At 61.5% G+C, this 54,994-nt stretch carries 58 protein-coding genes and 1 tRNA gene (2 of these 59 running past the window's edge); 17 read left to right on the plus strand and 42 right to left on the minus strand.

Annotation, left to right across the window (positions count from 1 at the left end; genetic code table 11):
* The 10 genes from ACZ5YV_RS06225 to rimP form a co-directional block, all read right to left on the minus strand.
* A protein-coding gene (locus ACZ5YV_RS06225) for a sensor histidine kinase (protein WP_464789035.1) crosses the window boundary here: on the minus strand, positions 1 to 786 show its 5' portion. Its footprint begins 231 nt before the window's first position; 786 of the gene's 1,017 nt are visible here — the first part of the coding sequence; the start codon lies at positions 784 to 786; its stop codon lies off the left edge, out of view.
* Positions 787 to 932: 146 nt separating this feature from the next.
* Entirely contained in the window at positions 933 to 3,263 is a 2,331-nt protein-coding gene (gene pnp, locus ACZ5YV_RS06230) for a polyribonucleotide nucleotidyltransferase (RefSeq protein WP_464789036.1), read from the minus strand.
* A gap of 269 nt (positions 3,264 to 3,532) precedes the next feature.
* Positions 3,533 to 3,802, minus strand: coding sequence for a 30S ribosomal protein S15 (rpsO, locus tag ACZ5YV_RS06235; RefSeq protein ID WP_022681215.1), 270 nt, complete (start codon positions 3,800 to 3,802; stop codon positions 3,533 to 3,535).
* Positions 3,803 to 3,821: 19 nt separating this feature from the next.
* Positions 3,822 to 4,811 (minus strand): tRNA pseudouridine(55) synthase TruB, encoded by a 990-nt coding sequence (gene truB / locus ACZ5YV_RS06240; RefSeq protein WP_464789037.1) that lies wholly within the window; start codon positions 4,809 to 4,811, stop codon positions 3,822 to 3,824.
* A 17-nt stretch (positions 4,812 to 4,828) separates the two neighbouring features.
* Positions 4,829 to 5,230 carry a 30S ribosome-binding factor RbfA gene (rbfA, locus tag ACZ5YV_RS06245; protein WP_464789038.1) on the minus strand — a complete coding sequence of 134 codons (402 nt, stop codon included), beginning with the start codon at positions 5,228 to 5,230 and terminating at the stop codon, positions 4,829 to 4,831.
* Between the two features lie 99 nt (positions 5,231 to 5,329).
* On the minus strand, positions 5,330 to 7,915 hold the full coding sequence (gene infB, locus ACZ5YV_RS06250) for a translation initiation factor IF-2 (protein WP_464789039.1): 2,586 nt from the start codon (positions 7,913 to 7,915) through the stop codon (positions 5,330 to 5,332).
* Positions 7,916 to 7,983: 68 nt separating this feature from the next.
* On the minus strand, positions 7,984 to 8,640 hold the full coding sequence (locus ACZ5YV_RS06255) for a DUF448 domain-containing protein (RefSeq protein ID WP_464789040.1): 657 nt from the start codon (positions 8,638 to 8,640) through the stop codon (positions 7,984 to 7,986).
* A gap of 141 nt (positions 8,641 to 8,781) precedes the next feature.
* Positions 8,782 to 9,018, minus strand: coding sequence for a tautomerase family protein (locus ACZ5YV_RS06260; protein WP_464789041.1), 237 nt, complete (start codon positions 9,016 to 9,018; stop codon positions 8,782 to 8,784).
* 7 nt (positions 9,019 to 9,025) lie between these two features.
* Positions 9,026 to 10,597: a transcription termination factor NusA gene (nusA, locus tag ACZ5YV_RS06265; RefSeq protein WP_464789042.1), complete on the minus strand. Its 1,572-nt coding sequence runs from the start codon at positions 10,595 to 10,597 to the stop codon at positions 9,026 to 9,028.
* A gap of 12 nt (positions 10,598 to 10,609) precedes the next feature.
* Positions 10,610 to 11,134 carry a ribosome maturation protein RimP gene (gene rimP / locus ACZ5YV_RS06270; protein WP_464789043.1) on the minus strand — a complete coding sequence of 175 codons (525 nt, stop codon included), beginning with the start codon at positions 11,132 to 11,134 and terminating at the stop codon, positions 10,610 to 10,612.
* A 169-nt stretch (positions 11,135 to 11,303) separates the two neighbouring features.
* Here rimP and ACZ5YV_RS06275 point away from each other — a divergent pair, with 169 nt between their 5' ends.
* Positions 11,304 to 12,440 (plus strand): PQQ-dependent sugar dehydrogenase, encoded by a 1,137-nt coding sequence (locus tag ACZ5YV_RS06275; RefSeq protein ID WP_464789044.1) that lies wholly within the window; start codon positions 11,304 to 11,306, stop codon positions 12,438 to 12,440.
* A gap of 115 nt (positions 12,441 to 12,555) precedes the next feature.
* Positions 12,556 to 13,833 (plus strand): serine hydrolase domain-containing protein, encoded by a 1,278-nt coding sequence (locus tag ACZ5YV_RS06280; protein WP_464789045.1) that lies wholly within the window; start codon positions 12,556 to 12,558, stop codon positions 13,831 to 13,833.
* A gap of 323 nt (positions 13,834 to 14,156) precedes the next feature.
* Here ACZ5YV_RS06280 and ACZ5YV_RS06285 read toward each other — a convergent pair whose 3' ends face one another.
* The 3 genes from ACZ5YV_RS06285 to tpiA form a co-directional block, all read right to left on the minus strand.
* On the minus strand, positions 14,157 to 15,788 hold the full coding sequence (locus ACZ5YV_RS06285) for a CTP synthase (protein ID WP_464789046.1): 1,632 nt from the start codon (positions 15,786 to 15,788) through the stop codon (positions 14,157 to 14,159).
* 91 nt (positions 15,789 to 15,879) lie between these two features.
* Entirely contained in the window at positions 15,880 to 16,257 is a 378-nt protein-coding gene (secG, locus tag ACZ5YV_RS06290) for a preprotein translocase subunit SecG (RefSeq protein WP_464789047.1), read from the minus strand.
* A gap of 171 nt (positions 16,258 to 16,428) precedes the next feature.
* The gene (gene tpiA / locus ACZ5YV_RS06295; RefSeq protein ID WP_464789048.1) at positions 16,429 to 17,172 is read right to left on the minus strand and encodes a triose-phosphate isomerase; all 744 of its coding nucleotides are present in this window, start codon (positions 17,170 to 17,172) and stop codon (positions 16,429 to 16,431) included.
* A gap of 171 nt (positions 17,173 to 17,343) precedes the next feature.
* On the opposite strand from tpiA, the gene ACZ5YV_RS06300 reads away from it, so the two are divergent.
* Together ACZ5YV_RS06300 and trpE are read left to right on the plus strand one after the other, a co-directional pair.
* Entirely contained in the window at positions 17,344 to 19,296 is a 1,953-nt protein-coding gene (locus ACZ5YV_RS06300; protein WP_464789049.1) for a SurA N-terminal domain-containing protein, read from the plus strand.
* Positions 19,280 to 20,821 carry an anthranilate synthase component I gene (gene trpE, locus ACZ5YV_RS06305; protein WP_464789050.1) on the plus strand — a complete coding sequence of 514 codons (1,542 nt, stop codon included), beginning with the start codon at positions 19,280 to 19,282 and terminating at the stop codon, positions 20,819 to 20,821. Before ACZ5YV_RS06300 ends, trpE begins: the two co-directional genes overlap by 17 nt.
* On the opposite strand, the gene ACZ5YV_RS06310 is transcribed toward trpE, so the two are convergent.
* From ACZ5YV_RS06310 to ACZ5YV_RS06320, 3 genes are all read right to left on the minus strand, one after another.
* Positions 20,822 to 21,094, minus strand: a complete 273-nt coding sequence (locus tag ACZ5YV_RS06310; RefSeq protein WP_464789051.1) for a DUF4242 domain-containing protein — start codon at positions 21,092 to 21,094, stop codon at positions 20,822 to 20,824. It abuts the gene before it with no gap.
* Between the two features lie 166 nt (positions 21,095 to 21,260).
* Positions 21,261 to 22,031 (minus strand): NUDIX hydrolase, encoded by a 771-nt coding sequence (locus ACZ5YV_RS06315; RefSeq protein ID WP_464789052.1) that lies wholly within the window; start codon positions 22,029 to 22,031, stop codon positions 21,261 to 21,263.
* A 68-nt stretch (positions 22,032 to 22,099) separates the two neighbouring features.
* Positions 22,100 to 22,175, minus strand: a tRNA-Ala gene (locus ACZ5YV_RS06320).
* Positions 22,176 to 22,374: 199 nt separating this feature from the next.
* Here ACZ5YV_RS06320 and ACZ5YV_RS06325 point away from each other — a divergent pair.
* Positions 22,375 to 23,295 carry a DUF2171 domain-containing protein gene (locus ACZ5YV_RS06325; RefSeq protein ID WP_464789053.1) on the plus strand — a complete coding sequence of 307 codons (921 nt, stop codon included), beginning with the start codon at positions 22,375 to 22,377 and terminating at the stop codon, positions 23,293 to 23,295.
* 193 nt (positions 23,296 to 23,488) lie between these two features.
* On the plus strand, positions 23,489 to 23,827 hold the full coding sequence (locus ACZ5YV_RS06330) for a DMT family protein (protein WP_464789054.1): 339 nt from the start codon (positions 23,489 to 23,491) through the stop codon (positions 23,825 to 23,827).
* 14 nt (positions 23,828 to 23,841) lie between these two features.
* Here the strand turns inward: ACZ5YV_RS06330 and queA are convergent, their stop codons facing one another.
* From queA to ACZ5YV_RS06355, 5 genes are all read right to left on the minus strand, one after another.
* A complete protein-coding gene (queA, locus tag ACZ5YV_RS06335) occupies positions 23,842 to 24,870 on the minus strand; it encodes a tRNA preQ1(34) S-adenosylmethionine ribosyltransferase-isomerase QueA (protein WP_464789055.1) in 1,029 nt (342 codons plus the stop codon).
* Between the two features lie 69 nt (positions 24,871 to 24,939).
* Positions 24,940 to 25,692: a peptidylprolyl isomerase gene (locus ACZ5YV_RS06340; RefSeq protein ID WP_464789056.1), complete on the minus strand. Its 753-nt coding sequence runs from the start codon at positions 25,690 to 25,692 to the stop codon at positions 24,940 to 24,942.
* A 94-nt stretch (positions 25,693 to 25,786) separates the two neighbouring features.
* A complete protein-coding gene (gene coaD, locus ACZ5YV_RS06345; RefSeq protein WP_464772134.1) occupies positions 25,787 to 26,299 on the minus strand; it encodes a pantetheine-phosphate adenylyltransferase in 513 nt (170 codons plus the stop codon).
* Between the two features lie 3 nt (positions 26,300 to 26,302).
* Positions 26,303 to 27,211, minus strand: coding sequence for a polyprenyl synthetase family protein (locus ACZ5YV_RS06350; RefSeq protein ID WP_464789164.1), 909 nt, complete (start codon positions 27,209 to 27,211; stop codon positions 26,303 to 26,305).
* 11 nt (positions 27,212 to 27,222) lie between these two features.
* Positions 27,223 to 27,483: an exodeoxyribonuclease VII small subunit gene (locus ACZ5YV_RS06355; RefSeq protein WP_196224044.1), complete on the minus strand. Its 261-nt coding sequence runs from the start codon at positions 27,481 to 27,483 to the stop codon at positions 27,223 to 27,225.
* 170 nt (positions 27,484 to 27,653) lie between these two features.
* On the opposite strand from ACZ5YV_RS06355, the gene ACZ5YV_RS06360 reads away from it, so the two are divergent.
* Positions 27,654 to 28,037, plus strand: coding sequence for a hypothetical protein (locus ACZ5YV_RS06360; protein WP_464789057.1), 384 nt, complete (start codon positions 27,654 to 27,656; stop codon positions 28,035 to 28,037).
* A 49-nt stretch (positions 28,038 to 28,086) separates the two neighbouring features.
* Here the strand turns inward: ACZ5YV_RS06360 and ACZ5YV_RS06365 are convergent, their stop codons facing one another.
* A complete protein-coding gene (locus tag ACZ5YV_RS06365) occupies positions 28,087 to 28,521 on the minus strand; it encodes a DUF805 domain-containing protein (protein ID WP_464789058.1) in 435 nt (144 codons plus the stop codon).
* Positions 28,522 to 28,637: 116 nt separating this feature from the next.
* On the opposite strand from ACZ5YV_RS06365, the gene purL reads away from it, so the two are divergent.
* Entirely contained in the window at positions 28,638 to 30,815 is a 2,178-nt protein-coding gene (gene purL, locus ACZ5YV_RS06370) for a phosphoribosylformylglycinamidine synthase subunit PurL (protein ID WP_464789059.1), read from the plus strand.
* Between the two features lie 38 nt (positions 30,816 to 30,853).
* Here the strand turns inward: purL and ACZ5YV_RS06375 are convergent, their stop codons facing one another.
* On the minus strand, positions 30,854 to 31,621 hold the full coding sequence (locus ACZ5YV_RS06375; protein ID WP_464789165.1) for a methyltransferase domain-containing protein: 768 nt from the start codon (positions 31,619 to 31,621) through the stop codon (positions 30,854 to 30,856).
* A gap of 59 nt (positions 31,622 to 31,680) precedes the next feature.
* Here ACZ5YV_RS06375 and ACZ5YV_RS06380 point away from each other — a divergent pair, with 59 nt between their 5' ends.
* The 3 genes from ACZ5YV_RS06380 to bfr all read left to right on the plus strand — a co-directional run bounded on the left by ACZ5YV_RS06380 (position 31,681) and on the right by bfr (position 33,782).
* Positions 31,681 to 32,925 carry a DUF418 domain-containing protein gene (locus tag ACZ5YV_RS06380; RefSeq protein ID WP_464789060.1) on the plus strand — a complete coding sequence of 415 codons (1,245 nt, stop codon included), beginning with the start codon at positions 31,681 to 31,683 and terminating at the stop codon, positions 32,923 to 32,925.
* A 54-nt stretch (positions 32,926 to 32,979) separates the two neighbouring features.
* Positions 32,980 to 33,150 carry a (2Fe-2S)-binding protein gene (locus ACZ5YV_RS06385; protein WP_449471793.1) on the plus strand — a complete coding sequence of 57 codons (171 nt, stop codon included), beginning with the start codon at positions 32,980 to 32,982 and terminating at the stop codon, positions 33,148 to 33,150.
* Positions 33,151 to 33,302: 152 nt separating this feature from the next.
* Entirely contained in the window at positions 33,303 to 33,782 is a 480-nt protein-coding gene (gene bfr / locus ACZ5YV_RS06390) for a bacterioferritin (RefSeq protein ID WP_196224051.1), read from the plus strand.
* A gap of 36 nt (positions 33,783 to 33,818) precedes the next feature.
* Here bfr and ACZ5YV_RS06395 read toward each other — a convergent pair whose 3' ends face one another.
* Positions 33,819 to 34,226, minus strand: a complete 408-nt coding sequence (locus ACZ5YV_RS06395; protein ID WP_464789061.1) for a (deoxy)nucleoside triphosphate pyrophosphohydrolase — start codon at positions 34,224 to 34,226, stop codon at positions 33,819 to 33,821.
* A gap of 80 nt (positions 34,227 to 34,306) precedes the next feature.
* On the opposite strand from ACZ5YV_RS06395, the gene ACZ5YV_RS06400 reads away from it, so the two are divergent.
* Positions 34,307 to 34,492 carry a Flp family type IVb pilin gene (locus ACZ5YV_RS06400; RefSeq protein ID WP_464789062.1) on the plus strand — a complete coding sequence of 62 codons (186 nt, stop codon included), beginning with the start codon at positions 34,307 to 34,309 and terminating at the stop codon, positions 34,490 to 34,492.
* 135 nt (positions 34,493 to 34,627) lie between these two features.
* Positions 34,628 to 34,789, plus strand: coding sequence for a Flp family type IVb pilin (locus ACZ5YV_RS06405; RefSeq protein WP_464789063.1), 162 nt, complete (start codon positions 34,628 to 34,630; stop codon positions 34,787 to 34,789).
* A 299-nt stretch (positions 34,790 to 35,088) separates the two neighbouring features.
* Here ACZ5YV_RS06405 and ACZ5YV_RS06410 read toward each other — a convergent pair whose 3' ends face one another.
* The 4 genes from ACZ5YV_RS06410 to ACZ5YV_RS06425 are packed head-to-tail and all read right to left on the minus strand — an operon-like array spanning position 35,089 to position 38,971.
* Positions 35,089 to 36,033 carry an acetyl-CoA carboxylase carboxyltransferase subunit alpha gene (locus ACZ5YV_RS06410; protein WP_464789064.1) on the minus strand — a complete coding sequence of 315 codons (945 nt, stop codon included), beginning with the start codon at positions 36,031 to 36,033 and terminating at the stop codon, positions 35,089 to 35,091.
* Positions 36,034 to 36,044: 11 nt separating this feature from the next.
* A complete protein-coding gene (locus tag ACZ5YV_RS06415; RefSeq protein ID WP_464789065.1) occupies positions 36,045 to 36,962 on the minus strand; it encodes a tyrosine recombinase in 918 nt (305 codons plus the stop codon).
* Positions 36,963 to 36,966: 4 nt separating this feature from the next.
* Positions 36,967 to 38,778, minus strand: a complete 1,812-nt coding sequence (locus ACZ5YV_RS06420) for a hypothetical protein (protein WP_464789066.1) — start codon at positions 38,776 to 38,778, stop codon at positions 36,967 to 36,969.
* A gap of 4 nt (positions 38,779 to 38,782) precedes the next feature.
* Positions 38,783 to 38,971, minus strand: coding sequence for a hypothetical protein (locus ACZ5YV_RS06425; protein WP_464789067.1), 189 nt, complete (start codon positions 38,969 to 38,971; stop codon positions 38,783 to 38,785).
* 82 nt (positions 38,972 to 39,053) lie between these two features.
* On the opposite strand from ACZ5YV_RS06425, the gene ACZ5YV_RS06430 reads away from it, so the two are divergent.
* On the plus strand, positions 39,054 to 39,602 hold the full coding sequence (locus ACZ5YV_RS06430) for a shikimate kinase (RefSeq protein WP_464789068.1): 549 nt from the start codon (positions 39,054 to 39,056) through the stop codon (positions 39,600 to 39,602).
* Complete coding sequence (aroB, locus tag ACZ5YV_RS06435; RefSeq protein ID WP_464789069.1) at positions 39,593 to 40,702, plus strand: 3-dehydroquinate synthase; 1,110 nt, start codon at positions 39,593 to 39,595, stop codon at positions 40,700 to 40,702. Before ACZ5YV_RS06430 ends, aroB begins: the two co-directional genes overlap by 10 nt.
* Positions 40,703 to 40,950: 248 nt before the next feature.
* Here aroB and rpmE read toward each other — a convergent pair whose 3' ends face one another.
* From rpmE to rpsB, 12 genes are all read right to left on the minus strand, one after another.
* Positions 40,951 to 41,175, minus strand: a complete 225-nt coding sequence (gene rpmE, locus ACZ5YV_RS06440; protein WP_066861944.1) for a 50S ribosomal protein L31 — start codon at positions 41,173 to 41,175, stop codon at positions 40,951 to 40,953.
* 107 nt (positions 41,176 to 41,282) lie between these two features.
* The gene (gene fabZ, locus ACZ5YV_RS06445) at positions 41,283 to 41,765 is read right to left on the minus strand and encodes a 3-hydroxyacyl-ACP dehydratase FabZ (RefSeq protein WP_464789070.1); all 483 of its coding nucleotides are present in this window, start codon (positions 41,763 to 41,765) and stop codon (positions 41,283 to 41,285) included.
* Positions 41,766 to 41,773: 8 nt separating this feature from the next.
* Positions 41,774 to 42,436: an OmpH/Skp family outer membrane protein gene (locus ACZ5YV_RS06450; protein ID WP_464789071.1), complete on the minus strand. Its 663-nt coding sequence runs from the start codon at positions 42,434 to 42,436 to the stop codon at positions 41,774 to 41,776.
* Positions 42,436 to 45,081 carry an outer membrane protein assembly factor BamA gene (gene bamA / locus ACZ5YV_RS06455; protein ID WP_464789072.1) on the minus strand — a complete coding sequence of 882 codons (2,646 nt, stop codon included), beginning with the start codon at positions 45,079 to 45,081 and terminating at the stop codon, positions 42,436 to 42,438. The genes ACZ5YV_RS06450 and bamA overlap by 1 nt, the downstream gene beginning before the upstream one ends.
* A gap of 93 nt (positions 45,082 to 45,174) precedes the next feature.
* Positions 45,175 to 46,308 carry an RIP metalloprotease RseP gene (gene rseP / locus ACZ5YV_RS06460; RefSeq protein WP_464789073.1) on the minus strand — a complete coding sequence of 378 codons (1,134 nt, stop codon included), beginning with the start codon at positions 46,306 to 46,308 and terminating at the stop codon, positions 45,175 to 45,177.
* Entirely contained in the window at positions 46,305 to 47,465 is a 1,161-nt protein-coding gene (locus tag ACZ5YV_RS06465) for a 1-deoxy-D-xylulose-5-phosphate reductoisomerase (protein ID WP_464789074.1), read from the minus strand. The genes rseP and ACZ5YV_RS06465 overlap by 4 nt, the downstream gene beginning before the upstream one ends.
* Entirely contained in the window at positions 47,462 to 48,232 is a 771-nt protein-coding gene (locus ACZ5YV_RS06470) for a phosphatidate cytidylyltransferase (protein WP_464789075.1), read from the minus strand. Before ACZ5YV_RS06470 ends, ACZ5YV_RS06465 begins: the two co-directional genes overlap by 4 nt.
* 3 nt (positions 48,233 to 48,235) lie before the next feature.
* Entirely contained in the window at positions 48,236 to 48,979 is a 744-nt protein-coding gene (locus ACZ5YV_RS06475) for an isoprenyl transferase (protein ID WP_464789076.1), read from the minus strand.
* A gap of 44 nt (positions 48,980 to 49,023) precedes the next feature.
* Positions 49,024 to 49,581 carry a ribosome recycling factor gene (gene frr / locus ACZ5YV_RS06480; RefSeq protein ID WP_464789077.1) on the minus strand — a complete coding sequence of 186 codons (558 nt, stop codon included), beginning with the start codon at positions 49,579 to 49,581 and terminating at the stop codon, positions 49,024 to 49,026.
* Between the two features lie 6 nt (positions 49,582 to 49,587).
* A complete protein-coding gene (gene pyrH / locus ACZ5YV_RS06485; protein ID WP_196224070.1) occupies positions 49,588 to 50,313 on the minus strand; it encodes a UMP kinase in 726 nt (241 codons plus the stop codon).
* Between the two features lie 161 nt (positions 50,314 to 50,474).
* A complete protein-coding gene (gene tsf / locus ACZ5YV_RS06490; protein ID WP_464772114.1) occupies positions 50,475 to 51,407 on the minus strand; it encodes a translation elongation factor Ts in 933 nt (310 codons plus the stop codon).
* 115 nt (positions 51,408 to 51,522) lie between these two features.
* Positions 51,523 to 52,281: a 30S ribosomal protein S2 gene (gene rpsB / locus ACZ5YV_RS06495; RefSeq protein ID WP_464789078.1), complete on the minus strand. Its 759-nt coding sequence runs from the start codon at positions 52,279 to 52,281 to the stop codon at positions 51,523 to 51,525.
* A gap of 245 nt (positions 52,282 to 52,526) precedes the next feature.
* On the opposite strand from rpsB, the gene ACZ5YV_RS06500 reads away from it, so the two are divergent.
* Entirely contained in the window at positions 52,527 to 52,754 is a 228-nt protein-coding gene (locus ACZ5YV_RS06500) for a hypothetical protein (protein ID WP_464789166.1), read from the plus strand.
* Positions 52,755 to 52,763: 9 nt separating this feature from the next.
* Here ACZ5YV_RS06500 and ACZ5YV_RS06505 read toward each other — a convergent pair whose 3' ends face one another.
* Entirely contained in the window at positions 52,764 to 53,543 is a 780-nt protein-coding gene (locus ACZ5YV_RS06505) for a CDP-alcohol phosphatidyltransferase family protein (protein ID WP_464789079.1), read from the minus strand.
* Positions 53,540 to 54,274, minus strand: coding sequence for a phosphatidylserine decarboxylase (locus ACZ5YV_RS06510; protein ID WP_464789080.1), 735 nt, complete (start codon positions 54,272 to 54,274; stop codon positions 53,540 to 53,542). The genes ACZ5YV_RS06505 and ACZ5YV_RS06510 overlap by 4 nt, the downstream gene beginning before the upstream one ends.
* A 165-nt stretch (positions 54,275 to 54,439) precedes the next feature.
* On the opposite strand from ACZ5YV_RS06510, the gene ACZ5YV_RS06515 reads away from it, so the two are divergent.
* Positions 54,440 to 54,994 carry the beginning of an NADP-dependent isocitrate dehydrogenase gene (locus tag ACZ5YV_RS06515; protein ID WP_449471758.1) on the plus strand. The gene runs 666 nt beyond the window's last position, so 555 of the gene's 1,221 nt are visible here — the first part of the coding sequence; it begins with the start codon at positions 54,440 to 54,442; its stop codon lies off the right edge, out of view.

The following is a 54,994-nucleotide window of genomic DNA, read 5'->3' on the forward strand; positions in this document are numbered from 1 at the left end:
ACGGGGCAAGCCATGTTCAATGGCATTGCTCACCGCCTCCGCCACGATCAGCGCGAGCGGCACGGCGACGTGGGATTCCAGCGTCAAACCCGGTGGAGCGCTGACGATAACGCGAATGTCGTCCCGCCCACTCGCCTCCAGCACATCTGCCGTCAGCCGCGTCAGAAAGGCATGCAGGTCCTGCCCGTCCTCTGCCGGATCATACAATGCACGGCTGATCCGACCGATCAGCGCAAGGCGGCTGGCGGCATCGTCCAACGCCCTGCTCGCCAGTTCATCGTCTACATGGCGCCGCTGCAATGACAGCATTGCTGCTACGACCTGCAAATTGTTGGAAACGCGATGCTGCAATTCGTGGAACAGAAGTTCCCGATTTTCCGCCAGCGTACGGCTGCGTTCCCGTTCCACGGCAAGGTTGAAATTGGCCCGCTGCATCAAGTGAATGAGCGCGATGTCGATGGCGATCACGGCCGCATAGAAAATAAGAGCGAGGATGACGCCACCATCAAGGACGCCACCAGCACCCGCCGGGATGAAGAAGTACCAGGACAATATTCCGCAAACTATCCCCGCAAATATGCCGGGACGCAGCCCGAACAAAAAAGTCGAAAGGATGACAGCGGGAAAGAAGGATACGAAAGGATAGCCGATCGGCAGGAAGTCCTGCGCGGTCAGCCTGAGGGCAAGGGCGATGCCACAAAACAGGGCCGAGACGGCGTAGGCGTATACTGGCCGCCGAAGCACGAGAGGAAGGCGCTCGACGAACCTTTCATTGGAACGCTGCATCTTATCCCCCTGAAATCGCGCTGCACAGTAACAGAAGTTTGGCAATCTCCAATTGATCGAAGTCAAGGAGTTTGGGCTCTAAACGAAAAAGGGCGCCCGGCGGGGGCGCCCTTCTCATTTTGCTTAACCTGATGGTTTGGAACCGATCAGTCCTGGGTCAGGAAGTCCGGCAGACCAGCGTTGGAGCCGTCATCGTCACCACCACGGCCTTCGGGACGCGGGCCACGATCACGGCGCGGGCCGCGATCGCCGCCACGGTCACCACCGCGACCGCCACGATCACCGCCATCACGACGGGGACCACGGCCACGGTCGCCACGGTCGCCGCGATCACCACGGGGTTCGCGCGGTTCGCGGGCAGGACGGGTGTCTTCCAGCTCTTCGCCGGTTTCCTGGTCAACGACGCGCATCGACAGGCGAACCTTGCCGCGCGGATCGATCTCCAGGACCTTGACCTTCACTTCCTGGCCTTCCGACACGACGTCGGTCGGCTTTTCGACGCGCTCATTCTTCATTTCGGACACGTGGACGAGGCCGTCCTTGCCACCCATGAAGTTCACGAACGCACCGAAGTCGACGATGTTGACGACCTTGCCGTTGTAGATCTTGCCGACTTCCGCTTCCTCGACGATGCCCAGGATCCACTTCTTGGCGGCCTCGATCTGGTCGATGTCGGACGAGCTGATCTTGATGATGCCTTCGTCGTCGATATCGACCTTCGCGCCGGTTTCCGCGACGATTTCGCGAATGACCTTGCCGCCGGTGCCGATGACGTCACGGATCTTCGACTTGTCGATCTGGATCGTTTCGATGCGCGGGGCGTGCGCCGACAGTTCGGTGCGGGTCGAGGACAGGGCCTTGCTCATTTCACCCAGGATGTGGGCGCGGCCTTCCTTCGCCTGACGCAGGGCGACTTCGAAGATTTCCTGCGTGATGCCGGCAACCTTGATGTCCATCTGCATGGTGGTGATGCCGTTTTCCGTACCCGCCACCTTGAAGTCCATGTCGCCCAGGTGATCTTCGTCGCCCAGGATATCGCTCAATACAGCGAATTCCTTGCCTTCCAGGATCAGGCCCATGGCGATGCCCGACACCGGACGCTTCAGCGGAACGCCCGCGTCCATCATCGAGAGCGAACCGCCGCAAACCGTCGCCATCGACGACGAGCCGTTGGACTCGGTGATGTCGGACAGGACGCGGATGGTGTAGGGGAAATCTTCCTTGCTGGGCAGCACGGGGTGCAGCGCACGCCATGCCAGCTTGCCATGACCCACTTCACGACGGCCCGGCGCGCCGAAGCGGCCGACTTCACCGACCGAATAGGGCGGGAAGTTATAGTGCAGCATGAAGTTTTCATAATAGACGCCGTTCAGGCCGTCGATCATCTGCTCGGCGTCCTTGGTGCCCAGCGTGGTGGTGCAGATCGACTGCGTTTCACCGCGCGTGAACAGCGCCGAACCATGGGTGCGCGGCAGGAAGCCGACCATCGCTTCGATTGGGCGGATCTGCGTGGTGGTGCGGCCGTCGATGCGCTTGCCATCCTTGATGATCGCGCCGCGGACGATTTCCGATTCCAGCTTCTTGGTGAGCTTGATGCCAGCCATGACAGTCTGGGCGTCGAGGCCCTCTTCCGCGAAAAATGCCTTCGCCTTGGCGCGGGCTTCGTTGATCGCGTTCGAACGAGCCGACTTGTCTGTCAGCTTGTAGGCAGCGGTGATGTCCTTGCCGATCAGCTTCTTCAGCTTCTTCTTCAGGTCATCCAGGTCCTCGCCCTTGGCGACTTCCCACGGATCCTTCGCGGCCTTCTCGGCCAGCTGGATGATCGCCTCGACAACCTTCTTGCTCGCTTCATGGGCGAACAGGACAGCGCCGAGCATGATGTCTTCCGAAAGCTCCTTGGCTTCGGATTCGACCATCATCACCGCGTTATGGGTAGCGGCGACGGTCAGGTCCAGTTCGCCTTCCTTCACCTGATCCATCGACGGGTTCAGCTGATATTCGCCATCCTTGTAGCCGACGCGGGCAGCGCCGATCGGACCCATGAAGGGCACGCCCGACAGGGTGAGCGCTGCCGAAGCGGCAATCATCGCGACGATATCGGGCTCGCTCTCGCCATCGAACGACAGCACCTGGGCGATGACGTTGATTTCGTTGTAGAAGCCTTCGGGGAAAAGCGGGCGGATCGGGCGGTCGATCAGGCGGCTGGTCAGCGTTTCCTTTTCGGTCGCGCCGCGCTCACGCTTGAAGAAGCCGCCGGGGATACGGCCGGCTGCGGAATATTTTTCCTGATAATGGACGGTCAGCGGGAAGAAATCCTGTCCTTCCTTCACCGACTTGGCGGCGGTCACGGCGCACAGCACCACGGTTTCGCCATAGGTCGCCAGCACGGCGGCGTCAGCCTGACGCGCAATACGGCCGGTTTCGAGCGTGAGGGTCTTGCCGCCCAGCTCGATTGATACCTTCTTTACATCGAACATAATGTTTTCCTTCGCCCGCGCGGCCCTATTGCCGGGCGGGGCCTTTGGTGGGCCGGTGGCCCATGAGTGGAGAGCCTATCTCTCCTCCGTTCGGGCTGAGCTTGTCGAAGCCCTTCCCTTCTCTTCAAGCAAGAGATGCCCTTCGATGAACTCAGGGCTAACGGTGTGGGGAAAGTTCCCCGTTTCATGGCGCCGTGCCGAATTGCCAGACGCCATGTTGTCAGAATCAGAAACGGCCCCGCGCGGGGGCCGCTCCTTCTTTAGCAGGCTTACTTACGCAGGCCCAGCTTGGCGATGAGGTCGGTATACCGCGCCCCATCCTTCTTCTTCAGATAGTCCAGCAGCGAACGGCGCTTGTTGACCAGCATGAGCAGGCCGCGACGGCTGTGGTTATCCTTGTGGTGACCCTTGAAATGCTCGGTCAGGTTCGAAATGCGCTCCGAGAGGATCGCAACCTGGACTTCCGGCGAACCGGTATCGCCTTCGGCGCGGGCATGTTCCTTGATCAGCGCTTCCTTGCGCTCAGCAGTAATCGACATCGGCTTCCTTTCGTAACATCTAGAGATTGAAGCCGCGCACCACCCTGATTTCAGGGCCACTGGCCTCGACCAGCGCGACGGGCGTGTCGCCCTCCATCGCCAGCATGAGACCGGTATGCGGTTTCCCCACAAGCACCTTCCCCTGTCGGAGAGCCAGCGCGTCATCGGGAGAGACTGCAAGAGCCGGGATGTCGTCCAGCCCTGCGGTCAGCGGCAGCATGAGCTGCGCGATGCCGCCGCCCCTAGCAGCTTCGTCCAATTTGTCCAGCGAAATAGCGGATTCGAGGGTGAATGGCCCTGCCTTCACGCGGCGGAGCATGGTGACATGACCGACCGTGCCGAGCGCGATCGCGACGTCGCGGGCGAGGGAGCGGATATAGGTGCCCTTGGAGACATGGGCGGTGAGGGTGACTTCGGCGATCCTCTCTCCCGCGAGGGGGAGAGGATATGGAGGCTCGGCAGCTTGCTGCCTAGCCGGAGTTGGAGAGGGGTTTGCGCCGCCCTGCCCCTCTCCAAGCTGCTCTAGCCCGCCCGGGAGAGAGGAGATGGTGAGCGCGTGGATCACCACCGACCGCAGCTTCATCTCGACATCCTGCCCAGCCCGCGCGAGATCATAGGCGCGCTGGCCGTCTATCAGGATGGCGGAATAGGCTGGCGGCGCTTGCTCGATCGGGCCGGTGAAGGAGGGTAGTATTGCTTCCACTTCGCCGAGCGTCGGCAGGTGATCACTCTGTGCAATCACTTTTCCTTCAAGGTCCAGCGTGTCGGTCTGGGCGCCAAATGCTATCGTGAAGTCGTAGATCTTGTCGCTGTCGAGCATTCGCCCGGCAAGCTTCGTCGCTTCCCCAACAGCGATCGGCAGCACGCCAGTCGCAAGCGGATCGAGCGTGCCGCCATGGCCCACCTTCCACTTGCCCGCGCCACTGTGCCGCAACGCACGCTTCACCGCACTCACCGCCTGCGTCGAGCCAAGCCCGTGCGGTTTATCGAGGATGATCCAGCCGTGCATGGGATCAACGCAGCGCGTCAGCCCTCATCATCCGGCTGTTCAAGATCCTGCGCGACTTTGGGATCACGCAGCAGCTTGTCGATATGGCTACCCTCGTCAAAGCTCTCGTCCGCCAGGAATTTGAGCTTGGCCGCATATTTGAGGCTTATCCGATGGGCGACCTCGCGCTGTAGATAGGCGGTGTTGGTGCGCAGCGCCTTCAGCACCGCCTCCTCATCCTGACCCAATAGCGACTTCACGAACACGGTGGCATGCCGCAAGTCAGGCGACATGCGAACCTCGGTGACGCTGACCACATGTTTGGCCAGCACCTCGTCATGCACGTCGCCGCGCTGGAGAATGTCGGACAGGACATGGCGCACCTGTTCGCCCACGCGGAGGAGGCGGACGGAGGGGCCTTCAGGTTGATTGGACATCATCAATCCTCGTCATCCCAGCGAAAGCTGGGATCTCAGACGGCTATGGACGACCAGAAGGCACGAGACCCCAGCTTTCGCTGGGGTGACGCACTTTCCTGATCACAACGTCCGTGCGCGTTCCTCGACCTCGAACAGTTCCAGCGTATCGCCAGCCTTGATGTCGTTCGTATCTTGCAGCACCGCACCGCACTCCATGCCCGCACGCACGTCGGACACATCGTCCTTGAAGCGGCGAAGCGAAGCGATGTGGGTACGCGACACGATGACATCGTCGCGGGTAAGGCGCGCATTGAGCCCCTTGCGGATGATGCCGTCGAGGACGAGCAGACCAGCCGCCTTGTCCTTCTTGCCCGCTGGGAACACCTGAAGCACTTCGGCGCGGCCGACGATGGTTTCGATGCGCTCGGGAGCCAGCTGGCCCGCCATTTCGCCGCGAACCTCTTCGAGCAAGTCGTAGATCACGTCATAATAGCGCAGCGAGATTTTCTCGCGCTCCGCCAACTGACGCGCCTTGGCATTGGGACGCACGTTGAAGCCGATCAGCGGCGCTCGGCTGGCAGCGGCCAGTGTGACGTCGCTTTCGGTGATCGCGCCGACACCCGAGTGCAGAACGCGGACCTTGATTTCATCCGTCGAGATGCGGTTGAGCGCCGTCACGATAGCTTCGACCGAACCCTGCACGTCGCCCTTCACCACCACCGGATATTCGATGACGGTCGTGTTGAGCGCAGAGAACATATGTTCAAAGCTGGTCGGGGCGTTGGTGGTGCGCTTCTTGGTCGCCTGTTCCTGACGGTAAGCTGCCACTTCGCGAGCACGCGCTTCATTCTCCACGACCGTGAGTTGATCGCCCGCCAGAGGAACACCCGAAAGCCCCAGCACCTCGACCGGAGTCGAAGGCCCTGCGACCTTCACATTCTGACCCTTGTCGTTAACCAGAGCGCGCACCTTGCCGCTTTCGGCGCCGATGACGAACGTGTCGCCGACCTTGAGCGTGCCCTTGCGGACCAGCACGGTGGCAACCGCGCCACGGCCCTTGTCGAGCTGCGCCTCGATCACATTGCCTTCGGCTGCGCGATCGGGGTTGGCACCCAGTTCCATGACTTCAGCCTGAAGCAGAATCTTCTCGATCAGTTCGTCAAGGCCGGTCTTCTTGAGCGCCGAAACCTCCACGTCCTGCACGTCGCCACCCATATCCTCGACAACGATTTCCTCGCTCAGCAGGCGCTCGCGCACCTTCTGCGGATTGGCTTCGGGCTTGTCGCACTTGTTGATCGCGACGATCATCGGCACGCCCGACGCCTTGGTATGGTTGATGGCCTCGATCGTCTGCGGCATCAGCCCGTCATCGGCCGCCACCACCAGGATGACGATGTCGGTGACGTTCGCGCCACGAGCGCGCATTTCCGAGAAGGCTTCGTGGCCCGGCGTGTCGAGGAAAGTGATGACGTCGCCACCCTTGGTCGTCACCTGATAGGCGCCGATATGCTGGGTGATGCCGCCGCTTTCGCCCGCGACCACATCGGTCCCGCGCAGCGCGTCAAGCAGTGATGTCTTGCCATGATCGACATGACCCATGATCGTCACGACCGGCGCGCGGGGCTTCAGCGTCTCTGCCGCATCGACTTCGCCCTCGATACCGATTTCAACGTCGGCATCGGAAACGCGCTGGATGCGGTGGCCGAATTCCTCGACCAGCAGTTCCGCCGTATCCTGATCGATCGGCTGGTTGAGCGTGACGGCGGTGCCCATCTTGAACAGAGACTTCACCAGGTCCGCACCCTTTTCGGCCATGCGGTTGGCGAGTTCCTGAACCGTGATGCTTTCAGGCACCACGACATCGCGAACCTGCTTTTCACGTTGCTGCGCGCCACCGGCATAATGGGCGCGACGTTCCTTTTCGCGGGCACGCTTCAATGCGGCGAGCGAGCGGGCACGAGCGCTGTCATCGTCCGCAAGCGCGCGCGTGACGGTCAACTTGCCCGACTGGCGGCGATTATCCTCGCCCGCCCGCTTGGCCCGATCCGGCTTGGCCGGTTCGGGACGCTTGATCGGGGCAACCGGGGTGAAGCGGCGCGGCGGCGGCACAGCCGAACCGGTCGCAGCCGGAGCGGCAGCGGGACGCGCTTCGGAGCTTTCCTCGACGACAGGCGCTGCAGGAGCCTCGGGCTCGGGCTGCTGCTCGGCGACCTTGGCTTCATCTTCGGCACGGCGCGCGGCTTCGGCCTCGGCAGCTTCCGCAGCCAGGCGATTTTCCTCGGCGCGACGCTTTTCATCCTCGCTCGCGGCATTACGCTGCGCGTCTTCGCGGCGGCGCGCATCTTCCAGCGCGGTCATGCGGGCTTCTTCCGCCTCGCGCAGCAGCTTCGCCTGCAATTCCTGACGCGACATCAGGCTCTGCGGCGGAGCGGGGCGCGCCGGAGCGGCGGGCTGAGGCGCGCGAGCCTGCGGCTGAGGCGCGGGGGCCGCTGCGGCGGGCGCCGGGGCAGGATCAGCCTGAGGCGCAGCCACGGGCGCACCGGCTTCGCCCGGCTTGCCCAGAATGCGGCGCCGCTTCACCTCAACCACGACCGTATTCTTGCGGCCATGGCTGAACTGCTGCTGCACCTGGCCGGATTCAACGGTCCGCTTGATGCCCAGCGGCTTGCGGCCCAGAACCGGCTTGTCTTCCTTGCTGTCACTCATACGACTGAACTGTACCCTTCACTTACATCCGACCGGCAAGGCCCGTCGGCGCCTTCATTCCATGCTCGTCAGGCGCCCAGTGCACCGGCGGAGTCATGCTCCCCATGCACGGGCGCCTCGGTAGCGCAACCCAGATAGCTTTCCAAGCGGCCGATGGCCGTACGCAGACGCGACGCGGCTCGCGAGTCGGTCACTGCGATATGGACGACATTGTCCCGCCCCATTGCCATAGATAGGGCCTGTCGGTCCACAGGCAAGACGACGCCCGCCAAATCCGTTCCTTCCGCTTCCTGTCCCACGCGCAGCGCCTGATCGAGCTTTCGATTGCCGTCGGCCGCAGCATCACTAGCGTGAAGCAGCAGTTGCACCTTGGCCTGACGGCAGGCGACGTCGATCTTTTCCGATCCGGTGAGGACCATGGATGCCTTCGCCTCCAGGCCCAAGCGGTCCAGCAAAGCCTTGCGCAGGCCGTCCTCGATCAGGTCCGGCAAATTGTCCGGGATTTGTAACTCGCCGGTCTTGAACGCGCGGGCGAGTGCGCCCTTCAGCTTACCCTTGGCGAGGGCTTGTTCGAGTTCGGTGCGAGGAACACCGATCCACGCGCCTCGGCCCGGTGCCTTCGCGCGAATGTCGGGCAGCACTTGGCCTTCTGGTCCGACGGCGAGGCGGATCAGCATTTCCGGATCGGCGCGATCACCGGACAGGATGCATTTACGTTCGGTCATGGGCGCGCCTCCCCGTGAAGCGTTGTGCTCCTGCGCAGGCAGGAACCCAGCTCCGCACTTTCATGGAGGTGCGAGGCCAGGACTGGGCTCCTGCCTTCGCAGGAGCACATCCCATGACTGACGATGTTGGAGCTTAGCCTCTCATCGGGAAGTGACCGCGGCATTGGCGTCCTCCCCAGGGCTGGAGGCAGCCGCGCGATCAGCAATCAGCTGCCCGCCCGACCCATAATTCTCCGTCGAGATTTCGGAAATCACCACCTGCACGGCAGCGGCCGACTTCCCCAGCCGCTCGACGAGCGACTGAGTGACGTCGGCAACGATCGCTGCCTTCTGTTCACGGGTGGCGTTTCCGGCCAGACGGATATCGACAAAGGGCATGGGGCGCTTAGGCTTCCTCGCCTTCGAACCAGTGCGCACGGGCGGCCATGATGATCTCATTGCCCTGCTCTTCACTGAGGCCATATTCGGCGAGAATCCCGCCCTTATCCTCGTCCTTATTCTCACGGCGGCGGCGCTGGTCCACGCGCTTCTTCGCGACGAGTTCGTCCGTCGCGAGATCGGCCAGATCGTCCAGCGTCTTCACGCCCGCCTTGCCCAGCGTCACCAGCATGGCTTCGGTGAGGTGCGGCATGTCGGCCAGCGCGTCTTCGACGCCCAGAGCGCGGCGTTCCTCACGGGCAGCGGCTTCGCGGCGGTCGAGCGCTTCCTGCGCGCGGTTCTGCAATTCGGCGGCGAGATCGTCGTCGAACCCTTCGATCGACGCCAGTTCGTCGATGCTGACATAGGCGACTTCTTCCAGCTCGCCAAAGCCTTCGGCCACCAGCAGCTGCGACAGCGTTTCGTCCACGTCCAGTTCGTTCTGGAACAGTTCGGAGCGGCTGACGAATTCCTTCTGGCGCTTCTCGGACGCGTCGGCCTCGGTCATGATGTCGATGGCCTTGCCGGTCAGCTGGCTGGCGAGGCGGACATTCTGGCCGCGACGGCCGATGGCGAGCGACAGCTGATCATCGGGAACGACGACTTCGATGCGCTCTTCTTCCTCATCGATGACGACGCGGGCGACCTGAGCAGGCTGGAGCGCGTTGACGACGAAGGTCGCGGTATCTTCCGACCAGGGAATGATGTCGATCTTTTCGCCCTGCATTTCCTGCACGACGGCCTGCACGCGGCTACCCTTCATGCCGACGCAGGCACCGACCGGATCAATGCTCGAATCGCGGCTGATAACGCCGATCTTGGCGCGCGAGCCCGGGTCGCGGGCAGCTGCCATGATGGTGATGACGCCGTCGTAGATTTCGGGCACTTCCTGCGCGAACAGCTTCTTCATGAACTCCGGATGCGCGCGGGACAGGAAAATCTGCGGCCCGCGATTTTCGCGGCGCACGTTCAGGATGACCGAACGGATACGGTCGCCGACACGGACGACTTCACGCGGGATCTGCTGGTCGCGGCGGATCACGCCTTCGGCGCGACCGAGGTTCACGACGACATGGCCGAATTCGACGGACTTGACGACGCCGGTGATGATTTCACCCACGCGGTCCTTGAACTCTTCATGCTGGCGCTCGCGCTCGGCGTCGCGGACCTTCTGGAAGATCACCTGCTTGGCCGACTGCGCGTCGATACGACCCAGATCAATCGGAGGCAGCGGATCGACGATGAAGTCGCCGATCACGGCATCCTTCTTCAGCTTCTGCGCCTGCTTCAGGTCAACCTGCTTGAAATAGTCATCGACGGCCTCGACCACCTCGACGACGCGCCACAAGCGCAGGTCGCCGCTTTCGGGGTCCAGCTTGGCGCGGATGTCATTTTCCGCACCATAGCGTGCGCGAGCGGCGCGCTGGATCGCGTCTTCCATCGCCTCGATAACGATCGCCTTGTCGATCATCTTCTCGGTGGCGACGCTGTTCGCGATAGCGAGCAGCTCGGCCTTGTTGGCGGAAATGGCGTTGGCCATGGTCGTGAACCCTTACTCTTCGGTTTCGAACTCGTCCGCCCCATCGGAGGAGAGCGGCATGCTAGCAGAAATGAGCGCGTCGGTCAGTATCAGCTTGGCATCGCCGACCAGCGCGAAGGGGATGGAGACATCCCCAGCCTTATTATCCTGGAACTGAATTTCATCGCCTTCGACGCCCTTCAGCGTACCGCGAAAGCTCTTGCGCCCCGCCACCGTTTCGCTGGTGGCGATCTTCGCCTCATGCCCGGCCCATTCCAGAAAGTCGTGGAGGCGGGTGAGCGGCCGATCGATACCCGGCGAGCTGACCTCCAGCCGATAGGCTTCCTCGATCGGATCAGCTTCATCCAGCACATCGGACAGGCGGCGCGAGATAGCGGCGCAATCCTCGATAACAAGCTGCTTGGTTTCCGGCCGTTCCGCCATGATCTGCAACGTATATTCATCGCCGGACCCGAACAGCTTCACGCGCACAAGGTCAAACCCCAAGGCCTTCACCTCCGGTTCGATCAGCGCGGTCAGTTCGGCGATGTCCGCCATGCAGTCTCCAACAGAATAAATGCGCTCCCGCCGCCGCAAGCGTTCCCGCCTGCGACCCCGACATGTTTGACGATGTAAGGAAGCAAGGGCGATATAGGGGGGAAGATATAATGCTGCAACATTATTCGTGCGCAGGATTTCTGAAGGCATGCGACGAACGGAGGTTGAAATGAATCGGGTCCTGATCAACGCCCTGCCCCTCCTCCTCCTGGCCTGTTCTTCCGAGAACGCCACCGGCCAGAACAGCGCCGCCCCTGCGGAAAAGCCCTTCAAGACTTCCATCATCGCGGATTTCGATTCGCCCTGGGCTATGACCTTCCTGCCGGATGGCCGCGCGCTCGTCACCGAAAAGGCAGGCGAGATGATCCTCTTCGACCCCAAGAACGGAACAAAGATTCCGGTCGCCGGCATTCCCAAAGTCGACAGCGCGGGCCAAGGCGCGCTCATGGATGTCGTGCTTCATCCCCAGTTCGCGCAGAACAAAACGGTATATTTCAGCTTTTCCGAAAGCGGCCCCGGCGGCAAAGGTGTCGCGCTCGCCACGGGCATCTTCAACCAGGCCAGCGACGGAACGACAAAGCTCGACGGCATAAAAACCATCTTCCGCGCGACCCCCTATGTCGAAGGCAACGGCCATTATTCCGGCCGCATCGCCTTTTCCCCCGATGGCCGCTACCTCTTCTTCACGAACGGCGAACGCCAGAAGTTCGACCCAGCCCAGGACCCCAAGGCCACGCTCGGCAAGGTGCTGCGCCTCAATCTCGACGGGACGCCTGCCGCAGGCAATCCCCTCGCGGCCAAGGGATTCCATCCTGCCGTCTGGTCCTACGGCCACCGCAACCTGCTCGGCATCGCGTTCGACAAGGACGGGCGGCTGTGGGAACAGGAAATGGGGCCAAAGGGCGGTGACGAGGTCAACCTGATCAAGCCGGGCCTTAACTATGGCTATCCCAAGGCGTCGAACGGCGACCATTATGACGGCACGCTGATACCGGACCACAGTCCACATGACGGGTTTGAAGCACCAAAACTCTCGTGGAACCCGGTCATTTCACCGGCCGGGTTGCTTTATTATTCAGGCGACCTTTTCCCGGAATGGAAAAACTCCCTGTTCATCGGCGGCCTGTCCAGCAAGTCACTGGTGCGCGTGAAACTGGACGGCGAGAATGCGTCGAAAGCCGACCAATGGGACATGGGCGCAAGGATTCGGGAAGTGGAGCAAGGCCCGGATGGCGCGCTCTGGCTGCTGGAGGATGGCGGCCAGGGATCGCAGGGCCGACTGTTGAAACTGACGCCAGCGGATTGATATGCGGTCTGCCCGACAGCTCATGCGGCGATCGCGCGCCTTGCGTGGTCACGTCTCGGTCGTTGACCGGCCCTGTATACCATCTACACCTTAGAGAGCGACAATAAGGGGGAGGATGACCATGCCACATTCGGTGTTCTTACGGCGCGATCTGCTGAAGGGTGCAGCCTGCCTCGGTCTTATGAGTGCCGCGCCGGTACGCGCACGCGCCGCTGCCGAACGCTTCCCCGCAGTTAGGGGCATGGTGAACGGCGTGATCGGGGAGCCAGCCGCTCCCGGAGCAATCGTGGCGATCGGTCGTGGAACTGATCGCCCAGCCTATGTGAGCAGCGGCACGATCGCCCTGGACAACCCGCGCCGAGTGGATGAGCACACATTGTTCCGCATCTACTCGATGACGAAACCCATTACCGGCATGGCTGTGATGCTGCTGATCGCCGAGGGCCGGATGAAGCTCGACCAGCCGGTTGCCGATTTCCTCCCCGGCTTTGCGAATATGCGCGTTCTGACCAACCCCGGCCAAAGCCTCGAAACGCGCCCCGCCGCTTCTGTCATGACGATCCGTCACCTGCTGACCCACACCGCCGGTCTTGGTGGTGGGCCTTCGATGAGCGGGCCGCTCAAGGCGGTATATCAACAGCTGGGACTGAAGCAGAACCTGCTCAGCAACGCTGAACGACTGGAGCAAGCGCCCCCCTCCAGCCTCAAGCAATTCGCCGAGCGGCTCGCGGCAGCTCCGCTTCTTTCAGACCCCGGCACAGCCTGGAGCTATTCGGTCGGGCTGGATTTGCTGGGCCACATCATAGAGCTGGTGGCAGGCATGCCCTTTGAACAGTTTCTGGAGCAGCGGTTCTTCGCACCTCTTGGCATGAACAGCACCTTCTTCGATGTGCCAGCAGACAAGAAGGCGCGTCTCGTCACAAGCTATACGGGCAGAGGCGCCAAATTGACCGTGGTCGATGCAGGTCCGACCTCCATCTTCCTGAATAAGCCCGCATTTCCTTCGGGCGGGGGCGGCCTCATCTCCTCGGCCCATGATTACGACCGTTTCCTGGCCATGCTGACGAATGAGGGCCGTTTGGGCAGAGCAGCGGTCCTGCCGCCTACCGCGGTGACGGTTGGAACCTCCAACCTTCTGCCACAGGGCGTCAACATGCGCAGCTATGTGGGCATTCCTGGGGTGGTCGGATTTGGCGCGGGCGGCTGCATTGCTGACCATGGCGGGTTCAAAGGCCTGTTCGGCTGGCTGGGCGCTGCGGGAACGATCGGCGTCATCGCGCCCGCGCAGCGGCTTCGGGTGACCGGCTTGATCAACAACCTGTCGGTCTTCGACTTCGCGATGAAACTGCCGAACGCAGTCCATGCGGATTTGGCTTCGGCCAGGATATTATAAGGGCTGGCGAGCAAACCGATGTTCGCCTGTCCAACAGCGGAACCAAGCAGAACCGCCGGATCAAGGTCCGGGGTGACGAAGTCAAAAAATCAGTAGCTTATCCAACTTCGACCTGGAGCAGATTCGGATCCGATTGCATCGGCCCGGATGCTCCAGGATTTCGCTCTGCCGCATTTTCCGAGCCAGCAGATGATCCCATCTGCTTAGAGCGCGCTGCGTTTAATCGGACGCAGCGCGCTCTAGTTTTTTGTTATCGCATCCTTCTTAAGCGCAAAACCGGTTCCCACTTTTGCGCACGATGCTCTGGAAAACGCGCCGGCCGATCAAACCAACCGGCTCTGCTTCACCGCCGCTTCGATAAAGCTCGCAAACAGCGGGTGCGGGTCGAACGGCTTGGACTTCAGTTCCGGATGGAATTGCACGCCGACGAACCAAGGGTGATCCGGCCGCTCGACAATTTCCGGCAAGGTTCCGTCCGGCGACATGCCCGAAAAGATCAGCCCGCCCTTCTCCAGCGCCTCGCGATAGCCCGCATTCACCTCATAGCGATGACGATGCCGCTCGCTGATCTCGCTCGTGCCGTAAATGCCCGCGACCACGCTGTTGCCGGTCAGCTTGGCCGGATAGGCCCCAAGGCGCATCGTGCCGCCCAGGTCCGTTTCGGCCGTGCGCTTCTGCAAGCCTTCCTTGCCCATCCATTCAGTGATGAGGCCAACGACCGGCTCTGACGTCTCGCCAAATTCGGTGGTGGACGCCTCGGCAATTCCCGCCGTGTTCCGCGCGCCTTCGATGCAGGCCATCTGCATGCCAAGGCAGATGCCAAAGAAAGGCACATTGCGTTCACGGGCGAACTTCACGCTGGCGATCTTGCCTTCCGATCCGCGCACGCCAAAGCCGCCGGGGACCAGAATGCCGTGCATCGGTTCCAGGCTGGCGGCGACATCATCGCCCTTCTCGAACAATTCGGCGTCGATCCACTTGATCTTCACCTTCACCCGATTGGCGAAACCGCCATGGGTCAGCGCCTCGTAAAGCGACTTGTAGGCGTCCGGCAGGCCGACATATTTGCCCACGACGCCGATCGTCACTTCGCCTTCGGGGTTCTGCTGGCGGTCCATGATGTCCATCCAGCGATCGAGCGTCGGCTTGCGCGCGTCGTCGATTCCGAAGGCTCGCAGCACTTCCTCGTCCAGCCCTTCGGCATGATATTGCGCGGGCACCGCATAGATGCTGCTGGCGTCGAGCGCGGGGATCACCGCTTCCTTCCGGACGTTGCAGAACAGCGCGATCTTCGCCCGTTCGCTGTCGGGCAGCGGATGTTCGCAGCGGCAGAGCAGAATGTCCGGCTGAATACCGAGCGAGGTGAGTTCACGCACGCTATGCTGCGTCGGCTTTGTCTTCAGCTCGCCCGCCGCTGCGATATAGGGGACCAGCGTCACATGGACGAAGATCGACTGGCGGCGACCAAGGTCATTATGCAGCTGACGAATGGCTTCCATGAACGGCAGCGATTCGATGTCGCCGACCGTCCCGCCAATTTCGCACAGCACGAAATCCAGATCATCGGACTCGGCCATCGCGAACGACTTGATCTCGTCCGTGACGTGCGGGATCACCTGCACTGTCGCGCCCAGATAATCGCCGCGCCGCTCGCGCTGGATGATCGTCTGATAGACGCGGCCCTGCGTCACATTGTCCGACTGCCGCGCGGAAACCCCCGTAAACCGCTCATAATGGCCAAGGTCGAGGTCGGTTTCCGCCCCGTCATCGGTCACATAGACTTCGCCATGCTGATACGGACTCATCGTGCCCGGATCGACGTTGAGATAGGGGTCGAACTTCCGGATACGCACGCGGAAACCTCGCGCCTGCAGCAGTGCTGCGAGCGATGCGGCCATAAGGCCCTTGCCAAGCGAGGAGACCACGCCGCCGGTGATGAAAATATACCGCGCCATGGGAGAGGAGGCTTAGCCTTTTACAAACAAGTTGGGCAAGCGCGCGAATCCACGCACGAGCAAAAAAAGATCGGAATTTTGAACGAAAAGTTCAGTTGGCGAGCGGAACCGCGCCATTTGCGGCCTGACCGTTGCTTGCAGCGCCTGCCGCACCGGCCAGCGGATCGGCGCTACCGGCCGGTGCTGGGGTGGCGGGTGCCGTCGGCGCCTGCTTCACCAGCGACGTATCGATATCGCTCGGCGCATGCTGCACCGATGCGATCACGGCCAGAACGACCGACAGCATCACAAAAATAGTGGCCAGCACCGTCGTCGATCGCGTCAGAAAATCCGCCGCGCCCCGAGCAGACATCAATCCCGCCGGGCTGCCACCCACGCCCAGACCGCCGCCTTCCGACTTCTGCATCAGGATGACGGTGACAAGCAGGGCCGCCACGATGGCCTGCACGACGAGGATGAAGGTGAACATGCGAGAATATCTGTCCCAATGGGGTGCGTTGTGGAGCCCATAGCGTTGAAGCGCCGCCGGGGCAACCGGGAGCCATCCCTAACCCCCCTCCCTTTCAAGTTCAAACGAGGCACGTGATTCGTTTGAAGGGCCGGGGGTCGGTGCGATTGCCCAGCAATCGCTTCCAACCTCTCATCCCGCAGCCGCAATCACCGGCCCGAATTTCGCCGCGGTCAGGCTCGCTCCGCCCACCAGGCCGCCATCGACATCCTCGATCGCCATCAACTCGGCCGCATTCTCACCATTCATCGACCCGCCATAGAGGATGCGCATGGCACCCGCTTCGCCATCGCCAATCCGGCCAGCCAACGCCGCCCGCAGTGCCTTGTGCATGGTTTCGACCGCGTCCATCGTCGGGATTCGCCCGGTGCCGATCGCCCAGATCGGCTCATAGGCGATCGCCAGCCAGTCCGCCGCCGCGCCTTCCGGCAGCGATGCCAGCAGCTGCGCCGCCACAACGCCTTCGGCCCCGCCAGCGTCGCGCACCTCAAGGCTTTCACCGACGCAAAGGATGACCTTCAGACCCGCAGACTTAGCCGCGAGCGCCTTGGCCGCGACATCGGCGTCCGTTTCGCCCTGATCCTGCCGCCGTTCGCTATGGCCAACGATCGTCCAGCTCGCACCCGCTTCCGCCAGCATCGCAGCCGACAGGCAGCCCGTATGCGCACCGCTATCATTCATATGGCAATCCTGCGCGCCGACAAAGGCGCCGCCCTTGACCTGATCGGCCGCCGCGATCAGCGTCGCGGGCAGGCACAGCCCCACCTCGACCACCGGACGCTCAGCCGCCAGCGCGCCGATCGCTTCGACTTCGGGCAGCTGTGAACGGAGGCCGTTCATCTTCCAGTTGCCGACCACCAGCTTACGCCTGCCCATCAATCCATACCCCTTCAGTCATTCGTCCATCCGCCAGCCCGCGCCGGACCAGCCCCGACAGGCCGATGGACAAAGGCACCGCATTTGTCCAGCCAAGCCGCACTTGCCGCCGCGACGATCCGCCCCTAAAGCGGGCCGCCCGTAAAAGTCTTTCTATTCTGGACTTACTTCATGCTTTCAAACTTCCGCCGCTTCATCCATTCGAAATTCGGCGCCCTCTTCGCGCTCCTTTTCCTAGGCGTCATCGCGGCAGCGTTCATCATGGGCGACGTCACGAGCGGCAAGTTTGGCACCTCTCTCGGCGGCAGCGGCGAGACTGTCGCGAAAGCGGGCGGCACCCGACTGACCCTGCCTCAGTTCCAGGAACGGGTTCAGCGCGTCTTCGAAAATGCGCGCCGCGCCACCCCGGGTCTTCAGATCGGCGATTTCCTCGCTCAAGGTGCCGCTGGCCAGATCTATGATCAGCTGGTCGCCGCAATGACGCTGAAGGAATATGCGAAAGATCAGGGCGTCCACATCTCCAAGCGCCTCGTCGATGCGCAGATCGCCCAGATCCCTGCCTTTCAGGACGCTGCAGGCAGATTCAGCCAGGAAAATTTCCGCCAGCTTCTGCTGCGCGAACGCATCACGGAACAGGCCCTGCGTGAAGACATCACCCGCGAGATCCTGGAACGGCAGATGCTCGCTCCGCTCGGCTTGGGTGTTAAACTGCCGAACAGCGTCATCCTGCCCTACGCCTCGCTGTTGCTGGAGGCACGCCAGGGGACGATCGCCGCTGTCCCCGCCACGGCCTTTGCGGACATTAAGGACCCCACCGACGCACAGCTCACCACCTATTATCAGCAGAATGCCGGGCGCTTCACCATCCCGGAGCAGCGCCGCATTCGCTACGCCGTGATCGATGGCGAACGCTTCGCGCAAGCCTCGCAGCCGACTGACGCCGAAATTGCCGCATCCTATAATCAGAACAAAGCGAGCTACGCCGCCAAGGAAAGCCGCAATTTCGAGCAGCTTATCCTGCCCAGCGAAGCCGCCGCGAAAACGATCGCAGCGCAGGTGAAGGGCGGCAAGTCGCTTGCAGCCGCCGCGCAGGGTGCAGGGCTGGAGGCGTCGGCGCTGGTGGATCAAAGCCGTGAAAGCCTGACCACCACAACGTCCGCCGCAATCGCAAATGCGGGCTTTACGGCCAAGCAAGGCGAACTTGTCGGCCCGATCCGGGGACCACTCGGATGGATTCTGCTGCGCGTATCGAACGTCAAGACCGTTCCCGCGCGGCCGCTGTCAGCCGTGCGCGACGAGATCGCAACGACGCTCCGCTCGCAAAAGCAGAAGCGCCTGCTGAGCGAGTTCACCGGAAAGGTTGAAGATCAGATCGCCGATGGCGGCAGCTTTGAGGAAGTGGTGAAGGACAACGGCCTCAAGCTGGAAACGACACCCTTCCTGATCGCCAATGGCAAGCAGGTCGAGGATCAGGCCTATCAGGCTCCGGCCGATGTTCGTCCGCTGCTGGCGCCCGTGTTCCAGATGAGCCAGGACGACGACGCGCAACTCGTGCCGGTCACGCCCGACCAGCGCTACGCTCTCGCCGCCCCCGCCGAGATTCGCGCCGCCGCGCCGCCACCGCTGGATAAGGTTAAGCCGCTGGTACTTGCCCAATTTAAGCTGGCGCAGGGCAACGCCAAAGCGAAGGCCGTGGCCGAGCAGATCCGCGAGAAGGTCGCCAAGGGAATGAAGCTTGCCGATGCCGTGGCCCAGGCTGGCGTCCGCCTGCCCGCGCCTCAGACGGTGGGCGGGCGTCGTGCCGATATCATGCGGGAAGGTCAGCGTCCCCCCGCCGAGGTCGCGATCCTGTTCTCCATGGCAACGAACAGCGTCAAGACGATGCCGATCGGTCAAGACCGCGGCTATTTCATCGTGCAACTGAACGGCATCAAACATGGCGATGCGGGCGGCCAGACCGCCCTGCTTGATCAGGTCCGCAGCCAGCTTGGCGATGTCGTCGGCCAGGAATATGGGCAGCAGTTCGAACGGGCGGTCGAAAAGCAGCTTGGCGTGACCCGGAACCCGTCAGCTGTCGCCAGCGTCCAGCGCGCGCTTGCCAGCACCAATGGCGGCGCACAGTAACATGGTTGCGGGCAGCGCAGGCAATGACGGGATAGCGGCCGCTCATGCCGCACTGGCCGCTGGCAATTCGGCGCTGGTGTGGCGCCGCCAGATCGCGGACACGGACACGCCGATTTCCGCTGCGCTCAAGCTGTTCGAAGCCGATCGTGGCGACTTTCTGCTGGAATCGGTCGAAGGTGGTGCGGTTCGCGGGCGCTATAGCCTGATCGGCCTCGCGCCTGATCTTGTCTTCCGCGCGCAGGGACAGGCGGCTGAGATTAATCGCCACTGGGCAACGGACCCGCAGGCATTTGTTCCGGAAGCGGTTGGCGCGCTTGATGCCTTGCGCGCACTTGTGGCGGAATGCCGGGCTGAGCTTGATCCCGCGCTTCCCCCTGCCCTCGCCTGCCTGGTGGGCTATTTCGGTTATGAGACGGTCGGCCTTGTCGAAAAGCTGCCGCGGCCAGCGCCCAATCCGCTTGAACTGCCTGATATGCTGTTCGTCCGGCCAACCATCATCCTGGTTTTCGACCGGTTGGCCGACGCGCTGTATCTTGTCGCGCCGGTGTGGAAGGGCAGCTTCAGCGATGCCGACGCGGCGATCGCGCAGGCTCTGGAGCGGATCGATGCAACGGCGGCGCGACTGGCCGCACCCTTGCCCCACACACCTCCGGCCCAAGACATTGCCGATGTCGATGTGACCCCCGCGCTGGAGCCAGGTCGCTACAAGGCCATGGTCGAACGGGCCAAGGACTATATCGTTGCCGGGGACATTTTTCAGGTGGTGCTCGCCCAGCGTTTCACCAGCCCTTTCACCCTTCCGCCGATCTCGCTTTATCGGGCACTGCGACGGATAAATCCTTCGCCTTTCCTTTATTATCTCGATCTGCCCGGCTTTGCCCTGATCGGTTCCAGCCCCGAGATTCTGGTGCGTGCACGGGATGGCGAAGTCACCATCCGCCCGATCGCCGGAACGCGTCCGCGCGGCAAAAACGGTGTCGAGGATGCTGCCAATCGCGAAAGCCTGCTCGCCGATCCCAAGGAGCGAGCAGAACATCTGATGCTGCTCGACCTCGGGCGCAATGATGTGGGGCGGGTCGCTACCGCCGGATCGGTGACGGTCACCGACAGCTACAGCGTCGAATTTTACAGCCACGTCATGCACATCGTGTCGAATGTCGTCGGCCGTCTTTCGCCAGACAAGGATGCACTGGACGCCCTATTCGCGGGCTTCCCGGCAGGCACGGTTTCGGGCGCGCCCAAAGTCCGCGCTTGCGAGATCATCGCGGAACTGGAGCCGGAGACGCGCGGCGCCTATGCAGGCGGCGTCGGCTATTTCGGACCCGACGGCAATATGGACAGCTGCATCGTGCTACGCACCGCCGTGCTTAAGGATGGCATCATGCACGTCCAGGCAGGCGCGGGCATCGTTGCCGACTCCACGCCGGAATATGAGCAGCGCGAGTGCGAGGCGAAGAGTGGCGCACTCCTCGCGGCAGCGCGGGAAGCCGTCGATCTCGCGCGGCAGGCTGGCTTCGGGCAATAATTACTCGGCCGTCGTTGGATCAATCGTCGACCGAACTCTGGCGATGCTGTTGGCGGGAAATCCCGCAAGCTCGGCATGCTGCCGGATCAGCTCTTCGCTGGGCGCGCGGTAGAGACAATAGATCTTGTCATCCGTCACATAGCTGTGGACCCACTGTATCTCGGGTCCAAGTTCGCGCAGCACATTACAGGAACCTTGTGAAGCGTTCCTGAGCTCATCGCCCTGCAACCTTCCCGCGCCGGGCATCTCTCTTTCTATCACGAACTGCGGCATGACCACCTCCATGCGTGAAGAGCGCCGAATCTATGCCTGTGTGCGGCGCGAGTCCATAACGACGCTAACGACATCGCCCCCCAGATGGTCCTGATGCGCGGCGTTTCAGTCCCACTGGAAAATCGCTGAAATAAGCGGGAACGCGCCAGCGGAGCCAGCGCATGGCCTAACCACGCTGCACACGCTCCATCGGTTCCGACGTCACGGGATAACCGAGATGATCGGGGATGCAGAGATGGCGCACGCCGCCTCTCTCTTCCAGCCAGGGACTGATCTTTTCGACGGGAAAGCACGCTGCGTGGGCCGCCATCGCGGCGAAGCTGTCGAACAAGGCCAATCGCTCAAGATTGCGGCGGGTCGGGAAAATGATGCGCCCGCCGCCCGCATCGCATAGAGCGATCGTGTCACTCGCGCTCATCCAGAACAACCGGACATTCTCGGTCGTATCCGCGCTCGCGACCTGTCCTTCTGGCGCCTGCACCAAATAGAAATGCGTGTCATAAATGCGCGCGGCCATTTCCGCGTCCGCAGGATGCCAGCGGCTGAATGGCACCAATTGATCCAGGGCGAGCCTGATCCCGTGCGCTTCGACGATCGCCGAAAAATCTTCGCCATCCGTCAGGGCGCGCCGCATTTCGAACAACTGCGCCGGATCGGGCCGCACCCCAAAACCGATGCCAAGGCCGCTTTCCTCCAGCGTTTCACGGATCGCCGCCAGCCGAGCGGCGGTCTCCTCCACGTTGCCGGGAGCATCCACGGCGCGGGCCAATTCCCGATCCGCCTCATCAACCGCGCCTCCTGGAAACACCAGCGCTCCCGCTGCAAAAGCCATGCTCCCAGCGCGTTCCATCATCAAGATATGCGGCGGCCCATCGGGCATGTCGCGAACGATCACGGCTGTCGCTGCTACCCGGCCTTCACTTTTGGTCGATGCCATGAAAGCCGCCATAGGCGCGTACAATGCTAGCGGTAAAGTCCTTCCGGATCACCCCGTTAAAGGAGGGGTGGTGGAGCCGAGGGGGATCGAACCCCTGACCTCGTCATTGCGAACGACGCGCTCTCCCAGCTGAGCTACGGCCCCGAAGGAGCGCTGCCTATAAGCGAGCGGAGATTCCCTTGCAACGGGCTTTTTCGGAAAAGCAGGGCCTTACAGCAGCGTCGGCAGCATGGTGCGGAAGAGCGATGTTACCCGCACGTAACATCCGGAACGATGCGTCCTGCTGCTCATTGGTGATGTAACGGCTTTTAGGCCGTAGCAACAGCAGCCAAGGAGAAGGACGATGGGCTATCAAGGCGGACGTCGCTATGGAGACGATGACAGGACTCGCAGCGACTGGGATCGCGGATCCGACCGCCATCGCGGGCAGCGTGACTGGCGCGATGATCGTAGCTATCGCTACGGCACGCGCGGCCAGTTCAGCGGTTCGGATTCCCGGCGGTCACCAGAACATTATGATCCGGAAGAGCGTGGCTTTTTCGATCGCGCGGGAGATGAAATCCGCAGTTGGTTCGGCGATGAAGAAGCAGAACGCCGTCGCGAATATGACGAATATTATAACCGCCCCTATGGCGACCCGCGCGATGAAAGCAGCCGCATTGGGTTCGCCTCGGCATCACGCAGCAACCAGTATCTGCCGAACCGCGGCTATGCGCCCTACACCGGGGAACGCAGCGGCTATGGCAGCGAGGATCATGGCAGTCGCGTACGCGCCTACGGCCCCACGCATGACTATAGCGAGCATCATGACGCCAACTATTATGCGTGGCGACAACAGCGGATGAATGAGCTGGACCGCGACTATGCTGAATATCAGCGGGAGCATCGCGATCGCTTCAACAGCGAGTTCGGCACCTGGCGCACGCGGCGCACCGAACAGCGTCAGGCGGTGCAACAGGTCCGCGAACATATGGAAGTCGTCGGAAGCGACGGCGCTCATGTGGGAACGGTCGATCGGTTAAGTGGCGATCGCATCATTCTGACCAAGAATGATCAGGATGCCAGCGGCGTGCACCACTCCGTACCGTCGTCCTGGATCAGGTCGGTGGACGAACAAAGGGTGACGCTGGAAAAGACGGCCGATGAAGCGCGCCATGCATGGCGAACCGAGGGAGAGCAGAATGCCCTGTTTGGCGAAGGGCGCGATCAGAGCGGATGGAACGCTGGCGGCGTCAGTTCGCACGATACGGAACGCAATCGCTAATCGAAGATAAAAATAGGCAAGGGGTCCGGCGGATGTCCGGACCCCTTGCCTGTCCGCTTCCTTACCCCGCAGTGGCGAGCCGGTCCCACCTTTTAATGCGGTCGGTATGGAGGGCGGATAAGGTCAATCAAGCCCTTGCTCTTGGGCCTCAAGCAATGCCAGAGCGCAACGACACGCGTTACGAGGCCCTTCCATGCCAACCATATTGCTGCTGGTCATTTCCAACCTTTTCATGACCATAGCTTGGTACTGGCATCTGAAGGGCGGGATGGGAAAGCCGATCCTGTTGGTCATCCTGATCAGTTGGGGCATCGCGCTCGTCGAATATTGTTTCGCCGTACCCGCAAATCGTATTGGGTTTGCCAGCGGCTGGAGCCCAGGCCAGTTGAAGATCGCGCAGGAAGCAATCGCCCTGATCGTTTTCGGAGGCTTCATGGTGACGGTTTTGGGTGAACCGCTCCATTGGCGCCACGCGGCCGCCTTCCTGTGTATAATGGCGGCGGTAGGCTTTCTGTTCGTAGGGCGACCCTAAAGCGAATCGGCGAGCTAAGGCAGAAGAAGCGACGAGTCCCCATAGGAGTAAAAGCGGTATCCGCTTTCTATCGCGTGAGCATAGGCCGCCTGCATCCGCTCCCGCCCCATCAAGGCACTTATCAGCATGAACAGTGTCGATCGAGGCAGATGGAAGTTGGTCATTAACCCATCCACGGCGCGGAACCGGTAGCCCGGTGTTATGAATATGCGGGTCTCGTCCGCGAACGGGCGGATCACTCTATCTTCCCCGCAGGCACTCTCAAGCAGGCGCAGGCTAGTCGTGCCCACCGCTATAAGGCGACCGCCAGCTCGACGCGCAGCATTCAGCCGGTCGGCGGCGGCTTGCTCGATCCGGCCCCACTCCGCATGCATGCGGTGATCATCGGTATCCTCCGCCTTCACGGGCAGAAACGTCCCCGCGCCCACATGAAGCGTCAGCGTTTCCGACATGACACCCGCCTCACTGAGTGCCGACATCAGCGCGGGCGTAAAATGCAAAGCCGCCGTCGGAGCCGCCACCGCCCCGTCTTCGCGAGCGAACATGGTCTGATAGTCACTGCGGTCTCGGGCGTCCGTAGGCCGCTTGCTGGCGATATAGGGCGGCAATGGCATGCGCCCCGCCCGCTCTAATAGCACCTCGACAGGCTCATCCCCCTCGAAGGTGAGCGTCACCCCGCCCTCTTCATCGCGCGCGCCCGCTAGAGCGGTGACGCCTGCACCGAAATCGATCTGGTCGCCCTCGCGCACTCGCTTGGCATTGCGAAGGAAAGCCTGCCACTGGCGCAGGCCAAGGCGCTTGTGGAGCGTGGCGCCGATCTTCGCCTGGCCGCGAACGCCCTCCAATTGAGCGGGGATGACCTTGGTATCATTGAACACCAGCACATCACCCGCGCGTAGCAAGGCGGGCAAGTCCCGGACTGTGCGATCTTCGAAAGGCCTTTCGCCATCGACCAACAGCAGGCGCGCCGCATCACGTGGCGACGCGGGCCTTAGCGCGATGCTTTCAGGCGGCAGTTCGAAATCGAAAAGATCTACGCGCATGCGAGCGCTGTCCTCAAGGCACGGCGATTATGCCGATGCGACATCGGCATAATCCACTTCAGGTGCGACTTATCGCTTCTTCTGTGATGACGCTTTCTTCACCGGTGCGGGCGTAATAATGGAAGGCGCAGGCGGCGTCGGAAGCGCCATGACCGGCGGCTTGCCGTCGCTTTCAATCGATGCCTGCAGGATCGTGGTCGGGTTTACGGGCGGCTCGCCCGGCGTGATGGCATCGACATATTGCATGCCTTCGATCACGCGGCCGAACACCGTATATTTCTTGTCGAGCTGCATGCGGGGCAGGAACAGGATGAAGAACTGGCTGTTGGCGCTATTCTCATCCTGCGCGCGGGCCATCGACACGGTGCCGCGAAGATGCGGCATCGGGTTGAATTCCGCCTGCAAATCGGGAAGCGACGATCCACCGGTTCCGTCATTCTTCGGGTCGCCGCCCTGCGCCATGAAACCGGGGATCACGCGGTGAAATTTCAGGCCGTTGTAAAAGCCCTGCCGCGTCAGCTGCTTGATACGTTCGACATGCTGGGGAGCGATGTCCGGACGCAGTTGGATGCGAACACGGCCGCCGCTCGACAGGTCAAGATCCCAGACGTCCTGCGGGTCCACCGGAACCGAAGCGGGCGGCAGTTTCGCGCTGGGATCCTGTCCCATCGACTTGGCATTCTGCTCGGCCCGCGCGGCAGCCTCGGCTCTTTTTGCCTCTTCGGCATTCGCGCCCCCGCCACCCTGGGCCAGCGCCACGCCGCCCGACGCATAGAGAGCGATAGTGATCGCCACGGTCTTAAACGCCGAACTGAACCGCATGGATGAGCTTTCCCTAATATCTAACGCCTGGTGGCGAAGCTGCTCTGATAACGCGCTCTTCGCGATTGGCAACTGAACGAAGGCTGAGCGGCCTTTATTGGTCGCCCTTCTTTCCGAGGCGCGCCACCCGGGCGACTACATCATCCCGCACGCTGGGGCTGACAAACTTGTCGATCGGCCCGCCGTAAAAGGCGATTTCCTTGACCAAGCGAGATGCGATCGGCTGAAGCGAGACGTCGGCCATCAGAAAGGCGGTTTCGACCCGATGGTTGATCTGCCGGTTCATACCGGTGAGCTGATATTCATATTCGAAGTCGGTGACGCCCCGAATGCCCCGAATGATCACGCTGGCGCCTTGCGATTCGGCGAAATCCATAAGCAGTGAATTAAAGCCAGTGACGACGATGTCCGCGTCGATGCCAACGCATTCACGGCGCACCATCTCCAGCCGCTCTTCATCGGAGAACATGGGCGATTTGGAAATGTTGGTGGTCACGCCGATCACCAGCTTGTCGACGAGCTTGGCCCCTCGGCGAATAATGTCCATGTGACCCAAAGTGATCGGGTCGAACGTGCCGGGATAGACCCCCACCCGCTGCCTGCTCATGCCTTACCGGTCCCTTTCCACGATATAGTCTGCGATTGATCGCAGCAGATCGGCCTCCCCGCCGAAACTATGAAGATGCGCCTTGGCCTGATCCACCAGCAAACGCGCCTGTTCACGCGCACGCTCAACGCCCAGCAGGGATACGAAGGTTTCCTTGCCCGCCGCCGCATCCTTGCCAAGCGCCTTGCCCGCCAGATCGGCGTCACCTTCGACATCCAGCAGATCGTCGGCAATCTGGAAAGCCAGGCCGATGTCGCGCGCATAGCCATGAAGGCTGGTGCGAGCATCGGCCGGAATGCGCGCCATGATCGCCGCCGCGTCCACACAAAATGCAATGAGCGCCCCGGTCTTAAGCTGTTGCAAGCGCGTTACGGTGACGAGGTCGAAGCTGGTGCCTTCCGCCTCCAGATCCATCATCTGCCCACCCGCCATACCTGCAGGTCCGCTGGACAGCGCCAGCGCCTTTACCAGCTCCACCCGCACGAAGGGGTCCGGATGCGTCTCTTCATCCGCCAATATTTCGAAGGCAAGATCATGAAGACAATCCCCGGCCAGGATCGCCGTCGCCTCATCAAAGGCCTTGTGGATCGTCGGCTTGCCCCGGCGCATATCATCATCATCCATCGCCGGAAGATCATCATGCACCAGCGAGTAGACGTGGATGCATTCGACAGCCAGCCCGACGCGAAGCAACGAATCCTGGGAGATGTTGAACAACTCGCCCGCCGCCTGCACCAACAGAGGACGCAATCTCTTGCCGCCGCCTATGGCCGCATGGCGCATGGCCTCATAAAGGCGCGCACGCGGATCATCGGGAACGGTCAGCAACAGTTCAAACGCGTGATCAATGTCCGCGGCGACGGCAGCCGCCCGGACAGTCACCATCGCTGAACCGGAGGTCAGCCCCTCCATGACCGCGGCGCTCAATCCGCGCCGAAAGGCTGGGCGCCCGTAACGGCGCCGCTGGGATCGATGGTCAATTTCTGGATGCGAGCCTCCGCCGCCTGCAAACGTTCAAGGCAGCGCTTGCGCAGCTCTTCCCCCTGCGCATAGAGCGAGATCGACTCGTCGAGCGGCACATCACCGCTTTCCAGTCGGCGGACAATCGACTCCAGCGCCCGCAGCGCATCCTCAAACGACAATTGGGACAAATCGCCCGGCTCTGTCTTGCTGTCTTCGGCCATGCCCCATGCATTGGCGAGCGCAGGTGGCCGGGTCAAGCCTACACCACGCCGCAAGGCAGATTCCGGGCCTGCTTGTAACAAAAGCGTCATCGAAACTCGCACAAGACTGGAGGGATTTTGGCAGTTTTGCGTTGACGCTCACGCCGGCAAGTGCACATAGAAGGACCGCTATGAAATATTATCTCCCCCTGATTTCCGCCGTTGCTCTCAGCATGCTCTCCGCTTGCAACAAAAATGATGAACCCGAAGTCGTCGGCGGCCCTGCCGATCCGATGGCTCAACAGCTCGCGAATGCCGCACCCGTCGAATTGCCGCCTTCTGTGAAGGTAACCCGCCAGTATCGCTGCAAGGATAACAGCCTCATTTTCGTCGATTTCCTGAGCGACGACAAGACCGCCAACCTGCGCACTGAAAAGAACGGCGCGCCGACAAAGCTCGTCGCCCCCGAAGCTGGCAAGCCCTTCACGGCCGAAGGCGGCTATTCGGTCGATGGCAGCGGCAAGCAGATCACCGCCACCCTTCCGGGCAAAAGCGGCGTTAGCTGCAAAGCCTGATCAACATTTCCATGTCTTTCACAGGCCGGGCTCAACAGCCCGGCCTTTTTCATTTCCCTATCCTGCCGACCAGTTCGGGCTCACCAACCTCTACGGGGTCAGGACCAAAGCGGTTGGAACCGCGCGTCCCGCTCATGATGAAGAAGACCAGCAAAACCAGGCTTCCGATCAGCGGGAAGAAAATGATCAGCAGCCACAAACCGCTTCGATCCGTGTCATGCAACCGTCGCACTGCCACGGCGAGCCATGGGATTAGAATGGCCAGGCCGAACAGGCCGGTGAGCGGACCTCCCCGCGTGTGATAGCCGGTATCGAACCACCAGGGGCCGCGCCGTACCCAATGTTCGGTGGTGCTGAGGCCCAGCAGCCCTTCGACAATGCCAATCGCGATGAAGCAAAGCAGAAGGAAGAGGATGAACATCCAATATTCCTTGGGCCGCGCACGGCCGGAAAAACGGGCGTAGCGGCGAAGCGGCAACAACATCCATTCCATATGTCCCGTCCTCCGATCGGTGATCCAACGCATATAAATAGCATGTTTTCCCGAGTTCAGCCGCGCGAGGATTGTCTATCCGCCCCTCCCCGGCTAAAGGCGCGCTCATGTCGACCGCAGCCACTCAGATCACCCCGGAAATCGTCGCCGAACATGGCCTTTCGCCGGAAGAATATGACCGCGTTCTGAACGCCCTCGGCCGTGAGCCGAATCTGACGGAACTGGGCATCTTCTCGGTCATGTGGTCGGAGCATTGCTCCTACAAGTCGAGCCGCATCCACCTGAAGAAGCTGCCGACGGAAGGCCCGCAAGTCATCTGCGGTCCCGGCGAGAATGCGGGCGTCGTCGATATCGGCGATGGGCAAGCCGCGATCTTCAAGATGGAGAGCCACAACCACCCGTCCTACATCGAACCCTATCAGGGCGCGGCGACGGGCGTTGGCGGCATCCTGCGCGACGTCTTCACCATGGGCGCGCGTCCGGTCGCGAACATGAACGCGCTGCGGTTTGGCCGCCCCGATCATCCGAAGATGAAGCACCTCATCAGCGGTGTGGTGCATGGCATCGGCGGCTATGGCAATTGCGTCGGCGTGCCGACGGTAGGCGGCGAGGTGAATTTCCATCCTGCCTATGATGGCAACATCCTGGTCAACGCGATGACCGTCGGCGTCGCGGACACGGACAAGATTTTCTATTCGGCTGCCAGCGGCATCGGCAATCCGATCGTCTATGTGGGGTCGAAGACCGGCCGCGACGGCATTCATGGCGCTACCATGGCTTCGGCCGACTTCGGCGACGATGCCGATGCCAAGCGGCCGACCGTTCAGGTCGGCGATCCCTTCACCGAAAAGCTGCTGATCGAGGCATGCCTTGAACTCATGGCGTCCGACGCGATCGTCGCCATCCAGGACATGGGCGCGGCGGGCCTTACCTCCTCCTCGGTCGAAATGGCGTCAAAGGGTGGCGTCGGCATTCAGCTCAACATGGACGACGTGCCGCAGCGGGAAACCGGCATGACGGCCTATGAAATGATGCTCTCGGAAAGCCAGGAGCGCATGCTCATGGTGCTCCAGCCGGGCAAGGAAGCTTTCGCCGAAGCCATTTTCCGCAAGTGGGAACTGGATTTCGCCGTGATCGGCCATGTAACCGACACGGGCCGCATGGTTCTGGTGCACAAGGGCGAAACGGTATGCGACATTCCGCTCGCACCGCTGGCCGACGATGCGCCGCTCTACGATCGTCCGTCCATGCCGAAGGACGAATATAAGGCTTGGTCCGGCGTCCAGCCGCTGGGCGAGATCGATGAAAGCGCGGACATCGGCGCCGATCTCGTCAAGCTGATGGGTTCCCCCGACATCGCCAGCCGCCGCTGGATCTGGCAGCAATATGACCACATGGTCGGCGCCGACACGGTGCAGCGCCCCGGCGGCGACGCGGCAGTGGTGCGCGTCCACGGCTCGCAAAAGGGAATCGCGATCAGCACTGATTGCACCCCGCGCTATTGCTATGCCGATCCTTATGAAGGCGGAAAGCAGGCAATCGCCGAATGCTATCGCAACATCTCGGCCGTTGGCGCGACCCCGCTTGCCGTCACCAACTGCCTGAACTTCGCCAATCCACAGCGTCCGGAAATCATGGCGCAGCTCACCGGCTGTCTGGAAGGCATGGGCGACGCCTGCCGCGCGCTCGACTTCCCCATCGTGTCGGGCAACGTCTCCCTCTACAATGAATCCAAGGCGACGGGCGGCGGCTCGGCAATCCTGCCCACCCCCGCAATCGGCGGCATTGGCCTGCTGAAGGACGTCGATGGGATGGCGACCGTCGCTTTCAAGCAGGAAGGCGATGCAATCTGGCTGATCGGCGGCGAAGGCACACATCTCGGCCAGTCCATTTGGCTGCGGGAAATTCAAGGCCGCGAAGCTGGCGACGCGCCGAAGGTGGACTTGGCCGCCGAACGAACCAATGCCGAAGCTGTCCGCACGTTGATCGCGCAAGGCAAGGTCAATGCCGTTCATGATATTTCAGATGGCGGCCTGCTGGTAACCATCGCCGAAATGGCTCTGGCAGGCGGATTGGGCGCGCAGCTCGACATCGAATTGAACACCGCAGCGGCCTTTGGCGAAGATCAGGGCCGCTATGTCGTAACAGCGGCGGCGGATACGGAGATTGCCGGTGCAGTCAGGATCGGCACTATCGGCGGCGACAATGTGGCGGGCGTGAATCTCGCTGACCTGCGCTCTGCGCACGAGGGCTTCTTCCCCAACCTGATGGACGCGGAACTGTAAGAGCTAATGCACATGGCTCCTGTTCAACAGGAGCCATGTCAGGCAGGCCGGGTCACCCGTCCGAACAATATCTGATAGGCGTCAGTGCCATCTCCGGCATCGAATGCCGCCATCACCTTCTTCAGTTCTTTAGGCGAAAGCGGTTTCCGGCCTTCGCTCGACACCACCGCGCCAATGCCTTTCAAATGAGCAATCAGGCCACGTGCGCCGTTGCATTTGAGCGAACAAGTTTCGTCAAAGGCGAAGGCATCCTCATATCGGCGCAGCATTGAGGACAGGTCATCGAGCGAGGGGTAATTGGGCACACCGGGAACAAGGTCGCAAGCCTGATGAGCTGCTCGCCATTGACCAAAACTCTCCTTTCCCATGGTAGAAAAGATCAGGCTGCCCCCCGGTCTCAACAGCGCCACTAGGCGAGCGATGGCCTCTTCCAGATCATCGAACCATTGAAAGGCGAGGCTCGACAGGATGAGGTCGAACCACTCCCCTTCGAACGGCGGCGCTTCGCCATCCATGGCAAGAAAAGTCCCCGCAACGAACGCCCCTGTAGCCGTTCGGGCAAGCATTTCCGGTGAAATGTCGGTGACGACCAATTGCGCCTTCGGCCATCGCTGTTGAATGTCGCGGGTCAACAGGCCGGTTCCGCAACCGATTTCAAGGATGCGCCCTACTCCGCCGGGCTTCTGCCGCTGAGCAAGGTCGGCGACCAGCGCCGCTGCTGCGCGTTGGGGACCGGCATGATCTTCGTAATGATCGGCCGCAGCGCCGAATGCTTCGCTTATCCGTTGCTTGCGGCCGCTGTTCATGGCTAGTCGCATGACAGAGCCCCGCCGACTTTGCCAGCGTCTTTAAGGAACCTCGCCGCATGCATCCCCCTTCATCCCGGATTGCCGCCATGGACGTGCTGCGCGGGTGCGCCGTCATGGGCATATTGTGGATGAACATTAGCGCCTTTGCCCTGCCGCAAACGGCTTATTTCAATCCGACCGCTGTTGGCCCGCTGTCCGTCGGCGATAAACTGTTCTGGCTGATCAGCTTCCTGTTTTTCGACGGGAAGATGCGGGCTCTTTTTTCGATATTGTTCGGCGCGTCCATGCTGCTGCTGATCGATCGGGAGGAGATGGAGGGGCGTGATGGACAGCAGGCGCAAATCGTCCGGGCGGCTTGGCTGTTCGTCTTCGGCCTTGCCCATTATCTGCTGCTGTGGGCGGGCGACATATTGATGAACTATGCCCTGATCGGGCTGATCGCGATGCTGTTCATCCGCAAGGAACCGTTGGCGCTCATCAAATGGGCCTTTTTCTTCTTCCTCGCGCATTTTCTGATCTGCGCGCTGTTCATATTCAGCATCCACGGATGGGCAGACGCGGCCGTCGCACCAAGCGCGACCGCCAGCATCCGGGATAGCTTCGCGCAATATATCGGCCCATTCACCAACCCGGATGATCCAACCATCCGGCAGGAGATCGCCACCTACCGTGGCAGCTTCGCAACCATCCTGACGCATCATTTGCACCTTTTGCTCCACGATTGGTGGTGGACCTTCTTCATGAGCGCATTCGACACTCTTGGTTTCATGCTCATGGGCATGGCGATGCTGAAGGGCGGCTTCCTGACTGGACGATGGGAAGCGGAGCAATATTGGCGCACTGCCCGCCATTGTTTCCTGGTCGGATTGCCACCCATGGTGGCGCTCGCGGGCTGGCTGCTCTGGCGAAACTTCCCTGCTGTTCCGTCCATTGGCGTGTCGCTTGCCTGGTCATTTCCTTTCCGCATCCCGCTTGCGGCAGGCTGGGCGGCACTGATCCTGTGGATATTCACGCGACATCGACAGAGCCGCATGACGATGGCGGTCGCGCGCACGGGGCGCCTCGCTCTCAGCAATTATCTCGGCACCAGCCTCATCATGTGCGCTGTCTTCTATGGATGGGGACTAGGGCTATTTTCGCATCTCCGGCCGTTGGAACTGCCGCTGTTGGTGCTGTGTGGATGGCTGTTCATGCTTGCTTGGTCGACAGCCTGGCTATCCCGATTCGCCATAGGGCCACTAGAATGGCTGTGGCGAAGTTTGGCTCGCGGGAAAGCGCAAAAGATTCGCAACAGCATCTAATATTCTATTGCGAACCATTATCATTTGGGATATTCCCGATTTAGGGAGAGCCTCATGGTCGTCTGTGTCTGCAATGCCATTCGCGAAAAGGATCTGAAGGAAGCCGTGCGGGGCGGCGCCGATACCCCTTGCAGCGCCTATGCTCGCCTCGGCCGTCGACCCAAATGCGGCCAATGCGTACCTTTCGCCCGCACGCTGATAGCTGCCGAACGCGCGACCGCCTGATCCGATGGCAATCATCCGCAGCCGCTCCTTCTGACGCGAACTTGACGCAATAGCGTCTAGTAAAATCCCCGTTTTTCGAGCGTTTCCGGTTAACAAAAGCCCGTGACGGCATTATAGTTACGGCTTCATTCCAATAGCCTGAGGACAACGCCATGAAGGGTGACTCCAAGGTCATCGACTATCTCAACGAGGTCCTCAAGAATGAGCTGACCGCGATCAATCAATATTTCCTGCATTACCGGATGCTCGATCATTGGGGCATCGAGAAGCTCGCCAAATTCGAATATGAAGAGTCGATCGATGAGATGAAGCACGCCGACAAGGTGGCGGAACGCATCCTCTTCCTCGACGGCTTGCCCAATTTCCAGCTGCTTGGCCGCCTGAAAATCGGTGAAACGGTCGAAGAGGTACTGAAGGCCGACCTTGAGTTGGAATATGAAGCACTTCCCGTTCTGAAGGATGCCATCGCCCATTGCGAGACAGTGCGCGATTATGTCAGCCGCGATCTGTTCCAGTCGATCCTCGAAAGCGAGGAAGAGCATGTCGACACACTGGAAACCCAGTTCGAAATGATCGAACGCATGGGCATTCAGAACTATATTCAGCTGCAAAGCAAGGCCAGAGAAGAGTGATTCGGCGGGCGGGCCATGCCGTTAGCCCGCCCTATTTCAGATCAGCGAATCGAGCAGGCCAATCAATGGCAGGTCCGCCGGCGGCATATCCAGCGCATACATCTGGTTGGGCCTGACCCATTTCAGTTCGGTGGCGTGCCGTGCCTCGGGCAGGCCCTCCCACTTTCGGCAAACATAGAGCAGAAGCAACAAGTGCCGGTCGCCGAGCGGCTCGCTGGCAAAAGCCGCGGGCGCGAGGCAACTGGTGTGGGTACGGATCCCCAGTTCTTCTTCCAGTTCGCGGACCAGTGCAGCCTCAGGCGTTTCGCTCGCCTCCACCTTTCCCCCAGGAAATTCCCACAAGCTCGCCATCGCTTTGCCAGGCGGTCGTTGCTGTAGCAGCACCCGACCATCCGCATCGACAAGTGCGGCGGCCACTACCAACAAGGGATCAATTATCGTCATATTCGTCCAGCAAAGGGGTTTGTTAACTCTGGCTCTTTTACAAGGCCAAACGGGACTGTCTGCAATAAACGGGTGATGCAATGCGCGGGTTGATCAAACGCCTATCCCGATCGAGGTTGCTGCAGTGTCAACGGGGAGCAACCGCAGTCGAATATGGGCTGATCCTGGCTCTGGTCTGTCTGGCCGCACTCGCGGCGATATCGAATGTCGCAAACAAAACCACTGGCATGTGGAACAATGTCGCCACAGAGGTTCTCGCGCATTAACCATCAATATCTGACACTTCCTTCGCGCCATTAAATCTTTGTCAATCTAACTCCCATAAACCGTCCATAGCTGACCTATTTCAAGCGGGGCGGCCGGGAGTTAAACGGGATTTTTTCTAGTCAAGGAGACTTCACATGAAGTTCGTTCGCAAGATGCTGAAGAATGAAAAGGGTGCAACGGCCATCGAATACGGCCTGATCGCAGCTCTGATCGCTGTCGCCGCCATCGGCGCAATGACCAGCCTCGGCGGCAAGCTGACCAACACCTTCAACAAAGTTTCGAACAACATGGGTTGATTTTGGAACGATAGAAAAAAGGCGGCCGGAGCAATCCCGCCGCCTTTTTTTGTATTCACAGGCCTAATTCGACCGTTGGATAACGATTTTCAACCGCTGGCGCTGTTGTAGCAAGCTTTGCATCGTCAAAGCGTTGAGCGTCGTAAGCGCTCTAACTGACAATCGGGATAAACACGCGTCGGCTGCACGATTGCTCAGCATTTCCAGCTTCGACGATCACAACGATAACGCGATGCGGCTTTATTGTCGCGTCACACATGCGCAGCATCTGGGAACAATTGACGCCACCCGCTGTGTGATCAAGCGCCGATGGCGAGGAACTTATCAGCCCGATCAGTACGAAGATCCTGCGCGCTCAATCCGGCAAGGGAATCCAACTCTTCGCCAATGGCGGCACCCAGGCTGGCGATCGCCTGCACCGGCTCCCGATGCGCGCCGCCGATGGGCTCCGCGATGATCCGGTCGATGACGCCCAAATCCTTAAGATGCTGGGCGGTAACCTGCATAGCGGTGGCGGCATCGCTCGCCTTGTTGGCAGTCCGCCACAGGATCGATGCGCAGCCTTCAGGGGAAATAACCGAATAGACCGCATGTTCGAACATCAACACCCGGTTCGCGGCGGCCAATGCGACTGCGCCGCCGGAGCCACCCTCACCCACTACCGCAGCGACCATGGGCACACCTAGAGCCAAACACTGTTCGGTCGAGCGGGCAATCGCTTCAGCCTGACCGCGCTCTTCCGCCTGTACGCCAGGGAACGCGCCCGATGTGTCAACCAATGTGACGACCGGCAGCCCAAAACGGTCAGCCAATTGCATCAGGCGGATCGCCTTGCGATAGCCTTCAGGCTTCGCCATCCCAAAATTATGACGAACGCGGCTGGCGGTGTCGTCACCCTTTTCATGACCGATCACCATGACGCGGCGGTCACCCAGCATCGCCAGACCGCCAATGATCGCCTGATCATCCGAAAACGCGCGATCACCGGCGAGGGGCATGAAATTGTCGAACATGCCCGCGACATAATCCTTGAAGTGCGGGCGGTCAGGATGACGGGCAACCTGGGTCTTCTGCCAAGGCGTCAGCTTGGCATATGTGTCCACAAGCACCTTGGTCGCGCGCTGTTCAAGCTTATCGATCTCATCGCCGATATCGATGTCACCAGCGCTGGCCGTCGCGCGCAATTCGATGACACGCGCCTCTAGCTCGGCGATAGGTTTTTCAAATTCCAGAAAGCTAACCATGGCCGACGGCGTTAGGGTGCAGACGCTTCTTCGTCAACGAAACGATGGCGCATTGTCGCCAGGGGATGACGGCTGTTGACCAGTTCGACCAGTCGGCGGCTATCGACATGCGTGTAGATTTGGGTCGTTCCGATATCGGCATGGCCAAGCATCGACTGCAACGCGCGTAGGTCCGCTCCCCCTTCCAGCAGGTGCGTGGCGAAGGCATGGCGCAGCACATGGGGACTGACCCGCTGCGGAGCGATACCGGCGGCGGCAGCCAGTTGCTTCACCAACTGATAGAGCCGAATGCGGCTGAGATAAGTTTTTCCCGACGGGAACAGCCAAGGACTTTCAGCAGGGACATGCGGCAACCACGTGGAAACGGCGGCCCGCGCCCGATCCGATATCGGCACCAGTCGCTCGCGCGCGCCCTTGCCCTTTAAAATCAGGAACGGCCGATCCGCTGCCAGCGCGCGACGGGGCAAGGATACCAGTTCGGTAGCCCGTAAACCGGAACCGTATAACAGCTCGATCAGGGCGGACAGACGAAGATCCAATGCGCTGGGATGCTCGACCGCCAGTTTCTGTTCGATCAAGGCAAAGAGTGATTCGACTTCTTGCGCCGACAATATCTTTGGCAGGGGCCTGCGCGTTGCGGGGCGTGGCAGCGCCGTGGAAGGATTGTCGGCCCGCAGCCCCTCTTCTTCCAGAAAGCCGTAAAATGCGCGCAGTGCCGAGACTTTTCGCGCAACGGACGAAGCCGCCAGCTCTGCCCAGGCTGTGGCCAATCCCGCAACGGTTTCCTTCGTCGCGATCGAAAGGCCACCCAAAATCGCCGCCGCGCCTTCCAGGTCGGCGCGGTAGGCCAGCAAGGTGTTGCGCGACGCCCCCCGTTCAGCCGCCATCATTTCCAGAAAACGACCGATCAGCGCGCCATCTTCGCCCATGGGATTAAATCCGCGTAATCGCCTCCGCCGCGATCATCCGCGCTTCGGGATCAAGCCCGACCTGATGCAGAGCAGCGACGATATGATAGAGATGAGCGGGTGGCAGACGATTCCACTCTGCCGTTTGCATGCCCACTGCCGCGAGCAGGGCGACGGTGGCTTTTTCCCGCCTCGCCGCCGCCTGATGGATCGCCCTCGCCCACCGGCTATTCGCCGCCAGGTTGAGCCCCTTATCCTGCGCCAATGAAGCGCTTGCTTGCGAATTGATGCGAGCAAGGCCTGCCAGCGCAGCAATCAGCATCTGGCCTTTTTCCGCGCCAGCTTCGTCCGCGAAGGAAGAAATCCGCCCTTCGCTAATATCGACAACCGAACTGGGCGCGCCGACCGCCAGCAACGCCCAGAGGTCGCCAGCGCCATCCCCCTCCGCCTGTCGGGCCACCCCGCTCCAATGCGCCGCGCTGCGATCATAACCTGCGGTCAGCATGGCCGCGACCAGGTTGGCGGCCTCTCTCGCATCGATGTTTGCGACCGGCAAAGCAGCGGCGGCTTTGGCCGTGGCGATCAGGCCGACATAATCAGGCTTGCTATTGTCCCGCCACAGCGTCCGCATCGCCTGGACCCGTTCTTCGGACGAGCCACCACGATAGGCGGTGCGCAGCGCGTCGACCCGGTCGGCAATTTCGGGCGACGCGTCGCCGTCAGCGCCAAGCTGACTGTAAAATCCTACCAAAGCCTGGCTCGAAAACACGCCAAGCCGGGCCGCGGCCTCGCTGCCTGGCAGGCGACGAACCGCGCTGAGCGCAGGCGCGCGCGCTTCCCACGCACGCACGTGGCGCCCGGCGGTGGCATATAGCGGTTCGGGAATTTCCACATTGAGCGCGGTTGCCAGGCCAAAGCGCCATGCCGTCAGCCCGTCAACCCCATCCCATTCGATCTTCACCGATCGCCGCGCGTCGAATCCGGTGCCCACGACCTTTTCCGCGAGCCGGTAATCTATCCCGCGCACCACGCCGCGCCGCTGGGCCTGATTGAGCGCAGCGCTCGCTGACCCCTGATCGCCGGACAATGCCGGACAGATCGCCCGCGTCATGTCCCACCCCGGCTCCTTGCTGTGACGCAGCGCGCCAGCCGACAGAGGGCACAGGCCAGCCGGATCCGCCGTGGCTAGATAAGTCTGCATCGCCACCGCATAGAGGCGTGGCGTGAACTTGTCCGACTCGACGCTTTGCACCAGCAGCCGCGCGCTATCCGCCTCGCCCATGCGCAGCAACAACCAGGCCCGCTCCGCAACCCAGTCGGCGCCATCGATATCACGAGGCGTGTCGGTCGCGGAGAGCAGCGCACGCCGAAGCAGGATAGAGGCCCAGCGCGACGTGATCGGCGCCCGCATTTCCTTCATCAGCGCGGCGAGAAATTGCCCGGACTGTGCGCCGAAGGCATCAGCCGCCATGCCACGCCGTTCGGGCGTCAGCGGCCCAATCCGGTCCAGCGACCGATGCGCACCTTCAGGAAGGTCATATTTCTGCTTCTGCGCCGCCAGCTCTTCTTCTGACAGCCCTTCCTCCGGGGCATTTCCCACTGCATTGTCGGCAGGAGCCGTAGCGCTACCGGACGGCAAGGGCTGAATCATCGGAACGGGAGCAGCCGGACTTGCCGGTCGCGGCGTTTGCGATCCGGCGGCGGGTGGAGTCTCGGGCGCCTCTCCAAAACCGGGGGGCAGGAGCGATTCAGGCGACTCCTGCGCAATCACCGGCAGCGTGAGAGCGAGCGCAAGCGTTCCAAGCGCCCATTTCGCATTCAACCGGCCTTGACGCATGCCTTTATTTGCCCAGCTTTTCGGCGGGAATGGCCTTTTCCACTCGCTGCTGCGGCCGTTCTCCGCCGCGCGACCAGAGCAGCGCGACCAGACCGATCACCAGAACGATCACGACGATGGGAATGATGGGCAAGCGCGTGCCGCGACGACGCGAACCGCTTTCGAAGGTGCTGAAGGAACGATTGCTTCTCATGGATCCTTGTGCGGCCGAGCCGTGAAGTTGAGGAAAGTTGCGATTTGCCTCTGCAACGGGGGGATGTATAGCCCCCTCCGCAATGCAGCGAAACAGCAAATCCATGCCTCCGCAGTCAAAGCGCGGTTCCATCGTCCTCATCGGGATGATGGGCGTCGGCAAATCGACGGTGGGGCGCCGGTTAGCAGCGCGGCTTGGCCTTGCCTTCGTGGATGCGGATGAAGAGATCGAAAAGGCCGCTGGCATGACGATTTCGGAAATGTTCGAACGCTATGGCGAAGGATATTTTCGCGATGGCGAACGCCGGGTGATCGCCCGGTTGCTGGACGACGAGCCAAAGGTGATCGCAACCGGCGGCGGCGCGTTCATGCAGGAAGAGACACGCGCGCTTATCCTCGATCAGGGGACTGCGATATGGCTCGACGCCGACATCGACACTTTGGTCGATCGGGTGTCGCGGCGGGAAGGACGTCCTCTCTTGAAGGGCAAGGATCCCCGCGTCGTGCTGACTGAACTGGCGGCAGTTCGCAATCCTGTCTATGCGCTCGCGCCCATTCATGTGAAAAGCATCGCCGCCCCGCACGAAGTGGCGGTCGAGCGCATCCTGGAGAAACTGGCCGCATGGCAATAGTCCGCGTCGCGCTGGATGCGCGCAGTTACGATATCGTGATCGAACAAGGCGCGCTGGACCGGGCGGCCGATCATCTTGCGCCCTACGCCCGCAGCGGCCGACTGATCGTCGTGACGGACGTCAATGTCGCAAAGGCGCAGCTGTCCCGGCTCGAAACCAGCCTGCGCGGCGCCGGTATCGCCGTCGCACCCATCATCCTGCCCGCAGGCGAGCAGACGAAAAGCTGGCGACACCTTGAGCAATTGCTCGATCAATTGCTGGCCCTGGAAGTGGAACGCGGCGATCATGTCGTGGCGCTTGGCGGCGGGGTGATCGGTGATCTCGTCGGGTTCGCCGCGTCCATCCTGAAGCGCGGTTGCCACTTCATCCAGGTGCCAACGACGCTGCTCGCTCAGGTGGATAGCTCAGTCGGCGGCAAGACTGCGATCAACGCGAGCGCGGGCAAGAACCTGATCGGCAGCTTCTATCAACCCAGCCTGGTCCTCATCGACCCATCGACGCTCGACAGCTTGCCCCCGCGCGAAACCCGCGCGGGCTATGCCGAGGTCGTGAAATATGGGCTGATAGATGACCCGGATTTCTTCGCATGGTGTGAAGCCGAGGGTCAGCAGCTGCTGGCAGGCGACCGCGACGCACGCGAATTCGCGATCGAACGAAGCGTTCGGGCGAAGGCCGCTATTGTCGCGGATGACGAACGGGAAACATCCGGTCGCCGCGCACTGCTGAACCTTGGCCATACTTTTGGGCATGCGCTGGAGGCGGATACGGGCTTTTCCGACCTGCTGCTGCATGGCGAAGGCGTGGCGGCGGGCATGGCGCTCGCTTTCCGCTATTCCGCGCGGCTCGGTATATGCGCGATGGAGGATGCGGATCGGGTGACGGCACATCTGAAGTCGGTTGGCCTGCCCCATGATCTTGCAAGCGCTCATGTGAAAGCCGACGGCGCCGCTTTGGTTGCTCATATGCTGCACGACAAGAAGATGGCGGCAGGCACCCTCCCCTTCCTGCTGGCGCGGGGGATTGGAAAGACGTTCCTGTCAAAGGATGTGGCGCTGGATGATGTGGCCGCGTTCCTCGACGAGGACCGGGCGGACGTTTGAGGTCCAGCGAGTGCGATGCTGCTCCCCTCCCGCAAGCGGGAGGGGCCGGGGGTGGGCCATTGCAACGTGGCCCATTTCAAAAGGCTAGCTTAGAAGCTCGCTACGCTCGGACCCTCCCCTAACCCTTCAAACGAGTCACGTGCCTCGTTTGAACGCCTCCGGGAGGGGACCGTCTTGGAGCACCGCCGCATACAACAAAAAAGGGCGCCCATCGGGCGCCCTCTTCATTCGTTCCAAGAAGAAACCGATTACTTCTTCAGCGTCAGGCCGCCAAAGCGCTTGTTGAAGCGCGCCACCTGGCCGCCGGTGTCCAGCTGGCGGTTGCCGCCCGTCCAGGCCGGGTGAGACTTCGGGTCGATGTCGAGCGCCAGCGTGTCGCCTTCCTTGCCCCAGGTCGAACGGGTCTGGAAGGTGGTGCCGTCGGTCATCTGGACGGTGATCAGGTGGTAATCGGGGTGGGTATTGGCCTTCATGAGTCTGCTCCGTCAATGGGCCGGTTTCCGACCGGCCATGGATGCGAATTCTTGCGAAGGCGCGCGGTTACATGGGATCACGCGCGAACGCAACCCCCTCCCGGCCTTCAGTCCTCCGGCGGATCGGCGATCATCGCGACGAAGTTCGCCTCGGCGCACAGCTTGCCATCCACCGTTGCCTTGCCCTCGAACTTGCATACGCGGCCACGAATCTGAAGCAATTCGACATGCAGGTCCAGCAGGCAACCCGGCTCCACCGGATTGCGGAACTTCGCCCCGTCGATGCTCATGAAATAAACGAGCTTACCCGATCCTCGCAGATCGAGCGTCTCGACCGTCAGCACGCCCGCCGCCTGCGCCATCGCCTCGACGATCAACACGCCCGGCATGATCGGTCGGCCAGGGAAATGCCCCTGAAAGAACGATTCGTTGATCGACACGGCTTTGACCGCGTGAATCCTCTCTCGCACGACGAGAGAGGCCACGCGGTCGACGAGCAGCATCGGATAGCGGTGCGGCAACGCCGCCATGATGCCACGAATATCGATGGCACCCACGGCGGCGGTGGCCGCTTCAACTTCCCCCGTCATCGCTGCGATCAGCGCGAGGTCGGCTGCTGCGACGGGTTGGCGGGGGCCGCAGCGGCAGGCGTCGGCGCCTGACCACGAGCGCCGCCGGGTTGCCAACCAGCGGGCGGCACGATGCCGACGCTAGGCACCAGCGCGTTGAGTTCGGTCACGACCTGTTGCGTGATGTCAACGGTCGGCTGGTAGGACACGGTGGCGTCGGGTGCCAGGATCAAGTCGACCTTCGCCTTCGTCATCGCCGACTTGAGCGCGTCCGACAGCTTCGCCGAAATCTGCTCTTCGACATAGGCGTTGGCGAGCGCGATCGGCTGGCCCAGGCGCTGCAACTCGGCCTGGCCGTTCTGCCCTGCCTTCTGATAGGCTTCATACTGGGTCTGGATCGCAGGCGTGGGCTTGTTGCCCGCAGCCTTCATCGCCGCTTCAAGCGCCGTGCCCTTGGCCTTCAAATCAGCGTCGATCGCGTTCTTGCGCGCTGTGAAGCTGTCGATCTGCGCCTTGTAGGTCGTCTGAATCTGTGAGCGAGCCGTGGTGTAGGCCGAGCTGGTCGCTACCGCACGCTGCAGGTCTGCAACAGCGATCCCAATTTTCGACTGGGCTGCGGCAGGCACGCTGGTCAGCGCGATGGCAGTCATGGGCGCAAGAGCAAGCGCCGCGGCCTTGAGCATCTTATTCATTAGAATTGAGTCCCTACGTTGAAGCTGATGAGCTGAGTGTCGTCCCCTGGTTCCTTGAGCAGGGCCTTGGCGATGTCGATGCGGAACGGCCCGAACGGCGAGTTCCAGTTGACGCCAAAGCCCACGGAAACACGCGGCTTGAGCGTGTCGCCGAGATATTGTTCGATGAATCCGGTGCCATCGACATACGAAGCAGCAAAGCCCGCTGGAGCCGGATCACAATTGCCGAGCGAAGGCGCGCGAACCGTCGTGATCGCGCCCGTTGTTCCGGTCTGAGGAGCGACGGTGCAGTATCCGGCGAATGGAGCGGTGACAGGGTCTTTGAGGCCGGCCACTGCGCCTGCATCAACGAACACAGATGGACGCAGTCCCATCTCGCGCGCGCCCGAACCCAGCGGGATTTCGACTTCGGCACGGGCCAAATAGTAAATGCGTCCGCCGAGCGCATCGTCCCGCACATTGTTATTGCTGTTATTGGGTACGTATTCGCCGGTCGTCGCATCCTTTGTCAGGTAGAACCGCTTTACGCGCGGCCCTATGCCACGGATATCGAAGCCACGGATCTGCGGATTTCCAAGAAAGAAACGATCCGTCAGCCGTACCTTGTCGACCTCCGCGCCCGCTGCGTCGACCCGGTCACCCTCGAGGCTGTGGATATAGCCACCCTCGCCCGAAATCGAGAAGATGAACCCGCCCCCCAAAGGCCAATATTTGGAACCGTTGATGCGGGTCCGGATATACCTCACGCTGCCACCAAGCCCCGCAAAATCCTGATTCAGCACAAGGTTATTTCCTCGCGTGGGGCGGATACGGTTGTCTCGATTATCAAAGATCAGCGAGTAGCCGAGCGAGGAAGTGGTGCGCTTGCCGATGGCGTCGCACAGATAACGACCAGCCAGAATCGGGTCGCACGCACCATTGGTGTAGTAGGTGGCCTTATCCAGACTCACATCATCCAGATTTAGGCTGTAGCGCAACGCCAGCGACATATATTCGGTGATCGGCACGCCCGCACGAATTTGGAAGCCGGTCGTCGTCTGCTTATATGTCGTATCACGATCGTTTCCGTTACCCGTGTATCGGAAGCTGTTCAGGTCGCGACGATAAATATCGCCACCCAGCGCGATATTCTTGTCCATGAAATAGGGCTCGGTGAAGCCCACTTCGACCGACTTCGAATAGCTGGAATAATTGACGCTGGTGCGCAATTCCTGGCCCTTGCCACGGAAATTGCGCTGCGTGATCGATGCCGAGACGATGAACCGCTCAAGCGAGGAGAAACCTGCCGATAGCGACAGTTCACCCGTCGATTTTTCCTGAACGTTGGTTTCCAGCACGATGCGATCGGGCGCGGAGCCCGGCTTCTGCTCGATGTCCAGCTTCTCCTGGAAGAAGCCCAGGGAGTTGATGCGGTCCTTCGAACGCTTGACGAGGAAGCTGTTGAACGCGTCGCCCTCTGCCAGGCGGAATTCGCGGCGGACCACCTTGTCCTGGGTCAGTGTATTACCGTTGATGTCCACCCGCTCGACATAGACGCGCGGCGCATTGGCGATGCGGAAATTAATCCCCATCGTCAGGCTGTCCTTGTCGCGATTGAAGTCCGGCTGCACGTCGGCAAAGGCATAGCCAAACAGGCCCGCCGTCTCGCTCAGCGTGTCGACAGTATCCTCGACCTGCTTGGCGTTGTACCAATCGCCCTTTTTCATCGGCAGCGTCTTGGTAAGCGACCCACTCGACAGGTCGCGAATGTCCGACTCCACCTTCACATCACCAAATTTGTAGCGTTTTCCTTCCTCAACCACATAAGTGATGATGAAGTCCTGCTTATCAGGCGTCAGTTCCGCGACCGCCGAAATCACGCGGAAATCGGCATAGCCTTCGGTCAGGTAGAATTGGCGCAGCTTCTGCTGGTCATAGGCCAGGCGATCGGGATCGTAGCTGGTGCCCGAGGAGAAGACGCGGAACCAGCGCGACTGCTTCGTCACCATCTGGCTGCGCAGTTCACCGTCTTTGAACTTGTCGTTGCCGATGATGTTGATCTGCCGGACCTTGGACTTCGGCCCTTCGGAAATCTCGAACACGATATCGACGCGATTCTGGTCGAGCTGCACCATCTTGGGCTCGACCGTGGCAGCGAAGCGGCCTTGGCGGCGATAGAGTTCAATGATGCGGGCAACGTCCGCGCGCACCTTCGAACGGGTGTAGATCTGGCGAGGCGCGAGTTTGATCTCCGGCCGAATCTTGTCTTCCTTCAGCCGCTTGTTGCCTTCCAGCACGATGCGGTTGATGACCGGATTTTCCTTCACCTCCAGCGTCAGCGCACCATTGTCGTTGCGGATCTGGACGTCGGCGAACAGCTCGGTTTCATACAGGTCGCGCAGCGCCTGATCGAGCGATTCCTGCGTGAAGGGCTGGCCAATGCGCAGCTTAGTGTAGGACAGCACCGTGTCGGGTTCGAGCCGCTGTTGCCCCACCACGCTGATGCTGCGGATGGTTCCCGCAGCCGGTGCCACGGCGGGGGCAGGCGCGGGCGCGGCGGGTTGCGGCGCGTCCTGCGCCAGCACGGGAACCGCGGACAAGCCGCCGATCATCGTCGTTGCCAGGAGGGCCGCGACAACCGGGCGCTGTCTCTTGCTGCTCATCATCGCTGTCACCCGCTCTACCCTTTTACAAAAAAGCATATGTTCGTTCACGCCGGGAAACACGGCGCTAAATCGCGCCTCCCTGCCCGATACGGCTTAGCCGATCAAGCCGGACAGGCGTTCCCAGAGCCCGAAAGAAGATAAATCGTTGAAAGTCACCAGCATCATCATGGCCAGGAGAACCGCCAGACCCGAACGATACGCCCATTCCTGCACGCGCGGGCTGACCGGCCTGCGCTGTATTGCCTCCACCCCGTAAAACAGCAGATGTCCGCCATCCAGCATGGGAATTGGCAACAGGTTGATGAACCCCAAGTTAATCGAAATGAGGGCCATGAAGAATACAAAGCTTTCAACCCCCAAAGTCGCGGCCTGACCCGAAACCTCCGCGATCTTGAGTGGTCCACCCAGTTCCTTATATGACCGGCCGCCACCCAATATCTGCCCCAGCGTCTCGACCATCGTACGGATGATCTGCCCCGTCTGCTTGAGGGCGACCGCAGGCGCGCGCCAAAGCTCGACCGGCTCTATTACCGGCTGCCCCGGAGCGATGCCCAGCCGCCCGACCTTGAAACTGTTGCCGAAGCCGTCACGCTCCTGAACGGCGCCAACGTTGCCCCGCTTCTCGACCGTCTTGCCCCCCCGCTCGAGCAGGATCGTCACCGGTTCGCCGGGACGGATTTGCGCATAAAGGCGAAGGTCGTCGAAGGTCGCCATCTCCCGCCCATTGAGCGACACGATACGATCTCCGGGCTGGATACCCGCCGCCGCCGCTGCGCTGCGTGGCTGCACCTTCCCCACGACCGCCGGGGTTCGGCTCTCGCCATAAGCGAAGGCGAATGTGGACAGGATCAGGATGGCGAACAGGAAATTGATGAACGGGCCTGCCGCGACGATTGCCGCCCTTTGCCACAGCGGCTTGGCCGGGAAGCTTTCGGCGCGCTCGCTCGCGGGAAGCTGCAACCATGCCGGATCTGCCTGGCTGGCGGCATTCATGTCCCCCTTGAAGCGGACATATCCACCCAGAGGCAAAGCGCCGATGCGCCAGCGTGTACCACGCCGGTCCACCCACGCCGCGATCTCCGGGCCGAAACCGATCGAAAAGGCCTCTGCCTTAACCCCACACCAGCGACCCACCAGATAATGGCCGAGTTCATGCACGAAAACGAGCGGCCCGATGACCGCTACAAAGGCGAGGACCGTCAACAGGAACCCGGGATTTTGGATCAAGCCGTCAATCTTTCCATCACTTGGCCTGCCATGCGTCGCGCCTGTGCATCTGCTTCCAGCACATCGTCGATCCCGCTTGGCACTGGCGCGCTATAGCGGTTCAGAACGTCCTCCACAATCATGGCGATATCAAGGAAGCCGATGGCCTTATTCAGGAAGGCCGCCACCGCGACTTCATTCGCCGCATTCAGGATCGCAGGTGCCAGCCCTCCCTGCTCCGCCGCCTGCCGCGCCAACCGAAGAGCGGGAAAGCGGACGTCGTCGGGCGCCTCAAAATCAAGCCGTCCTGCCTGTGCAAGGTTGAGGGGCTGGCAGGGCGTTTCCATCCGATTGGGCCAGGCAAGGGCGCTGGCGATGGGAATGCGCATATCCGGTGATCCCAGTTGCGCCAGGGTCGACCGATCCCGATATTCGACCATCGAATGGATGATCGATTGGGGATGGACCAATATCTCGATGCGCTCCAGTCCCACGGGGAACAGATGCGCTGCCTCGATCAGTTCCAGGCCCTTGTTCATCATCGTGGCGCTGTCGACGCTGATCTTCGCGCCCATCGACCAATTGGGGTGCGCCACGGCTTGCGCTGGTGTTATGTGACGCATCTCTTCCCGGCTGCGCGTGCGGAACGGGCCGCCACTCGCCGTCAGGATGATCCTTGCCACGTCATCCAAACGACTTCCGGCAAGGCACTGAAAAATAGCATTATGCTCGCTATCGACCGGTAGCAGCGTAGCACACGAATGCTCCGCCGCGTCCATCATCAACGCACCCGCCGATACAAGCGATTCCTTGTTCGCAAGGGCAACCGTGCCGCCCGCCTTCAGCGCCGCCATCGTAGGGCGCAGGCCCGCACAACCGACGATCGCGGCCATGGTCCAGTCCGCCCCCGCCTCTGCCGCCTCTATCAGAGCAGCTTCGCCCGCTGCGACCCTGATCCCGGACCCCTCCAACGCCACCTTTAGCGCATCATAGCGCGCGGCGTCACCTATCACAGCCATTTGGGCATTGCACCGGCGCGCCACCGTAGCCAGCCCGTCAACGTCGCTATGCGCGGTCAGCGCCACGACCTCAAACGCATCGCGATCGCGCTCGATCAGATCGAGTGTCGACATGCCGACAGACCCTGTCGCACCAAAGATGGAAACCGTGCGCGTCATGGGAACACCAGCAAAAAATAGAGGGCAGCAGCGAGCGGCGCGGCAGCGACGACCCCGTCCAAACGGTCCATCACGCCACCATGGCCCGGCAGCAGGCTCCCGCTGTCCTTGACACCGGCACGGCGCTTCATCGCGCTTTCTAGCAAGTCGCCCGACTGCGCCGCCACCGCCAGCAGCCCGCTCGCAGCGGCAAGCTGGATCGGCAACCCTGCGAAACGATGCAGCACGAAACCCAGGATCAACGCCGCCAACACGCCACCGCCCAGCCCCGCCCAGGTCTTGGAAGGGCTGACCCTTGGCGCCAGCTTCGGGCCGCCGATCGAACGCCCCGCGAAATAAGCGCCAATGTCGGTCGCCCACACCAGCGACAATGTCCAGAAGGCGAGCAGAAGGCCGCCCGGCTGCTGCTGACGCAGGAAGATGAGCGCCATCACCGGCACGAAAACGTAGAATATCCCCAGCGACAGCCGAGCCGATCGCGTGACCAAGACTACAAAGAAGAAAGCGGCCACCGCAAGCGTGAAGGCTGTCCACGACAGGCCCGCCGCCAGCGGACAAAGCAGCGCCAGTGGCACGGACACCGCAAACATCGAAAGCCGCCGATGCTCAGGCGCAGCGCCCGTAAGGTCCGCCCACTCCCCCTGCATCAGCACGCCAGCGACGACGAGCAGCAGCCAGAAGAAAAAACCACCGAAGTAAAGGGCTGCGGAGGCCAGGGCTATAAGCAGCAGCCCAACGACCGCGCGGGTGCGAAGCTCACTGGACATCGGTCAAAGCCCGCCGAAACGGCGGTCCCTCAAACGGAAGGCGTCAAGCGCCTCGGCAAGCGCCCGCGCATCGAAATCGGGCCAGAGCATATCGGTAAAATATAGTTCGGCATACGCCGCCTGCCACAGCATGAAATTGCTCAGCCGCTGTTCTCCCGACGTTCGGATCAGCAGGTCGAGCGGCGGCAGATCGGCCGTGTCCAGCCCGGCTTCAACATCTTCCAACCGAACGGCTTCGGGATCGATTTCGCCAGCCCGCACCCGTTGCGCGATAGTCTGGACCGCTCGCACCATTTCATCCTGCGCGCCATAGTTAAGAGCGATCGCGATGATCGGTCCATTGTTGGACGCGGTTCGCGCCACTGCACGCTCGATCAGGTCGACGAGAGACGGATCAAGCGCCTGATAGTTGCCGATCACCCGCAACCGCACGCCATTGGCATGAAATTCGTCGAGGTCCGACTCGATGAAGCGCCGCAGCAGCCCCATAAGGTCCGCCACTTCATTTGCCGGTCGCTTCCAATTCTCCGAGGAGAAGGCGTAGAGCGTCAGGCATTCCAGTCCAAGGTCTCGTGCGGCCCGAGCAACCCTGCGCACGGCTTCGACGCCAGCCCGATGCCCTGCGATGCGCGGCAGGAACCGTTTCTTTGCCCAGCGGCCATTACCATCCATGATGATGGCGACATGGCGCGCGCCATGGCCGGACGCGCCGTCATGAGCGAAGTCGGATTTGGCTTGGCTGGCCATCAGGGTTGCGCGCGAGCGATGAACACGGAGGGGAGCGTCCCGGCTTACTGGCCGAGAATTTCCTTCTCCTTGGCCGCTGTGACAGCGTCAATATCCGCGATGGTGCTGTCCGTCAGCTTCTGCACCTCTGTCTCCAGCCGCTTGCGTTCGTCCTCGCTGATTTCGCCCTTCTTTTCGTCGGCCTTCAGATGGTCCATGCCATCGCGGCGAACGTTGCGGACGGCGACGCGGGCGCCCTCGGCATATTTGCTGGCGAGCTTGGCCAATTCCTTGCGCCGTTCCTCGGTCAGGTCGGGGATCGGCAGGCGCAGCGTCTGGCCGTCCATGATCGGATTAAGGCCAAGGCCCGCCGAGCGGATCGCCTTGTCACAAGGGCCGACATTGCTCTTGTCCCACACCTGCACCGACAACATGCGCGGTTCGGGAGCGGAGACGGTCGCCACCTGGTTGAGCGGCATATGTGCGCCATATACCTCGACCGTAACGGGATCGAGCAACTGGATATTGGCCCGGCCGGTGCGCAGACCCGCCAGATCACCCTTCAGCGATTCGACCGCGCCGTGCATGCGGCGTTCGAGGTCGGCCTTGTCATATTGAGCCATGGTCTTTCAGCGCTCCTGATTTTGCACGATCGTTGCAACTCCGTCCCCGGCCAGCACCTTTGTCAGATTGCCGGTTTCGCGGATGTTGAAGACGACGATGGGGATATTGTTTTCGCGGCAGAGAGCAATGGCGCTCGCGTCCATGACCTTCAAATTGTCGTTCAGCACCTTGTCGAAGCTGATTTCATCATAACGCGCAGCGTCCGCTACCTTCTTGGGGTCGGCATTATAAATGCCGTCCACGCTGGTGCCCTTGAACAGCGCGTCGCAGTTCATCTCTGCCGCGCGCAGTGCCGCAGTCGTATCGGTGGTGAAGAAAGGACTGCCGGTGCCCGCCGCAAAGATGACGATCCGTCCCTTTTCCATGTGCCGCACCGCTTTGCGCCGAATATAGGGCTCGCACACGGTCGCCATCGGGATCGCAGATTGAACGCGCGTGTCATAGCCGATCTTTTCCAGCGCATTCTGCACCGCCAAGGCGTTCATGACGGTGGCCAGCATGCCCATATAATCGGCGCTCGTGCGGTCGAAGCCCTTGGCGGCTCCCGCCAGGCCACGAAAGATGTTGCCGCCGCCGACAACGACGCAGATTTCGAAGCCCGCATCCTTCGCAGCAGCGATTTCGGACGCGACGCGGTTCACGGTTTCCGGCTCGATCCCGAATTGCCCCTGCCCCATCAGCACTTCGCCCGAGAGTTTCAGCAAGATGCGCTTGAACGGCGGACGAGTCATGCGGGGTAAAATTCCATCAATTGGAGCAGACAAAGGAATGGCGCGCACCTTAGGCAGCGCGCGCCATTCTGTGAAGTCCTTAGCGTGCTTGGGCAGCTTGTCGAGAAGCGTTGCTCCCCGCATGCCGCCCTAAGCGAACATTCTGTCGGATCAGGCCCGGATCAAACGCCCGCAGCCGCGGCGACTTCAGCGGCAAAGTCGCTCGTTTCCTTCTCGATGCCTTCGCCGAGCTGGAAGCGGACATAATTCTTCAGCGTGATCGAAGCACCTGCATCTTTCGCCGCCGCCGCGATGACGTCCTGTACCGGAGTTTTGCCATCCATCACAAAGGCCTGCGTCAGAAGAGCGTTTTCCTTGCGGAACTTTTCGACCGGTCCATTGATGATCTTGGCAGCGATCTCTTCGGACTTTCCAGCAATCTTATCGGCGTTCTTTTCACGCGCGATCGCAGCTTCGCGCTCGATGATTGCAGGATCAATGTCATCGGCCGACAGCGCGAGCGGGAAGGCGGCGGCGATATGCATCGCGATCTGCTTGCCCAGCGGTTCCAGTACGTCAGCAGGCGCATCGCCTTCCAGCGCGACCAGCACGCCGATCTTGCCGAGGCCCGGCGCAGCGGCGTTGTGAACGTAAGGAACAACAACGCCCTGGCTCACTTCCAGCTGACCGATGCGGCGCAGGGTCTGGTTCTCACCAATCGTCGCGATGTTCGACACCAGCTTCTCGGAAATAGTGCCACCAGCCGGGTGAGCCTGCGACGACAGCGCTTCGGCGTCGGTCGCGCCGCTGTTCAGGGCAACCTGCGCCACGGTGCGGACGAAGTCCTGGAACTGGTCGTTCTTCGCCACGAAATCAGTTTCGCTATTCACTTCGACGGCAACACCTTTGGTGCCAGCGACGGCAACGCCGACCAGGCCTTCAGCAGCGGTGCGGCTCGACTTCTTCTGCGCGGCGGCAAGGCCCTTGGCGCGCAGCCAATCGACGGCGGCTTCCATGTCGCCATTGGCTTCGGCGAGCGCCTTTTTGCAGTCCATCATGCCCGCGCCCGAACGGTCGCGCAGTTCCTTGACGGCAGCAGCGGTAATCTCGGCCATGTTTCGGCTCCTAAAATTCGATGGGTTCAAATAAACGGGGTTCGAATAAGCACTAGGGCGCGTTCCGGTGGAGCGCGCCCTAGCCTCTTAATCTTGCAGTTCGAAGACCGCGGGATCAGGCCTGAGCGGCGACCTCTTCAACTTCGGGCTCGTCCAGAGCGCCGATGTCAACGCCCGAAGCCTGCTGCGCACCACGGCCACCCTTGGTGGCTGCGGCGGCAATGGCGTCGCAATAGAGGCGGATCGCGCGGCTGGCGTCATCATTCGCCGGAACCGGGAAAGCGATGCCGTCGGGCGAGACGTTCGAATCGAGGATCGCGACGACCGGGATACCCAGCGTGTTGGCTTCCTTGATCGCCAGCTCTTCCTTGTTGGCGTCGATCACGAACATGACATCGGGGATGCCGTTCATGTCGCGGATGCCGCCCAGCGATAGCTCCAGCTTCTCGCGCTCGCGGGTCATCTGAAGGACTTCCTTCTTGGTGAAGCCGTGGGTGTCACCCGACAGCTTCTCCTCAAGGGTCTTCAGACGCTTGATCGAACCGGAGATGGTCTTCCAGTTGGTGAGCATGCCGCCCAGCCAGCGGTGGTTCACGAAGTGCTGGCCGGACTTGCGGGCGGCTTCAGCGATCGGGTCCTGCGCCTGGCGCTTGGTGCCCACGAACAGGACCTTGCCACCAGCGGCAACGGTTGCCGACACGAAGTCCAGCGCGCGGCCAAACAGCGGCACGGTCTGCGACAGGTCGAGGATGTGGATGCCGTTGCGCTCGCCGAAGATGTACGGCTTCATGCGCGGGTTCCAGCGGTGGGTCTGGTGGCCGAAGTGGGCGCCAGCCTCGATCAATTGGTGCATGGTGACGACAGGAGCCGCCATAATATTTCTCCTTCCGGTTTAACCTCTGGGAATCAGGAACTGGGGCGTCACGCCGTCAGCACCGGATATGTGCGATTCCCATGTGGAATGGCGCGGCCCTTAGCGCGTGGCCACGCGCGATGCAAGGGCTTGACGACACCTGCATAGTGGAACATATAGAGAACATGGGAACAAATCGGATGTTCGGCCGGTTTGGACTTCAATCAGGACCTACGGTTCTCAGCACAGGAAGAGTGAGCGGTCTTATGTTCACCATTGTTGCAGCTACGGTTTTCTTCGCGGCCTTTCTGCTCGCCGCCATCGTGATAATCGGGATGTTCGCGCTCTATCATGAAAAGATGATAGCCGCCCTGTTGTTTGAGCCCATCCCTCAAGAGCCGCCGGTGTATCGCCTGCGGATCAGCCGTCGCCGTGCCGCGCCAAGCCGTCCGCTTGCTCCCACGGCAATACGTCCGCACGCTTTCGCCGCCTGATCCTGTTCGTCACGCACTAGCGGCGCCAGCTTGTTGCCGCCTAACACGAGCGTAGGACATCATCCCGAACGGGATGGTCGCGAGATATATAGCGCACAGGAAGAGCAGCGTCAGCCAGGGATCGGTGATCAGCAACGCGGCGAGCAAGCCAGCGACGGCGATCGCCTCAAGCCTGATCCTTTTGCGGAGCCGCAGCGCCGACCAAGTGTAGGTCGCAATGCTGGAAATCATCAGGAAGGCAATGAAGGCCGTCCAGGGCGCAACCACATACCACGCCCGAAAAATTTCCTGCCCTGTGACCAGCCACAGATAAAGTGGCACGAATGCCAGACCTGCGCCCGCAGGCGCTGGCACACCCGTCAGGAACCCGGCCGATTTATGCGGCTGTATATCCGCGTCGATATTGGCGTTGAAACGCGCAAGCCGCAGCGCGCACGATAGCGCATGTGCCAGCGCGAATATCCAGCCGAACTTCGGCATGGCATGCAGCGACCAAAGGTACAGGATCAGCGCTGGCGCGACACCAAAGGCGATGGAGTCGGACAGCGAATCCAGCTCCGCGCCGAATCGGCTTTCTCCACGCAGCAGCCGAGCGATGCGACCGTCTAGCCCGTCCAGCACGCCCGCGATTAGGATGGACAGGACTGCCCTCTCCCACTCTCCGGAAATGCCATAGCGCACGCCCGTCAGGCCAAAGCATAGCGCCATTGCGGTAACGGCATTGGGCGCGACCATCCGCAGCGTGATGCCCCGGCGAAGCCCACGCGGGATAGCGCGCCGCTGCCTCATTGCTGGATACCCGAAATGACCCGCATGTCGCCAATCTGGCCGAGGATGGTCTCGCCTGCAACGGTCCTTTGCCCCAGCACCACGCGCGGTGCCGTTCCAGCGGGAAGGTATACGTCCACGCGGCTGCCAAAGCGGATGAGTCCGATCCGCTGCCCCGCCGCGATCATGTCGCCCGGTTTCACAAACGGCACGATCCGGCGCGCCACCAGCCCCGCAATCTGGGTGAAGCCGACGCGCAGGCCGTCATGGCGCTCCACCAATATGTGCTGCCGTTCATTATCCTCGCTCGCCTTGTCGAGGTCGGCGTTCAGGAACTTGCCCGAGATGTAGACGACCGACTTAACCGTCCCGCCGATCGGCGTGCGATTGATGTGCACATCAAACACGCTCATGAAGATGGACACGCGGATCATCGGTTGATCGCCCAGCCCGTCCACGCCTGCCATTTCCCGGGGCGGCGGCACGCGCTGGATCAGCGTCACCAATCCATCGGCGGGCGCCACGATCGCCCGCTCATCCTGCGGCACGGCGCGCACCGGATCGCGGAAGAAAGCGAACACCCAGATCGTCACCATCACCATCAGCCAGCCGGGTATCGTCCAGCCCACCAGGAACAGCACTATCGTAATCGCCGCAGCAATCAGGCCGAATTTCATTCCTTCCGGATGCACCGAAGGGAAGCGCCACTTCACATTGCCGCCCAAGGCGACGGTGATTTCGTCATTTTCCATGGCACCTGTCTTTAGGGACAGTCACTTGCAGTGACAACGGCCGATCCTGCACTGAACGCACAGCAAGCCTGACGCCCTGCGACCGCCAATGCGCAGTTGAACATTGCCGCCGCTTTCCCTAGGGCGTGTCGCAATTGCATCCAAACAAAGAAGGCAAAGAGGCGCATGGCGAAGATCAAGGTCAAAAACCCTGTCGTGGAGATCGACGGCGACGAAATGACGCGGATCATCTGGCAGTGGATCCGTGAGCGCCTCATTCTCCCCTATCTCGACATCGACCTCAAATATTATGACCTGAGCGTCGAAAAGCGCGACGAAACCAACGACCAGATCACCGTCGATTGCGCCAATGCGGTCAAGCAATATGGGGTCGGCGTGAAGTGCGCCACCATCACCCCGGACGAAGCACGCGTCGAAGAATTCGGCCTCAAGGAAATGTGGAAGTCGCCCAATGGCACGATCCGCAACATCCTGGGCGGCGTCGTGTTCCGCGAACCGATCGTCATCAAGAACGTGCCCCGCCTCGTTCCCGGCTGGACCGACCCGATCGTCATCGGCCGTCACGCGTTCGGCGACCAGTATCGCGCCACCGACTTCCTCGTCCCCGGCCCCGGCAAGCTGCGCATGGTATGGGACGGCGCCAATGGCGAGAAGATCGAAAAGGACGTCTTCAACTTCCCCAGCCCGGGCGTCGCCATGGGCATGTACAATCTGGACGAT

Source organism: Sphingobium sp. TomTYG46 (genome assembly GCF_055396345.1).

Bases quoted from the DNA above. Each gene is read 5' to 3' on its own strand.
- ACZ5YV_RS06405 (WP_464789063.1), top strand. From the start codon at position 34,628: ATGAAGTTCGTTCGCAAGATGCTGAAGAATGAAAAGGGTGCAACGGCC.
- tsf (WP_464772114.1), bottom strand. From the start codon at position 51,407: ATGGCCGAGATTACCGCTGCTGCCGTCAAGGAACTGCGCGACCGTTCG.
- ACZ5YV_RS06375 (WP_464789165.1), bottom strand. From the start codon at position 31,621: ATGAACAGCGGCCGCAAGCAACGGATAAGCGAAGCATTCGGCGCTGCG.
- ACZ5YV_RS06315 (WP_464789052.1), bottom strand. From the start codon at position 22,031: ATGGCATCGACCAAAAGTGAAGGCCGGGTAGCAGCGACAGCCGTGATC.
- ACZ5YV_RS06420 (WP_464789066.1), bottom strand. From the start codon at position 38,778: ATGCGTCAAGGCCGGTTGAATGCGAAATGGGCGCTTGGAACGCTTGCG.
- ACZ5YV_RS06450 (WP_464789071.1), bottom strand. From the start codon at position 42,436: ATGAATAAGATGCTCAAGGCCGCGGCGCTTGCTCTTGCGCCCATGACT.
- rimP (WP_464789043.1), bottom strand. From the start codon at position 11,134: ATGGCGGACATCGCCGAACTGACCGCGCTGATCGAACCGGAGGTGAAG.
- tpiA (WP_464789048.1), bottom strand. From the start codon at position 17,172: ATGGGCAGGCGTAAGCTGGTGGTCGGCAACTGGAAGATGAACGGCCTC.
- ACZ5YV_RS06400 (WP_464789062.1), top strand. From the start codon at position 34,307: ATGCGCGGGTTGATCAAACGCCTATCCCGATCGAGGTTGCTGCAGTGT.
- infB (WP_464789039.1), bottom strand. From the start codon at position 7,915: ATGAGTGACAGCAAGGAAGACAAGCCGGTTCTGGGCCGCAAGCCGCTG.
- rbfA (WP_464789038.1), bottom strand. From the start codon at position 5,230: ATGATGTCCAATCAACCTGAAGGCCCCTCCGTCCGCCTCCTCCGCGTG.
- truB (WP_464789037.1), bottom strand. From the start codon at position 4,811: ATGCACGGCTGGATCATCCTCGATAAACCGCACGGGCTTGGCTCGACG.
- ACZ5YV_RS06505 (WP_464789079.1), bottom strand. From the start codon at position 53,543: ATGAGGCAGCGGCGCGCTATCCCGCGTGGGCTTCGCCGGGGCATCACG.
- pyrH (WP_196224070.1), bottom strand. From the start codon at position 50,313: ATGACTCGTCCGCCGTTCAAGCGCATCTTGCTGAAACTCTCGGGCGAA.
- ACZ5YV_RS06360 (WP_464789057.1), top strand. From the start codon at position 27,654: ATGAAATATTATCTCCCCCTGATTTCCGCCGTTGCTCTCAGCATGCTC.
- ACZ5YV_RS06430 (WP_464789068.1), top strand. From the start codon at position 39,054: ATGCAGCGAAACAGCAAATCCATGCCTCCGCAGTCAAAGCGCGGTTCC.
- rpsO (WP_022681215.1), bottom strand. From the start codon at position 3,802: ATGTCGATTACTGCTGAGCGCAAGGAAGCGCTGATCAAGGAACATGCC.
- coaD (WP_464772134.1), bottom strand. From the start codon at position 26,299: ATGAGCAGGCAGCGGGTGGGGGTCTATCCCGGCACGTTCGACCCGATC.
- ACZ5YV_RS06330 (WP_464789054.1), top strand. From the start codon at position 23,489: ATGCCAACCATATTGCTGCTGGTCATTTCCAACCTTTTCATGACCATA.
- ACZ5YV_RS06475 (WP_464789076.1), bottom strand. From the start codon at position 48,979: ATGGCCAGCCAAGCCAAATCCGACTTCGCTCATGACGGCGCGTCCGGC.
- fabZ (WP_464789070.1), bottom strand. From the start codon at position 41,765: ATGACGGGGGAAGTTGAAGCGGCCACCGCCGCCGTGGGTGCCATCGAT.
- ACZ5YV_RS06340 (WP_464789056.1), bottom strand. From the start codon at position 25,692: ATGCGGTTCAGTTCGGCGTTTAAGACCGTGGCGATCACTATCGCTCTC.
- ACZ5YV_RS06275 (WP_464789044.1), top strand. From the start codon at position 11,304: ATGAATCGGGTCCTGATCAACGCCCTGCCCCTCCTCCTCCTGGCCTGT.
- bfr (WP_196224051.1), top strand. From the start codon at position 33,303: ATGAAGGGTGACTCCAAGGTCATCGACTATCTCAACGAGGTCCTCAAG.
- ACZ5YV_RS06415 (WP_464789065.1), bottom strand. From the start codon at position 36,962: ATGGGCGAAGATGGCGCGCTGATCGGTCGTTTTCTGGAAATGATGGCG.
- frr (WP_464789077.1), bottom strand. From the start codon at position 49,581: ATGGCTCAATATGACAAGGCCGACCTCGAACGCCGCATGCACGGCGCG.
- ACZ5YV_RS06280 (WP_464789045.1), top strand. From the start codon at position 12,556: ATGACCATGCCACATTCGGTGTTCTTACGGCGCGATCTGCTGAAGGGT.
- trpE (WP_464789050.1), top strand. From the start codon at position 19,280: ATGGCGGCGCACAGTAACATGGTTGCGGGCAGCGCAGGCAATGACGGG.
- ACZ5YV_RS06385 (WP_449471793.1), top strand. From the start codon at position 32,980: ATGGTCGTCTGTGTCTGCAATGCCATTCGCGAAAAGGATCTGAAGGAA.
- ACZ5YV_RS06395 (WP_464789061.1), bottom strand. From the start codon at position 34,226: ATGACGATAATTGATCCCTTGTTGGTAGTGGCCGCCGCACTTGTCGAT.
- rpsB (WP_464789078.1), bottom strand. From the start codon at position 52,281: ATGGCGGCTCCTGTCGTCACCATGCACCAATTGATCGAGGCTGGCGCC.
- rpmE (WP_066861944.1), bottom strand. From the start codon at position 41,175: ATGAAGGCCAATACCCACCCCGATTACCACCTGATCACCGTCCAGATG.
- ACZ5YV_RS06470 (WP_464789075.1), bottom strand. From the start codon at position 48,232: ATGTCCAGTGAGCTTCGCACCCGCGCGGTCGTTGGGCTGCTGCTTATA.
- ACZ5YV_RS06355 (WP_196224044.1), bottom strand. From the start codon at position 27,483: ATGGCCGAAGACAGCAAGACAGAGCCGGGCGATTTGTCCCAATTGTCG.
- bamA (WP_464789072.1), bottom strand. From the start codon at position 45,081: ATGATGAGCAGCAAGAGACAGCGCCCGGTTGTCGCGGCCCTCCTGGCA.
- ACZ5YV_RS06300 (WP_464789049.1), top strand. From the start codon at position 17,344: ATGCTTTCAAACTTCCGCCGCTTCATCCATTCGAAATTCGGCGCCCTC.
- ACZ5YV_RS06350 (WP_464789164.1), bottom strand. From the start codon at position 27,211: ATGGAGGGGCTGACCTCCGGTTCAGCGATGGTGACTGTCCGGGCGGCT.
- queA (WP_464789055.1), bottom strand. From the start codon at position 24,870: ATGCGCGTAGATCTTTTCGATTTCGAACTGCCGCCTGAAAGCATCGCG.
- ACZ5YV_RS06380 (WP_464789060.1), top strand. From the start codon at position 31,681: ATGCATCCCCCTTCATCCCGGATTGCCGCCATGGACGTGCTGCGCGGG.
- ACZ5YV_RS06510 (WP_464789080.1), bottom strand. From the start codon at position 54,274: ATGGAAAATGACGAAATCACCGTCGCCTTGGGCGGCAATGTGAAGTGG.
- ACZ5YV_RS06410 (WP_464789064.1), bottom strand. From the start codon at position 36,033: ATGGTTAGCTTTCTGGAATTTGAAAAACCTATCGCCGAGCTAGAGGCG.
- aroB (WP_464789069.1), top strand. From the start codon at position 39,593: ATGGCAATAGTCCGCGTCGCGCTGGATGCGCGCAGTTACGATATCGTG.
- ACZ5YV_RS06325 (WP_464789053.1), top strand. From the start codon at position 22,375: ATGGGCTATCAAGGCGGACGTCGCTATGGAGACGATGACAGGACTCGC.
- purL (WP_464789059.1), top strand. From the start codon at position 28,638: ATGTCGACCGCAGCCACTCAGATCACCCCGGAAATCGTCGCCGAACAT.
- ACZ5YV_RS06255 (WP_464789040.1), bottom strand. From the start codon at position 8,640: ATGACCGAACGTAAATGCATCCTGTCCGGTGATCGCGCCGATCCGGAA.
- secG (WP_464789047.1), bottom strand. From the start codon at position 16,257: ATGTTCACCTTCATCCTCGTCGTGCAGGCCATCGTGGCGGCCCTGCTT.
- ACZ5YV_RS06500 (WP_464789166.1), top strand. From the start codon at position 52,527: ATGTTCACCATTGTTGCAGCTACGGTTTTCTTCGCGGCCTTTCTGCTC.
- pnp (WP_464789036.1), bottom strand. From the start codon at position 3,263: ATGTTCGATGTAAAGAAGGTATCAATCGAGCTGGGCGGCAAGACCCTC.
- ACZ5YV_RS06365 (WP_464789058.1), bottom strand. From the start codon at position 28,521: ATGTTGTTGCCGCTTCGCCGCTACGCCCGTTTTTCCGGCCGTGCGCGG.
- ACZ5YV_RS06465 (WP_464789074.1), bottom strand. From the start codon at position 47,465: ATGACGCGCACGGTTTCCATCTTTGGTGCGACAGGGTCTGTCGGCATG.
- nusA (WP_464789042.1), bottom strand. From the start codon at position 10,597: ATGGCCAACGCCATTTCCGCCAACAAGGCCGAGCTGCTCGCTATCGCG.
- ACZ5YV_RS06310 (WP_464789051.1), bottom strand. From the start codon at position 21,094: ATGCCGCAGTTCGTGATAGAAAGAGAGATGCCCGGCGCGGGAAGGTTG.
- ACZ5YV_RS06260 (WP_464789041.1), bottom strand. From the start codon at position 9,018: ATGCCCTTTGTCGATATCCGTCTGGCCGGAAACGCCACCCGTGAACAG.
- ACZ5YV_RS06285 (WP_464789046.1), bottom strand. From the start codon at position 15,788: ATGGCGCGGTATATTTTCATCACCGGCGGCGTGGTCTCCTCGCTTGGC.
- ACZ5YV_RS06425 (WP_464789067.1), bottom strand. From the start codon at position 38,971: ATGAGAAGCAATCGTTCCTTCAGCACCTTCGAAAGCGGTTCGCGTCGT.